Annotated in this window: 57 protein-coding genes and 7 pseudogenes (1 of these 64 only partly in view); 35 read left to right on the top strand and 29 right to left on the bottom strand. The window is 57.5% G+C overall.

The genetic code is table 11. The features are described from left to right. The 3 genes from repA (at position 1) to repC (ending at position 3,665) form a co-directional block, all read left to right on the top strand. A complete protein-coding gene (repA, locus tag G6L01_RS25760; protein ID WP_174096608.1) occupies positions 1-1,191 on the top strand; it encodes a plasmid partitioning protein RepA in 1,191 nt (396 codons plus the stop codon). Between the two features lie 84 nt (positions 1,192-1,275). Next, positions 1,276-2,271 (top strand): plasmid partitioning protein RepB, encoded by a 996-nt coding sequence (repB, locus tag G6L01_RS25765; RefSeq protein ID WP_174096609.1) that lies wholly within the window; start codon positions 1,276-1,278, stop codon positions 2,269-2,271. Positions 2,272-2,426: 155 nt separating this feature from the next. After that, on the top strand, positions 2,427-3,665 hold the full coding sequence (repC, locus tag G6L01_RS25770; RefSeq protein WP_174096610.1) for a plasmid replication protein RepC: 1,239 nt from the start codon (positions 2,427-2,429) through the stop codon (positions 3,663-3,665). A 193-nt stretch (positions 3,666-3,858) separates the two neighbouring features. Here repC and G6L01_RS25775 read toward each other — a convergent pair whose 3' ends face one another. Together G6L01_RS25775 and G6L01_RS25780 are read right to left on the bottom strand one after the other, a co-directional pair. Next, complete coding sequence (locus tag G6L01_RS25775) at positions 3,859-4,836, bottom strand: TIGR03885 family FMN-dependent LLM class oxidoreductase (protein WP_174096611.1); 978 nt, start codon at positions 4,834-4,836, stop codon at positions 3,859-3,861. Between the two features lie 55 nt (positions 4,837-4,891). Next, entirely contained in the window at positions 4,892-5,425 is a 534-nt protein-coding gene (locus G6L01_RS25780; RefSeq protein ID WP_174096612.1) for a DUF4142 domain-containing protein, read from the bottom strand. 112 nt (positions 5,426-5,537) lie between these two features. Here G6L01_RS25780 and G6L01_RS25785 point away from each other — a divergent pair, with 112 nt between their 5' ends. The 5 genes from G6L01_RS25785 (at position 5,538) to G6L01_RS25805 (ending at position 8,239) form a co-directional block, all read left to right on the top strand. Next, positions 5,538-5,783, top strand: coding sequence for a hypothetical protein (locus G6L01_RS25785; protein WP_174096613.1), 246 nt, complete (start codon positions 5,538-5,540; stop codon positions 5,781-5,783). Between the two features lie 46 nt (positions 5,784-5,829). Then, the gene (gene nadE, locus G6L01_RS25790; RefSeq protein WP_174096614.1) at positions 5,830-6,651 is read left to right on the top strand and encodes an ammonia-dependent NAD(+) synthetase; all 822 of its coding nucleotides are present in this window, start codon (positions 5,830-5,832) and stop codon (positions 6,649-6,651) included. A gap of 76 nt (positions 6,652-6,727) precedes the next feature. Continuing rightward, positions 6,728-7,306 (top strand): cysteine hydrolase family protein, encoded by a 579-nt coding sequence (locus tag G6L01_RS25795; protein ID WP_174096615.1) that lies wholly within the window; start codon positions 6,728-6,730, stop codon positions 7,304-7,306. Positions 7,307-7,427: 121 nt separating this feature from the next. Continuing rightward, entirely contained in the window at positions 7,428-7,832 is a 405-nt protein-coding gene (locus G6L01_RS25800) for a VOC family protein (RefSeq protein ID WP_174096616.1), read from the top strand. Positions 7,833-7,957: 125 nt separating this feature from the next. Then, entirely contained in the window at positions 7,958-8,239 is a 282-nt protein-coding gene (locus G6L01_RS25805; protein WP_174096649.1) for a hypothetical protein, read from the top strand. A 10-nt stretch (positions 8,240-8,249) separates the two neighbouring features. Here the strand turns inward: G6L01_RS25805 and G6L01_RS25810 are convergent, their stop codons facing one another. After that, positions 8,250-9,395 (bottom strand): site-specific integrase, encoded by a 1,146-nt coding sequence (locus tag G6L01_RS25810; RefSeq protein ID WP_174096617.1) that lies wholly within the window; start codon positions 9,393-9,395, stop codon positions 8,250-8,252. Positions 9,396-9,519: 124 nt separating this feature from the next. On the opposite strand from G6L01_RS25810, the gene G6L01_RS25815 reads away from it, so the two are divergent. Beyond that, positions 9,520-10,473 carry a DUF1403 family protein gene (locus G6L01_RS25815; protein WP_070167282.1) on the top strand — a complete coding sequence of 318 codons (954 nt, stop codon included), beginning with the start codon at positions 9,520-9,522 and terminating at the stop codon, positions 10,471-10,473. Positions 10,474-10,517: 44 nt separating this feature from the next. Here the strand turns inward: G6L01_RS25815 and G6L01_RS25820 are convergent. Next, positions 10,518-10,697: pseudogene (locus tag G6L01_RS25820) on the bottom strand (TetR/AcrR family transcriptional regulator); the annotation flags it as partial. 82 nt (positions 10,698-10,779) lie between these two features. Between G6L01_RS25820 and G6L01_RS25825 the strand changes: the two are divergent. Further along, a complete protein-coding gene (locus tag G6L01_RS25825) occupies positions 10,780-11,268 on the top strand; it encodes a redoxin domain-containing protein (protein ID WP_060720098.1) in 489 nt (162 codons plus the stop codon). 77 nt (positions 11,269-11,345) lie between these two features. On the opposite strand, the gene G6L01_RS25830 is transcribed toward G6L01_RS25825, so the two are convergent. Beyond that, a complete protein-coding gene (locus tag G6L01_RS25830; RefSeq protein WP_060719972.1) occupies positions 11,346-12,272 on the bottom strand; it encodes a LysR family transcriptional regulator in 927 nt (308 codons plus the stop codon). Positions 12,273-12,442: 170 nt separating this feature from the next. Between G6L01_RS25830 and G6L01_RS25835 the strand changes: the two genes are divergently transcribed. The 5 genes from G6L01_RS25835 to G6L01_RS25855 all read left to right on the top strand — a co-directional run bounded on the left by G6L01_RS25835 (position 12,443) and on the right by G6L01_RS25855 (position 16,775). Next, complete coding sequence (locus G6L01_RS25835; protein ID WP_060720097.1) at positions 12,443-13,135, top strand: type 1 glutamine amidotransferase domain-containing protein; 693 nt, start codon at positions 12,443-12,445, stop codon at positions 13,133-13,135. 130 nt (positions 13,136-13,265) lie between these two features. Next, positions 13,266-14,549: an MFS transporter gene (locus G6L01_RS25840; RefSeq protein ID WP_234891848.1), complete on the top strand. Its 1,284-nt coding sequence runs from the start codon at positions 13,266-13,268 to the stop codon at positions 14,547-14,549. A gap of 102 nt (positions 14,550-14,651) precedes the next feature. Further along, positions 14,652-15,392 carry an SDR family oxidoreductase gene (locus tag G6L01_RS25845; protein ID WP_060719971.1) on the top strand — a complete coding sequence of 247 codons (741 nt, stop codon included), beginning with the start codon at positions 14,652-14,654 and terminating at the stop codon, positions 15,390-15,392. A gap of 80 nt (positions 15,393-15,472) precedes the next feature. Further along, positions 15,473-16,225 (top strand): alpha/beta fold hydrolase, encoded by a 753-nt coding sequence (locus tag G6L01_RS25850; protein ID WP_234613936.1) that lies wholly within the window; start codon positions 15,473-15,475, stop codon positions 16,223-16,225. Positions 16,226-16,343: 118 nt separating this feature from the next. After that, positions 16,344-16,775: a GlcG/HbpS family heme-binding protein gene (locus G6L01_RS25855; RefSeq protein WP_060720095.1), complete on the top strand. Its 432-nt coding sequence runs from the start codon at positions 16,344-16,346 to the stop codon at positions 16,773-16,775. 123 nt (positions 16,776-16,898) lie between these two features. Here G6L01_RS25855 and G6L01_RS25860 read toward each other — a convergent pair whose 3' ends face one another. Then, the gene (locus G6L01_RS25860; protein ID WP_071206088.1) at positions 16,899-17,813 is read right to left on the bottom strand and encodes a LysR family transcriptional regulator; all 915 of its coding nucleotides are present in this window, start codon (positions 17,811-17,813) and stop codon (positions 16,899-16,901) included. Positions 17,814-17,936: 123 nt separating this feature from the next. Between G6L01_RS25860 and G6L01_RS25865 the strand changes: the two genes are divergently transcribed. From G6L01_RS25865 to pyk, 4 genes are read left to right on the top strand one after another with little or no spacing between them, the layout of a single operon-like run. Beyond that, entirely contained in the window at positions 17,937-19,238 is a 1,302-nt protein-coding gene (locus tag G6L01_RS25865; protein WP_060719968.1) for an MFS transporter, read from the top strand. Between the two features lie 21 nt (positions 19,239-19,259). Continuing rightward, positions 19,260-20,354 (top strand): tartrate dehydrogenase, encoded by a 1,095-nt coding sequence (locus tag G6L01_RS25870; protein ID WP_032489007.1) that lies wholly within the window; start codon positions 19,260-19,262, stop codon positions 20,352-20,354. Continuing rightward, positions 20,351-21,619, top strand: coding sequence for a glycerate kinase type-2 family protein (locus G6L01_RS25875; RefSeq protein WP_060719967.1), 1,269 nt, complete (start codon positions 20,351-20,353; stop codon positions 21,617-21,619). The genes G6L01_RS25870 and G6L01_RS25875 overlap by 4 nt, the downstream gene beginning before the upstream one ends. An 8-nt stretch (positions 21,620-21,627) precedes the next feature. Beyond that, positions 21,628-23,076: a pyruvate kinase gene (pyk, locus tag G6L01_RS25880; RefSeq protein ID WP_060720094.1), complete on the top strand. Its 1,449-nt coding sequence runs from the start codon at positions 21,628-21,630 to the stop codon at positions 23,074-23,076. Here the strand turns inward: pyk and G6L01_RS25885 are convergent. Next, a complete protein-coding gene (locus G6L01_RS25885) occupies positions 23,062-23,805 on the bottom strand; it encodes a GntR family transcriptional regulator (protein WP_060719966.1) in 744 nt (247 codons plus the stop codon). The two genes, pyk and G6L01_RS25885, sit on opposite strands and share 15 nt — an antisense overlap. 148 nt (positions 23,806-23,953) lie before the next feature. On the opposite strand from G6L01_RS25885, the gene G6L01_RS25890 reads away from it, so the two are divergent. The 4 genes from G6L01_RS25890 to G6L01_RS25905 all read left to right on the top strand — a co-directional run bounded on the left by G6L01_RS25890 (position 23,954) and on the right by G6L01_RS25905 (position 28,140). Further along, positions 23,954-24,922 carry a tripartite tricarboxylate transporter substrate binding protein BugD gene (locus G6L01_RS25890; RefSeq protein WP_060719965.1) on the top strand — a complete coding sequence of 323 codons (969 nt, stop codon included), beginning with the start codon at positions 23,954-23,956 and terminating at the stop codon, positions 24,920-24,922. A 115-nt stretch (positions 24,923-25,037) separates the two neighbouring features. Further along, a complete protein-coding gene (locus G6L01_RS25895; protein ID WP_070167284.1) occupies positions 25,038-26,114 on the top strand; it encodes a tartrate dehydrogenase in 1,077 nt (358 codons plus the stop codon). Positions 26,115-26,153: 39 nt separating this feature from the next. Then, complete coding sequence (locus G6L01_RS25900; RefSeq protein ID WP_046802342.1) at positions 26,154-26,621, top strand: tripartite tricarboxylate transporter TctB family protein; 468 nt, start codon at positions 26,154-26,156, stop codon at positions 26,619-26,621. A 13-nt stretch (positions 26,622-26,634) separates the two neighbouring features. Further along, the gene (locus G6L01_RS25905; protein ID WP_060720093.1) at positions 26,635-28,140 is read left to right on the top strand and encodes a tripartite tricarboxylate transporter permease; all 1,506 of its coding nucleotides are present in this window, start codon (positions 26,635-26,637) and stop codon (positions 28,138-28,140) included. 230 nt (positions 28,141-28,370) lie between these two features. Here G6L01_RS25905 and G6L01_RS25910 read toward each other — a convergent pair. The 4 genes and pseudogenes from G6L01_RS25910 to G6L01_RS25925 all read right to left on the bottom strand — a co-directional run. Continuing rightward, a pseudogene (locus G6L01_RS25910) lies at positions 28,371-28,844 on the bottom strand (LysR substrate-binding domain-containing protein); the annotation flags it as partial. 56 nt (positions 28,845-28,900) lie between these two features. Then, positions 28,901-30,685 (bottom strand): annotated as a pseudogene (locus tag G6L01_RS25915) (Tn3 family transposase); the annotation flags it as partial. 21 nt (positions 30,686-30,706) lie between these two features. Further along, positions 30,707-31,540: an IS5 family transposase gene (locus tag G6L01_RS25920; protein WP_060720092.1), complete on the bottom strand. Its 834-nt coding sequence runs from the start codon at positions 31,538-31,540 to the stop codon at positions 30,707-30,709. Between the two features lie 78 nt (positions 31,541-31,618). Then, positions 31,619-32,812 (bottom strand): annotated as a pseudogene (locus G6L01_RS25925) (DUF4158 domain-containing protein); the annotation flags it as partial. A 258-nt stretch (positions 32,813-33,070) separates the two neighbouring features. On the opposite strand from G6L01_RS25925, the gene G6L01_RS25930 reads away from it, so the two are divergent. Continuing rightward, positions 33,071-33,766, top strand: coding sequence for a hypothetical protein (locus G6L01_RS25930; RefSeq protein ID WP_141747314.1), 696 nt, complete (start codon positions 33,071-33,073; stop codon positions 33,764-33,766). Between the two features lie 20 nt (positions 33,767-33,786). On the opposite strand, the gene G6L01_RS25935 is transcribed toward G6L01_RS25930, so the two are convergent. The 4 genes from G6L01_RS25935 to G6L01_RS25950 form a co-directional block, all read right to left on the bottom strand. Then, a complete protein-coding gene (locus G6L01_RS25935) occupies positions 33,787-34,053 on the bottom strand; it encodes a helix-turn-helix domain-containing protein (RefSeq protein ID WP_060716712.1) in 267 nt (88 codons plus the stop codon). Positions 34,054-34,105: 52 nt separating this feature from the next. Then, positions 34,106-34,717 (bottom strand): hypothetical protein, encoded by a 612-nt coding sequence (locus G6L01_RS25940; protein ID WP_060716701.1) that lies wholly within the window; start codon positions 34,715-34,717, stop codon positions 34,106-34,108. 4 nt (positions 34,718-34,721) lie between these two features. Then, complete coding sequence (locus tag G6L01_RS25945; RefSeq protein WP_060716700.1) at positions 34,722-35,312, bottom strand: ComF family protein; 591 nt, start codon at positions 35,310-35,312, stop codon at positions 34,722-34,724. Positions 35,313-35,630: 318 nt separating this feature from the next. Beyond that, positions 35,631-37,238, bottom strand: coding sequence for a hypothetical protein (locus G6L01_RS25950; protein WP_141747315.1), 1,608 nt, complete (start codon positions 37,236-37,238; stop codon positions 35,631-35,633). 349 nt (positions 37,239-37,587) lie between these two features. On the opposite strand from G6L01_RS25950, the gene G6L01_RS25955 reads away from it, so the two are divergent. Together G6L01_RS25955 and G6L01_RS25960 are read left to right on the top strand one after the other, a co-directional pair. Continuing rightward, positions 37,588-38,607, top strand: coding sequence for a hypothetical protein (locus tag G6L01_RS25955; RefSeq protein WP_141747316.1), 1,020 nt, complete (start codon positions 37,588-37,590; stop codon positions 38,605-38,607). Continuing rightward, positions 38,604-39,215 carry a GTP pyrophosphokinase gene (locus G6L01_RS25960; RefSeq protein WP_060716645.1) on the top strand — a complete coding sequence of 204 codons (612 nt, stop codon included), beginning with the start codon at positions 38,604-38,606 and terminating at the stop codon, positions 39,213-39,215. The genes G6L01_RS25955 and G6L01_RS25960 overlap by 4 nt, the downstream gene beginning before the upstream one ends. Positions 39,216-39,281: 66 nt before the next feature. On the opposite strand, the gene G6L01_RS25965 is transcribed toward G6L01_RS25960, so the two are convergent. The 3 genes from G6L01_RS25965 to G6L01_RS25975 all read right to left on the bottom strand — a co-directional run bounded on the left by G6L01_RS25965 (position 39,282) and on the right by G6L01_RS25975 (position 41,590). After that, positions 39,282-39,764, bottom strand: coding sequence for a hypothetical protein (locus G6L01_RS25965; protein ID WP_141747317.1), 483 nt, complete (start codon positions 39,762-39,764; stop codon positions 39,282-39,284). Between the two features lie 633 nt (positions 39,765-40,397). After that, positions 40,398-41,273, bottom strand: coding sequence for an ImmA/IrrE family metallo-endopeptidase (locus G6L01_RS25970; protein ID WP_060716643.1), 876 nt, complete (start codon positions 41,271-41,273; stop codon positions 40,398-40,400). After that, positions 41,270-41,590: a helix-turn-helix domain-containing protein gene (locus G6L01_RS25975; protein WP_060716642.1), complete on the bottom strand. Its 321-nt coding sequence runs from the start codon at positions 41,588-41,590 to the stop codon at positions 41,270-41,272. Before G6L01_RS25975 ends, G6L01_RS25970 begins: the two co-directional genes overlap by 4 nt. A 149-nt stretch (positions 41,591-41,739) precedes the next feature. On the opposite strand from G6L01_RS25975, the gene G6L01_RS25980 reads away from it, so the two are divergent. From G6L01_RS25980 to G6L01_RS25990, 3 genes are all read left to right on the top strand, one after another. Then, complete coding sequence (locus G6L01_RS25980) at positions 41,740-41,964, top strand: DUF2188 domain-containing protein (protein ID WP_003571562.1); 225 nt, start codon at positions 41,740-41,742, stop codon at positions 41,962-41,964. A gap of 85 nt (positions 41,965-42,049) precedes the next feature. Beyond that, positions 42,050-42,778: a toll/interleukin-1 receptor domain-containing protein gene (locus G6L01_RS25985; protein WP_060716641.1), complete on the top strand. Its 729-nt coding sequence runs from the start codon at positions 42,050-42,052 to the stop codon at positions 42,776-42,778. A 17-nt stretch (positions 42,779-42,795) separates the two neighbouring features. Continuing rightward, a complete protein-coding gene (locus tag G6L01_RS25990; protein WP_060716706.1) occupies positions 42,796-43,464 on the top strand; it encodes a hypothetical protein in 669 nt (222 codons plus the stop codon). Positions 43,465-43,695: 231 nt separating this feature from the next. On the opposite strand, the pseudogene G6L01_RS25995 reads toward G6L01_RS25990, so the two are convergent. From G6L01_RS25995 to G6L01_RS26020, 6 genes and pseudogenes are all read right to left on the bottom strand, one after another. Beyond that, positions 43,696-43,913: pseudogene (locus G6L01_RS25995) on the bottom strand (IS1096 element passenger TnpR family protein); the annotation flags it as partial. A 148-nt stretch (positions 43,914-44,061) separates the two neighbouring features. Further along, positions 44,062-44,370: pseudogene (locus G6L01_RS26000) on the bottom strand (AraC family transcriptional regulator); the annotation flags it as partial. A gap of 6 nt (positions 44,371-44,376) precedes the next feature. After that, positions 44,377-45,453, bottom strand: a complete 1,077-nt coding sequence (locus tag G6L01_RS26005) for an IS110 family RNA-guided transposase (RefSeq protein WP_070167322.1) — start codon at positions 45,451-45,453, stop codon at positions 44,377-44,379. 286 nt (positions 45,454-45,739) lie between these two features. Further along, a pseudogene (locus G6L01_RS26010) lies at positions 45,740-46,321 on the bottom strand (AraC family transcriptional regulator); the annotation flags it as partial. Between the two features lie 304 nt (positions 46,322-46,625). Next, the gene (locus G6L01_RS26015; protein ID WP_060716639.1) at positions 46,626-46,985 is read right to left on the bottom strand and encodes a hypothetical protein; all 360 of its coding nucleotides are present in this window, start codon (positions 46,983-46,985) and stop codon (positions 46,626-46,628) included. 180 nt (positions 46,986-47,165) lie between these two features. Next, entirely contained in the window at positions 47,166-48,032 is an 867-nt protein-coding gene (locus G6L01_RS26020; RefSeq protein ID WP_171431162.1) for an SDR family oxidoreductase, read from the bottom strand. A gap of 154 nt (positions 48,033-48,186) precedes the next feature. Here G6L01_RS26020 and G6L01_RS26025 point away from each other — a divergent pair, with 154 nt between their 5' ends. The 5 genes from G6L01_RS26025 to G6L01_RS26045 all read left to right on the top strand — a co-directional run bounded on the left by G6L01_RS26025 (position 48,187) and on the right by G6L01_RS26045 (position 51,602). Next, entirely contained in the window at positions 48,187-48,438 is a 252-nt protein-coding gene (locus tag G6L01_RS26025; RefSeq protein ID WP_060716637.1) for a trehalase-like domain-containing protein, read from the top strand. A 156-nt stretch (positions 48,439-48,594) separates the two neighbouring features. Continuing rightward, positions 48,595-49,254, top strand: coding sequence for a DUF6766 family protein (locus G6L01_RS26030; protein WP_060716636.1), 660 nt, complete (start codon positions 48,595-48,597; stop codon positions 49,252-49,254). A 384-nt stretch (positions 49,255-49,638) separates the two neighbouring features. Continuing rightward, complete coding sequence (locus G6L01_RS26035; protein WP_013637201.1) at positions 49,639-50,046, top strand: low affinity iron permease family protein; 408 nt, start codon at positions 49,639-49,641, stop codon at positions 50,044-50,046. A 269-nt stretch (positions 50,047-50,315) separates the two neighbouring features. Continuing rightward, positions 50,316-50,933 (top strand): flavodoxin family protein, encoded by a 618-nt coding sequence (locus tag G6L01_RS26040; protein ID WP_060716635.1) that lies wholly within the window; start codon positions 50,316-50,318, stop codon positions 50,931-50,933. Next, on the top strand, positions 50,934-51,602 hold the full coding sequence (locus tag G6L01_RS26045) for a UdgX family uracil-DNA binding protein (protein ID WP_411910131.1): 669 nt from the start codon (positions 50,934-50,936) through the stop codon (positions 51,600-51,602). It begins immediately after the preceding gene. A gap of 62 nt (positions 51,603-51,664) precedes the next feature. On the opposite strand, the gene G6L01_RS26050 is transcribed toward G6L01_RS26045, so the two are convergent. The 5 genes from G6L01_RS26050 to G6L01_RS26070 all read right to left on the bottom strand — a co-directional run bounded on the left by G6L01_RS26050 (position 51,665) and on the right by G6L01_RS26070 (position 54,220). Further along, positions 51,665-51,901: a hypothetical protein gene (locus G6L01_RS26050; RefSeq protein WP_060716634.1), complete on the bottom strand. Its 237-nt coding sequence runs from the start codon at positions 51,899-51,901 to the stop codon at positions 51,665-51,667. Continuing rightward, complete coding sequence (locus G6L01_RS26055; RefSeq protein ID WP_060716633.1) at positions 51,888-52,094, bottom strand: hypothetical protein; 207 nt, start codon at positions 52,092-52,094, stop codon at positions 51,888-51,890. Before G6L01_RS26055 ends, G6L01_RS26050 begins: the two co-directional genes overlap by 14 nt. A gap of 19 nt (positions 52,095-52,113) precedes the next feature. Next, positions 52,114-53,442 (bottom strand): zinc-binding dehydrogenase, encoded by a 1,329-nt coding sequence (locus G6L01_RS26060; protein ID WP_060716632.1) that lies wholly within the window; start codon positions 53,440-53,442, stop codon positions 52,114-52,116. Between the two features lie 115 nt (positions 53,443-53,557). Continuing rightward, the gene (locus tag G6L01_RS26065; protein WP_060716631.1) at positions 53,558-53,854 is read right to left on the bottom strand and encodes a DUF3175 domain-containing protein; all 297 of its coding nucleotides are present in this window, start codon (positions 53,852-53,854) and stop codon (positions 53,558-53,560) included. A gap of 51 nt (positions 53,855-53,905) precedes the next feature. Further along, positions 53,906-54,220, bottom strand: coding sequence for a hypothetical protein (locus G6L01_RS26070; RefSeq protein WP_060716630.1), 315 nt, complete (start codon positions 54,218-54,220; stop codon positions 53,906-53,908). A gap of 209 nt (positions 54,221-54,429) precedes the next feature. Between G6L01_RS26070 and G6L01_RS26075 the strand changes: the two genes are divergently transcribed. Further along, positions 54,430-55,254, top strand: the 5' portion of a protein-coding gene (locus G6L01_RS26075; RefSeq protein WP_060716629.1) for a zinc-dependent alcohol dehydrogenase. It continues 345 nt past the right edge of the window; only the first 825 of its 1,170 coding nucleotides appear in the window; its start codon is at positions 54,430-54,432; its stop codon lies off the right edge, out of view.

Genomic DNA, 55,254 nt, shown 5'->3' on the forward strand with positions numbered 1-55,254 from the left:
ATGAGCACTACGCTGCCCAACCGATTTGATATTGAGATTGCCCAGCAGGGCGCCAAGATCTCAAACGCGTTGCATATGCTGCGCAGCCAACAGTATCCTCCTGATGCGCGCAAAGGTCTGCGTAAATTCCAACTTGGAGAAGTTGCGGATTTTATGGGGGTTACTCAGACGCATCTCCGACAGCTTAATTCCGACGGCAAGGGCCCAGAGATAGAGTCGGTTAGCGGTCGCCGCTATTATACGGCAGATCAAATGTTGGAACTCCGGGATTATCTTGAGGCCAATAAGAAATCTGACAAAAGGTATTACGTTCCTAGGCGCCGTGAGGGCGAATCAATGCAGGTCGTCTCGGTCGTAAATTTCAAAGGCGGGAGCGGCAAGACCACCACCGCCGCACACCTTGCACAATACCTCGCTCTCACCGGCCATCGGGTGTTGGCGGTCGACCTTGACCCTCAGGCGTCACTCACCTCCCTTTTCGGGATCCAGCCCGAACTCGATGATACGGCGTCCCTGTATGAGGCCCTTCGTTTCGATGACGAGCGGAAATCGATTGCGGATGTTATACAGCCAACCAATATTCCCGGTCTTGATGTCGTGCCTGCAAATCTGGTCCTGCAGGAGTATGAGTATGATGTCCCCCTAGCGATATCCTCCAAGAAGGGTGAGGACGGCCGGCTGTTCTACATGCGCATTTTTAATGCGCTGAAGCAGGTGGACGACAGGTACGATGTGGTGGTTATAGATTGCCCACCACAACTTGGGTACCTGACGATCACGGCGCTCATGGCCTCGACAGGCATTCTGATTACGATCCATCCTCAGATGCTGGACATCATGTCAATGAGCCAATTTCTGATGATGTTAGGCGGAATTATGGGGCCCGTCGCAGAGGCTGGCGCCGAGATGCGTGTTGAGTGGTTCCGCTATCTTGTAACTCGCTTCGAGCCGACGGACATTCCACAGGCACAGATGGTCGGGTTCATGCAATCCATGTTCGCCCAGCAGATGTTGCGAAATCACGTCCTGAAATCGACGGCAATTTCCGATGCTTCAATAAAGAAGCAGACCTTATACGAGGTGGAACGGGGTGATTTCGTCCGGTCTACCTATGACCGGGCGATGGAAAGTCTGAACGCAGCCAACGGCGAAATCATGGAATTAATCCACGGCGCATGGGGGCGCAAATGACGCATTTGTCAGCCGTTTTTTCCGTGGGATTTATGAAGCATATCAATACCCTGTCGACGTTGAAAGCGAGTTTGGAGGCCGGCTGTGGCGCGTGAGAATCCTTTTGCGAAACTTGACATGGCTTCCATCGCTTCTAACCAGACACCGACAAAGCCTGGTTACGGCATGACGGGGGCAGCAAAGACTGTCGTTCGCTCCATCGAGGACTTGGCCGAGAACACCAAGAAGCTGATGGAAGGCGAGGTGATTGTGGATCTGGATCCGCGGTTGATTGACGTTTCGTTTGTCGCCGATCGCCTTTCCGACGATGGCGAGGAGTACCAGGAGCTAAAGCAGGCGATCAAGACATCCGGCCAGACAACGCCCATTCTGGTTCGACCCAGTCAGGCAGATAGCCAGCGGTTCATGGTGATCTTTGGTCACCGCCGTCTCAAAGTCGCCAAAGAACTTGGTATTCCGGTCAAGGCAGTAGTCAAGAAACTGGATGACATCACGTCAGCAATCGCCCAAGGGCAAGAAAATTCCGCCCGTTCAAATCTATCGTTCATCGAGCGCGCGTACTTCGCACAGAATCTACTCGCGTCCGGAATGACGAAGGATGTGGTTCGATCGTCGCTGGCGATCGACGAGGCGATGCTCTCTAAGATGCTTGGTGTCGTGGAGGCAGTTCCGGCCTCGGTTCTCAAGGTGCTCGGAGCATCCAAGAAGATCGGACGCGACAAGTGGCTGAGCCTTCGTCAATTGGTTCTCGCCCCTGCCCTCTTGAAGGTAGCTACGGAACACGTGGGAACCGCGGAGTTCGCTGAACTGACAGAAGACAAGCGGTTCGATGAACTTCATGACTACCTGAAGCGCTACAGGGTCAAATCAGCTGCAAAAAAGCCCAAGGCCACCGCGTCCGGGAAGGTTTGGACGTCGAGCGATACTTCACTGGATTTCGTGATGAACGCCAAACCAAAGAAGGTTGCGATCGAGCTTTCGAATGTCGAAGCGAAGCCCTTCAGCGAATGGCTTTCAGCCCACATGGACCGTCTGTACACCGAGTACAGAGGATCGAAGCAGGAAAACAACGGAGAATAAACCGCAAAAGAAAAAGGCCCCCAAACGGTAAACCGTGGAAGCCTCTCTCGTATCTCTCGCAGGATTGAGAATCGCATTTCCCGGAATCACAGTCAAGAGTCTTGGCACCGATTTGGTGAGCGGATTTCCTTTGCCTGAAGAAAGGTGAAAGAAAAATGCAAACGGGACATGTAACGACGCCCTTTGGGCGGCGGCCGGCGACGCTTGCCTTGGTGAAAGGGCAATTGGCGATCGCGGCTTCCACACCAGGCACGCGTGTCGAGAAGTGGAAGGTGTTTCGCGATGTGTGCGAGTCGAGGGAGCGCTTTGGTTTGCAAGACAGAGCGCTCGCCGTTCTCGATGCCCTATTGACGTTCTACCCCGATGCGCAGCTCGATGCTGAAAACGGGCTTGTTGTATTTCCATCCAATGCGCAGCTGTCCGTCCGCGCTCATGGGATCACGGAAAGTACACTGCGCCGTCAGCTCCGCGCACTCGTGGATGCGGGACTTATCCAGCGTCGTGATAGTCCGAACGGGAAGCGATACGCACATCGCAGTCGAGACGGTGAGATCGAGCAGGCTTACGGCTTCGATCTGAGCCCGCTGCTTGCCCGTGCCGCCGAGCTTGCCTTGCTGGCTCAAGACGTGGCCGCGGAACGTATGCGCTTTCGCCGGGCGAAGGAAGCACTCACGATTTGCCGCCGAGATGTCCGCAAGCTGATAACAGCTGCGATTGAGGAAGGCGCCCCCGGCAATTGGGAGCATGTCGAAACGATGTATATTGGAATTCTGGAGCGGCATCCTCGCTATCCGGACAGAAACCAAGTCGAAGCCGCACTCGATGAGATGGAGCTCTTGCGTTCTGAGGTACTCAACCTTCTGAAAAGGCTATCGGAAACCAAAAATATACACGGCAATGCCATCCCAAATAACCGTCACATACAGAATTCAAATACCGAATCTATAAATGAATTTGAACCTAGCTCCGAAAAAGAGCAGGGCGAAAACTTGCCGGAAGGACCTCGGACAAAGAACGCGGTGCAAGCAAAGGCTAAGGTTGATTCGATCAAGTCATTTCCGCTTGGTATGGTTCTTCGGGCCTGCCCGCAGATAATCGACTATGGACCCGCAGTCGGAATTTCGCATTGGCGAGAGTTGATGGCGGCGGCTGTTGTTGTCCGTTCAATGCTTGGGGTCAGCCCATCCGCCTACGAGGAGGCTTGCAATGCAATGGGCCCCGAAAATGCGGCGGTGGCGATGGCGTGCATTCTAGAACGATCGAACTTAATCAATAGTCATGGCGGCTATCTTCGTGATCTTACGAAACGCACAGTACGGGGCGAATTCTCGCTTGGGCCGGTGTTGATGGCACTACTGAAAGCACACGGCGGAGAGGGGCGGCGTGCTGGTTAAAGTTATTGACTTCAACCGACTTGTCAGCCGTTTTTCTCTCGATATTTGTCAGTTAGAACAAAATGTTAGCAAGGTTGACGTCCTCATTCATGGAGTACGGCTCGCCGTTCGGGGAGGCGGATTTGTGGTATATGGCAACGGCTGTGGTCCAGGGTACCATCTACTTGAGACGCCCACTGTCAATCCAGGATGGCTAGTTACGGCGTAGATTCGGCTTGCTGAAAAATTGCTCGGCCATGAAATCTATAAACCCGTGCTGATTGCGGGATACGTTATGGACGTAGATCTCGTCAAAACCACAGCTCACGCATTCTTCGACCAGATCGAGAAGTTCGTCTCCGCGCGTAATCAAGGGGATGAACTCATCCATCCCTTCGGGCGTCACATCGGATGACGCGGCATCGAATTCTGCCGGGGTTTTGAGCTCGGCCAACAGATCCGGCGTGACCGCCGCATTGCGCCACTCATGCCAGGCGGCCATTCGCGCCTCATCGAAGGTGGGTGCCCATGACACTTGAAGCTGGAGAGCAAGAGGCCTCCCCGCGCCGCCGCTCGAGCGGAATGCCTCGACCACCCGCTTCAGTTCGTTCGCCGGTTTCCGAACCGTCACAAGTCCGTCCGCCCATTTCCCGAGCCAGCTTGCCGTCTCCTCAGTGAGCGCCGCGCCCAACAGCAAGGGTGGCTTGTTTGGAAGTGACCACAGCTTTGCCTGTTCTGTCTTGAGGTGGGGATGATCAGAGGTCACCGTTTCGCCGGCAAGCAGCGCGCGGATAATTTCTGAACCGGCTTCCAGTCTCTCGTTTCGCTCCGTCTTGTCTGGCCACCCGCGTCCAACGGCGTTTTCGTTCAAGGCTTCGCCGCTGCCCATGGCAATCCACCGCAGACGCTCCGGAAACATCTCGCTCAAGGTCGCGACCAGATGCGCCAGCACGACTGGATGATAACGCCAGCCGCCCGGTATGGCGAGACTGCCGAATGGCAGCCTGGTCTTTGCCATCGCTGCGCCGAGCCATGCCCAGTTGTTGCCGGAGTTTCCCTGCCGATGGCTCCACGGTGCCAGGTGATCGGACGTCATGATGGCCTGGAAACCGGCGCGCTCAGCAGCCTGGACGTAGTCCAGCAGTTGACTGGGCGAGAACTGTTCGTGAGAGGCGTGGTAGCCGATCAGCATGGCGTCCTCAAAAAATGCCCCCGCGAGAGGAACCCGGCGGGGGCAGGATTATGGGTTACTTGTTCATCTCTGTCGCCATGTGCAGGTGATGCTCCAGCGCCGGCCGGGTCTTTGCAGCCCAGGCCTTCAGCTCAGCGTTTTCGCCCTCGTCGCCGTAGCGCTTGAACAGATCGACCGCATCTTCATGCACGTCTTCCTGGTCGGAGTGATACTGCTTCGTGAACTCTTCGCCCTGAAGCTTCTTGAGATCGTCCAGCATGCCCTGATGAGCGGACGACATGGCAGTCGGGATCGTCGCCTTGATTTTGCCTGACGTCACAATGGCTTTCAGCTCATCAGAAGTCTTCTGGTGGTCGGTCAGCATCTGCTGAGCAAATGTTTTTGTCTTTTCGTCCGATCGTTCCACGGCAAGCTTGCTGGACTCAATCTCGAACATGTCGCTGCTGGCCGCCTCAAGGACGAAGTCTTCGGTCTTTGGCGCGACACCCATGACAGAATTCACGCCGGTCTTTTCGGCTGTGGACTGTGCCAGGGCTGCGGATCCGGCCGTTGCCAGAAGGATGGATGCGAGAATGAGGGTTCTTTTCATGACGATACTCCTGTTGTGGATGGCCGGGTAAACCACCGCGACGCCATCAAGTTCCGAGAGAAGGAACAATTTCATATTGTTATGGTTTTCAGCGCATGCAGGGAGGCTCGTGATGACAGCCAATGACATTTTGGACGAGGATGTTTCGGATTTCGCGACCCGGCTTGAGGCGATGACGGTTGATGAGGTCTTTGCCGCGATGAGCGCGCTGGAAAAGCATAGCGAGGACGACGCCAGTGATCGGGAGGAAACCCTTTCCCGAATTACGCTTGTGGAAGAAGAAATTGAACGGCGCTTCCCCGGGCAGATGTTGACGCCTTACCGCGACTGGAAAAAAGAGCAGCCTTTGCTGTCTTGATCCAACTCTCGCAGCAACGACGCACAAAACAGCCTACGGATCGGAAATGGACAACGAGCAGCACTCGATATCACGGACCCTTGGAGTCACTGCCGATTTCGATGCGGCGCTTGAGGCTCGGCGTCGCATCGCCTTCCTGAGCCATTATTTGCGCCAGGCGTCATGCCGAACCTTTGTTCTCGGAATTAGCGGCGGTGTCGACTCTCTTGCCGCCGGCTTACTCGCGCAATCCGCGGTTTCGGACCTCCGGGGGGATGGATACGATGCTCAATTCATTGCTGTCCGTCTGCCATATGGCGTCCAGGCCGACGAGACAGACGCGCAGAAGTCCCTCGGAGTCATCGGCCCGGACCGTATCGTCACAATTGATATCAAGCCAGCAGCAGACGCCATGCTCGACGCGGTGATGGCGGAGGGGGCGGATCTAGTAGAGCCAGCTCGCAAACACTTTCATCTTGGCAACATCAAAGCACGCCAGCGAATGATCGCGCAGTACGCGCTGGCTGGGTCAACCGGAGGATTGGTGATCGGGACCGATCAGGCGGCCGAAGCGCTCATGGGGTTCTTCACAAAATTCGGCGACGGTGCGGCCGACATACTGCCACTGGCTGGCCTGACCAAACGACGGGTGAGGGCCATCGCCGAGCATATGGGTGCTCCTCAGGAACTGGTATTCAAGGTGCCGACTGCTGATCTCGAGTCTGACGCGCCGCTTCGTCCCGATGAAGACGTCTATGGTGTCACCTACGACGACATTGATAATTTCCTGGAAGGGAAGACGGTCGCTGAACCGGCACGGCAACGTATTCTCAAGACGTATCGGGCGAGCGGACACAAACGCGCCCTGCCGGTAGCGCCGTTCGATTAAATGGCTGAGTGAAGAGTCTCGGCCGCAATCGGCAACCGCTCTTTGTTGTGTTGGTTCGTGTCGAGGAGAGGAGACGATGAACGACAGTCCCTGGATTCACTTGTGCATCGATATGCAGCGGATGTTCGCTGAAGATACGCCCTGGCATGTGCCATGGATGAAAGAGGTTTCGCCTCAGATCCAGGAGATTGCGCAGCGCCATCCGCAGCGGACGGTGTTCACGCGCTTCGTACCGCCGAAGCGAGCGGAGCACATGCACGGCATGTGGCGCAGCTACTATGAGAAATGGGACACCATGACCCTGGATCGACTGGGACCGGACATGGTCAATCTCGTCCCGTCACTCAAGGCCTTGGTCCCACCCGCCCGGATTTTCGACAAGAGGACGTACTCGCCATGGATCACCGGCGAGCTGCACCGCGTCCTGGCGGGGGAGGGTGTTGAGACACTCGCCATCTCGGGTGGAGAGACGGACGTGTGTGTGCTGGCTGCGGCCCTCGGAGCAATAGACCTTGGCTATCGCGTTATTCTGTTGAAAGATGCCGTCTGTAGTGGCGCTGATGATACCCATGACGCCTCGCTCGAGTTGCTAGGCGATCGGTTCTCGGTGCAATTGGAAATCACCTCGACGGAGGATTTTCTCAGACAGGTGTGAACGAACTTGGCATCTTCCAGGACGCGGCTACCTTGCCTCGGCGAACAGGGGAGGGGGATCGCGGATCTCCAGCAGGACCGTAGACCACGGCGTATCGCACACCTTTACCACGGGAATTCACATGTTCAGCCACATCATGATCGGCGCTCGCGACCTTGAGACGATGGTCGCATTTTACGACGCTGTTTTGGCACCGCTCGATCTGCGTCGAGTCGTCGAACTAGACGACGTCGACGAAGCGGGTGTTATCTGGCGTAAAGGCGACAGGCGTTGGCCGCAGTTCGCCCTCCGGCGCCCAATCAATGGTTTGCCGGCGACGTGGGGCAACGGCGTGCAAATCAGTTTCGCAGCACCGTCGAGAGAGGCCGTCGACCATGCCTGGACCACAGCGATGCACAAGGGTGCATATGATGAAGGGTCGCCCGGTCTAAGGCCAAAGTATGCGGAAGATTTCTATGCCGGCTATTGTCGAGATCCGGAGGGAAACAAACTCTGTTTTGTCCATGCACACGGCCTTCCGGCCTGATAGGCGCCCGATAATGGAATCGCCGCATGGGCGCGGCAGTCGATCCGCTCAGTTATCTCCGCGGTATCGGAAAAGCCGGCGTTATAGTACCGTCACACGAAGGACCGAACGGGGACACTGCGGAGATGCTCAAAACTGATACCCGGCAAGCGAATTGGCGGCGTGCCAACCCAGGGAAGTATGAAGCACACCTTGCTGTGCAGCGGGCCGTCAAGGCGGGTGAACTCGATAAGGAGAGTTGCGAGGTATGCGGCGTCCAAGCGGTCGATGCCCATCATGATCAATACGACGAGCCTCTGTGCGTCCGATGGTTATGTCGTCGCCACCATACGCGCCTTCATCATTACGGTGAGGACATGTTCCCGATCAAAAATTCCGCCAGCGCGTCTGGTGCTGGTGCCGACTGATCGGCAAGCGTTACAATCCTGCAGCTTTGGTTAGGTTGATGCGGAAACGGTCACGCCGTCGCTGATACCTGCGAGTCATTTCAGCGGATGCGTGGCCAAGCTGTTTTTGCACATATCGCTCATCGACTTCGGCCGAGGAAGCGAGACCGGCTCGCAGCGAGTGGCCGGAGAATTTGAAGGCCCGTTCTATCTCGCTGAGATCGCCGCGAACGCCAGCCGCGATTGCCGAGCGTTTTACCAGTCGCGCGACTTCCTTATCGTTCAGGCGGTCCGCACCGACGGATTTGCCCTGACCCGTTACGCGGCGGAAGAGGGGACCGTGTGCAAGCTTGGCGAACTTGATCCAGGTCTCGATGGCGACGACCGGACACGTGGCGTCGGATGAGCCGCGGCCTACCTCGACCTCTCTCCAGCCGGTTTTGCCGCGCAGGGTGACAAGCATGCCCTTGTCGAGGATTTCGATCCAGCCGCGGCCGTCTTCGGTCTGATCTGCCTTGAGGTCGAGGCCGACGATCTCCGAGCGCCGCAGGCCGCCAGCGTAACCGATCAGCAGCATGGCGCGATCTCGCAAGCCTCGCAGAGTGCCTCGATCCAAGGTTTCGATGATGGCGATGATGTCGTCTGGCATGACCGCCTCCTTCTGGACGGGCGGGCGGGCATGGCTATTGCGGATACCGGCCATGACGGTGGCGATATGCCTGTCCTTGCGATCTAGCGCGAGGCCGCGTTGGGCAAAGTTCCAGGAGAGTGACGAGAGGCGCCGCTCGATGGTCGAGACGGAGTTGGCCTTGGCGCCGCGCGCAGCGGTGCCCGCGGCACTGCCGGAAGCGCAGGCCGTGATGTAGAGTCCTACTGTTTGCGGATGCGGGGGGAGGGGAGCGAGATTGGACCGCCGGCACCACGCGGAAAAATGCTTCCAGTCGGCGGCGTAGGCTTTGCGAGTATTGGCGGAACTGGCGGCTTCGACGTAGCCCCGGGCGCGACCAGCGAGGCTTGCGAGATGGGCTGGCGTCTGGTCCTGAACGGCGAGAGAGGTGAGGGGGCTTTCGCCCGACACCTCTGGCGCGGAAACATCATGCGACGCCGCCATGCTGAGAGATGGCGCTGAGGTCTCTTCGACGTGATTTTCGGTGTTCTGCTCGATGATTTGCGCCATTTCTCTATAATGACAAATATGTCCGATAATGCAAGATTATCGGACGTATTTCTACAACGACAGGGCGTGCGGTTCAAGTCGATAATGCTAGCATAAACTGCGCACCTGATTTACACTTCGGCGCATGGATTCACTCCTGCCCTCCGCTCCAAATACCCCTGCTTGGTCGCCCCGCCTACCGGCGTGGGCGCTTTCGCGCGGTCGCGAAATCAACGAGTCCGACGCTGCCTTCGCCGCTGGTATCGCCCTGAAATCACTGAACGATATGGTCCGCGCCGAACCGAAATGGATCGGTTGCTGGCGTGATCGCCTAGCCCTCAAATCGGCCACTGTTGCCGCCAGAATGATTGGGCGCGACGAAAAAGAAAGCGCCATCCGGGACGCCGTTTTGTTGACCGCCGCCGGTGACGATCCCGGCCCGGCCGGAAAGCTGTTTCTGGCGACACGATTGCTGACGCGTCGATCCGGGACAATCACCACACCCTTCGTTAAGGAGCTCTCCACGCTTTTGGGAATTCGTTGGGACGACGGTCTTGCCGAGATCCCGAATCTGATCGATTCTGCAAGGCAGTCCGGGCGAGCAGCGCCTTTCGTCGCGGCGGACCTTATAGCGGCACTTTGCGCTGCCCGCCCGGATGCCGAGGTGCTGGCGCTGGGGCTCGCCGATCTCATCTTAGCGTACAAGCTTAATTGGCCGAAACCTGTGCCGCTGCTGCTCCCTGAGCGTTTTGGTCCGGCGTTCCGCACGATCGGCGGCCGCGGTCGCGTTAGGCCGGGCGAACCGGCTTATCCAAAAGCGATCTGCCTGGCGCTGGTCGATGGCGTAGACGCCGCACTTCGATCCGCCGTCGAGATAGACCGCTGCGCCGCACGACTGCTGGCCGTTGCGCCGAAGCTGCGCACCAAGAGAGCTGAGCCCGTTATCCGCAGACTCCTGAAGGAGGACGCGGTGCCTGCGTCGGCCCCCGGTAGCACACTATCTCGCTGGGCGGCCAATCGTCTGTTCGAACGGCTCGAAGGTTTTGAGGCGGTGCGCGAACTGTCCGGCCGATCGTCCTTCCGGATCTTTGGGTTGTGACCATGGCAGGATCCAGCACCGTTCGCAGCAAACGGCGGCCCGACATCCTTGTCCGAAAAATAATGATAGAGTTGCGACTTGCTGGTGCGACTGGCTTCCATGACTTCATCCAGGCTCATTCCAGCAGCACCTTTGGCATAGACGATCTCGGCGGCAGCCTCGATGATCCGTTGTCTTGTCGTCTCTCCCCGGACCGTAAATCCGGATTTTCCGTTTTTTCGCATGGTGATCTCCAAAATTGGACTAGACAGTCCAGTATCCTTCTATCAAGACTGGACCGTTCAGTCCATAAAGGAAGTCATCTTCATGCCAATGCTTCAGAACGACCAGACCTTTCCAGACATCGAAATTCCCGCCGTCGGTGGCGGCGTCATCCATCTTCCAAGCGATCTTGGCGGGTCATACGGCGTCGTGCTCATCTACCGTGGACATTGGTGCCCTTTCTGCAATGAGCAAGTGGCGGCTTTTGTCGCGGCAAGCGACGCGCTTCAGAAAGAGGGCATCAAGGTCGTGGCGTTTTCCGTCGATGACGAAGCCGAGACGAAAGACTTCATTGCAAAGCACGCTATCCCCTTCAAGATGGGGCATTCGGCAGATCTTGAAGCAATCGTTGCGGCTGTCGGCGCCTATCAGAACAACGCCCCGGCACGCGGCCGCTTTCTCGAAAACACCGGCTTCGTGCTCGCGCCCGACGGCAGCGTCGTCAATGCCGTCTATTCCAGCCGGGCGATCGGCCGGCTCGTTCCCAGCGACGTCATTCGCCTCGTCGCCTTCATGAAGTCATTGAAAAAATAAGAAGTGGGCTGGGCCAGATCATTCTCCGCTACCTGGCCCGTGCGCCGATGGTGTCAGGTTTCCACGGGAGTGCCGGGTCACTCACCCCGATGATCGCCATGTCCGGCGAGTAGGTCTCGTGCCACTTCACTGATCAGCGATCGCAGCCACCTGTGCGCCGGGTCATGGCGATATCGGACATGCCATGCCATCTCGACAGGGAAGGTCCCTAGATCGACGGGGGCCGGAAGGATCTTAAGGCGAGGATCCTTGGCAAGACGATTGCAAATCAGGCGCGGCAGTGTGGCGCAATAGTCCGTGACGGCGATCATTTCCGGCACTGCCAGAAAATGCGTCACCGACACGGCAACGTCGCGCTTGAGGCCCTTCTGGTCCAGCGCCTGGAAAAGCCCGGCCCGCATCCGGCCCGGCGGAAGCACGTTGACATGCTTCAGACTTTCGAACTGCTTTTTTGAGATGCTGTCCCGGATGTCCGGATGGTCGGCGCGCACGACGCACGCCAGTCCATCGTCCATCAGGTGCTGCACCACCATATTGTCCGGCGGATCGACGATGCGACCCAGCACCATGTCGGTCGTTCCGGACATTGCGCCGGTCTCGATCAGATCGTTGCCGAACGGGGTAAGGCGAAGCTTGATCCCGGCGGCCCGCTCGCGCAGCTGCGAAACAATTTCGGGCATCAGTACGAACTCGACGTAGCCGTTTGGAGCTAGGGTAAACAACCGTGTTGCCTCGGCCGGATCGAACTCCTGCTGGCCGAGGATCACGTCGTCCATACTTGCGAGCGCAGCACCGATCACCGGCGCCAGTTCCTCGGCCATTTGGGTCGGCCTCATGCCGTAACGCTCGCGGATGAACAGCGGATCGCGCAGCGTGTCGCGCAGGCGGTTCAAGGCATTGGACAGGGCTGGCTGGGTGATGCGGAGCCTTTCGGCAGCGCGGGTCACACTGCGTTCTTCCATCAGCGCAATGAAGACAGGCAGCAGGTTCAGGTCATATTTCATCCCGTTATATTGCAGAGAGTATATCTGAAATCAAAGAAATAAATTTCCGGAATGAGGTCTCGGCAGGCATGATCATCGTGTCGAAAGAGCAGCGATCGAAGGAAGATCGCAGCCAACACGAAACACCCGCGGCAGCTCTTGCCCAGTCAATTTTCGGAAGGATCCGCACAATGAAAATTCTCATGGTTCTCACCTCACATGACGAACTCGGCAACACCGGCCGCAAGACCGGTTTCTGGCTCGAAGAGTTCGCAGCTCCCTATTACGCCTTCCTCGAAGCCGGTGCCGAGATCACCGTCGCTTCGCCCAAGGGCGGCCAGCCGCCACTCGATCCCAAGAGCGACGAACCCGGATTCCAGACCGAGCAGACCCGTCGCTTTCATGCCGATCCCCAGGCGCAGGCCGTACTGAGCACCACCGTCACGCTCGACAGCGTTTCCAAGGATGACTACGACGCCATCTTCTATCCGGGCGGCCACGGCCCGCTCTGGGATCTGGCCGAAGACAAGGATTCGATTGCTCTCATCGAGGCAACCTATCGTGCCGGCAAGCCGGTCGCCTTCGTCTGCCACGCTCCGGGCGTCCTGCGTCACGTCAAGGCGGCCGATGGCGCACCGCTTGTCCGCGGCAAGAAGGTGACCGGTTTCAAGAACACGGAAGAGGACGGCGTGGGCCTTACCGACGTGGTGCCGTTCCTGGTCGAGGACATGCTGAAAGAGAATGGTGGCGTCTATACCAGCGGCGATGACTGGGGCTCCTACGCCGTTCAGGATGGCCTGCTGATCACCGGCCAGAATCCGGGCTCGTCCGTCGAGACGGCCGGCATTTTGCTCGCCACCCTCAAGGCTGCCAAGGCCGCCTGATCGCGGCGGATCATCCTCAAGCTCAAGCTTGAGTCACCTGCCATCTTGGTTCGGGGACAGACCTTGTCGTCTGTCGGGAACCGGGGCCGTCCCCGGACCAAGCTGCATCCCTTTGCCCTGGAGAATAGCGATGACGCACATGCTTCCTGCCCCATCATTCGTCCGCAATCATGTCATGACCAGGGAACCGGCAGTTGTGGAGACAGATGCTCACAGCGACCAGGAGAAGCTCGCGCCACTATCTTTCGCCGCGACCGTTGCCGTGATTGTGCTGGTGGCGATCGACCTGCGGCCGGAAATCGTGTCGATAGGACCGTTGCTGCCGCATATCCGTGAGGAATTCGGCATCTCCAATACACAGGCTTCGTTATTGACGGCCATCCCGGCGATGTTGATGGGTTTGCTGGCTTTCCCGACACCCTGGCTTGCCCGGCGGTTCGGTCGCGACCGGGTGATCCTGATCGCCCTCGTCGTCCTGATGACCGCGACGGCAGGCCGAGCCTTTGCCGGGTCGATCGGCGTGCTGTTGTCCGCCACCGTCGGGGTCGGCGCCGGCATAGCGGTTACCGGTGCACTGATCCCCGGTTTCGCCAAGAAGAGCTTTCCGAAACGCGCCGCAATCCTGATGGGCATTTATGCCATGTCGCTGGGACTAGGCAGCACGTTTGCGGCAGGTCTGGCACAACCGCTTGCCGATGCCGGCAGAGGCTGGAGGTTCGGTTCGGGCATTTTTGCGCTGCCCTGCCTGACGGCGATTGCAGCCTGGCTGTTGGTCGCCCGCGCCGAACGCGGCTCGGACGTTCCGGTGGCCGCAGCGCCAGCACCGGCGCGCCGCGGACTGCCTGTGCGCAACCCCAAGGCATGGCTGATCGCGCTCTATTTTTCGGCCAACAACATCCTGTTTTTCGGCTTCGTGTCGTGGACGGCACCAATGTTTCGGGAATACGGCATGAGTGCCACCACGGCCGGCCTGCTGCTTGCCAGCTTCACCGCCGCCTTCATGGTGTCGAACCCGCTTGCAGGCCTTATCAGCCGAAACGAGGACCGGCGCGGGGTGATTGCCCTGTTTGCGGGATTGGCTCTGGTCGGATCGGCTGCGGTTGCGATATCGCCCAGTCTGCTCCCGTTCCTGTTCATCCCCGTTATTGCCTTCGGCGTGGGCGGTTCTTTCACGCTTGGCATGATCCTGCCGCTCGACAACGCAGCTGATGCACACGAGGCCAATGCCTGGTCGGCATTCGTGATGGGCATCGGATACTTCACCGGTGCACTCGGCCCGCTGCTTCTGGGCCTGCTTCGCGACGTCACCGGTGGCTTCGCCATTCCGCTCTGGATCCTCGCGGCCGTTGCACTGCTGATGCTCGCCTTGTCGCCGTTCCTGCAACCGTCCGGCCTGCGCAGCGCGCGCGACTAGACCCCGCACATTCCACCGGCATTACCCAAGCTTTCCAGGGACGGCCAGCAGGCCGGCCGCCGGACAACCGCGAACTCCATTCACCAACTCGAGGACAAGATCATGACCACAGGTATCGCAGACAAAGTCGTTCTCATCACCGGCGGCAGCACCGGCATCGGTGCAGAGGTCGCCCGGACGCTCGCCGCAAAGGGTGCAAAGGTCGCCATTGCCGCCCGGCGTGAAGAAAAGCTGGAGGCGGTCCGCGCCGAGATTGCAGGGCAGGGTGGTAACATCCGTGCCTATGGCATGGACGTAACTGACAAGCACCAGGTCAAGGCCACCGTCGAAGCCGTGGTTCGGGATCTCGGACGGCTCGATGTCATCATCAACAATGCGGGGATCATGCCAATCCGGCCGATGGCCGAGATCAATACGGACGAGTGGGACGCGATGATCGACGTCAATCTCAAGGGGACGCTTTATGGAATTGCGGCCGCCCTGCCGCTGTTTCTCGCGCAGCAAAGCGGCCACATCATCAACCTGAGCTCCGTCGCCGGCATCAAGGTCTTCGCACCGGGCGGCACCGTCTATTCCGGTACCAAATTTGCGGTCAGTGCCATTTCGGAGGGGCTGCGCATGGAGGTCGGCGGGGCCGTCCGTGTCACGTCGATCGAGCCCGGCGCCGTGGAAAGCGAGCTGAAACTCGGCACGACGGGGACCGCGCGGGACACCGTGCATGACTTCTATGAACAGGCGATACCAGCCTCATCCGTGGCCCGGGCAATTGCCTTCGCGATCGAGCAGCCCGACGACGTCGACATCAATGAAATCGTCATCCGTCCCACGGTCCAGGCGTTCTGAACCTTTTCATACGGGCGGCAACTCTTGCCCGCCTGCTTTTCCAATAAGACACCACAAGGATTATCGGAATGTCTAGAATCATGAAATCTCTCGCAGGCGCAACGTTTCTGGCCTCGATCGCTCTCTCAACCGGAGCTGCCGCCGCTGCGGACAGCAAGGTCAGGAATGTTGTTCTCGTCCATGGCGCCTTTGCCGATGGCTCGGGCTGGAGGGCGGTTGCCGATCTGCTCGCCAAGGACGGCTACAAGGTCAGCATCGTCCAGCAGCCTGAAACAACGCTGGAAGCCGATGTGCAGGCGACACAACGAGTCCTAGACCAGCAGGATGGTCCCGTCGTGCTCGTCGGCCACAGCTACGGTGGCCAGATCATTACCGAGGCCGGCAGTGATCCGAAGGTCAGGTCGCTGATCTATGTTTCGGCATTGATGCCCGAGATCGGCGACAGTTTACTGTCTCTCGTCAAGTCGAAGCCTTTGCCGAACGAGGATGTAAAGGCCACCAAGGATGGATATCTCTACCTCGATCCGGCGAAATTTGCCGCCGATTTCGCCGCCGACCTGCCGAAGGAAATCTCGGCCACGATGGCGATCTCGCAGGTGTTCGTTTCCGAAAAGGCCTTTTCCACGCCGGTGACTAGGGCTCCTTGGCATGACAAGCCGACATTCGCGATCGTCTCGACGCAGGACAAGGCGCTCAATCCGGATCTCGAACGCTGGATGTACAAGCGTGCCGGTGCTGAGGTGACCGAAATCGAGGCGAGCCATGCGGTCTACATCTCGCAGCCGCAGGCCGTCGTGCGCGTCATCGAAAAAGCTGCAGAAAGTGGAAAGTAGGCGGCGGGAGAACCCGCATCGGGCTCGCAAGATATTTGCGTGCCCGATGCTTCAACGAAAATCGAATGCCGCCTTTGAAGCGGCCAATCCAGGCACGCAACGGATGCGAGACGCAATCATGACAACCAAATTCGAAAACCTCACTCTTGTCGATGCAATGCGGGCCATTCAGGCCGCCGTCGCGAAAGCCGACGCATTCAGGGTTCCCTGTTCGGTCGCAGTTGTTGATGCCGGAGGCCATTTGCTTGGCTTTGCCAGGCAGGATGACGCCATGCCCGGATCGGCTGAGCTGGCGATCAACAAGGCTTATACCGCACGCATCTTCAATAACTCGACAGAGGCGCTTGGGAGGATCGCCCAGCCGGGAGCAGAGCTTTACGGCATTCAGCAGAGTCACGCGGGCAGAGTAGTCATGTTCGGTGGCGGCCTTCCAATCTGCATCGGTGGCGTCGTTGTCGGCGCAATTGGTGTAAGTGGCGGATCGGTGGCCCAGGATGTGGAGATCGCTGAGACGGGCACAAGCCTCTTTGTCGACAGGGCAACTAGATGAACAAGGTGGCGGTTGCCCTCTCCATCGCGCTGGTTCGAATTGGTTCAAGAGCGAAGAGGAACCAGAGGTTGGCGCCCGCCTCTCTATCGGGTGCAGACAGACGGTATGAAGAGGCGGGCGAGCCTACGCCTGCTCGGCATATCGGTCGATATTTGTGTCGAGAAGTTCCAGCAACTGGTCGCGTCCGGGATCACGAACAGCTTTTGCCCAGGCTGCGGCAAGAGGCAGTTTCCGGAGTGAAATGCCGCCAACCGTCATGAGGGGAACGAAAGTCACCCCGGATACCGCGAGTTTCGCGGTCCAGCGGGGGACGATGGCAGATCCGATTCCTGCCGCAACGAGGTTGATAATCGTTTGTTTCTCGTCAGCAATTTGGGCTATGCGCGGGTGTAGTCCGGCGTCCTCGAAAAGTTTCATGGTCAGGTCATAGCTGTGGGGGCGAGAGCGACGCTCTGGCACGATGAGGGGCTCGTCGCGCAGTTCATCGACGGAGATCCGCTCGCGGTTCGCGAGCGGGTGCGTGACAGGCAGTGCAATAACGGGTGTTTCCTGCGTGAGGGTGCGAACGACCAGATTCCGGTTCAGTCCGTCTCGAGGTCGAATAAAGACGATATCCAGACGCCCGGCAATCAGTTTTGGAATGAGACGTATCGACTTGTCTTCGACAAGTTGCGTGATGATCCCGGGGAATCGCTCCCGAAAATCATGCAGCAGCGGCGGTATAAGACCTGCTGCAGCGCTGTCTATCGCACCTATGCGGAGCACGGTCGTCTGCTGAGTTTTCCTTGATCGAAACTCTTCCGCAAGTGTCTGGAGACGATGGAGAAGGGGCCTCACCTCCTCCAGCAGGGCGACTCCATCTTCGGTCAGGGCGACACTTCGGGTTGTCCGGGACATGAGGCGAGTGCCGAGGGACTCCTCCAACAGTCTTAAATGCCGTCCCAGCGATGCCGGTAGCATTCCCATTTTCTGTGCAGCCCTACCGAAATGCAGTTCTTCGGCCGCAGCGACGAAGCATTTTAGTTGTTCCAGTTCCATGACATGCCTTTATATCATTTAATTATATAATTAAAGCATTGTGGATTGGGAGGAAAGTACGAATTAACGTCTTTCCCGAAGGCGCAGGAGGTGCGCCCAACGGATCATTGGGAGGAGTTCGCTATGAACAGCGACCTGGAGACGCGCGTTCTGCGCAAAATCACTCTGCGCATCGTGCCATTTATCATGCTGCTTTATTTTGTAGCGTTCCTGGACCGGGTGAATATCGGTTTCGCCGCACTGACCATGAACGAGGACCTTGGATTTTCCTCGACTGTCTTCGGTATCGGAGCAGGCATCTTCTTCGTCGGCTACTTCCTGTTCGAAGTTCCGTCCAACCTCATTCTCAACAAAGTCGGTGCGCGCATCTGGATTGCCCGCGTCATGATCACCTGGGGGATCGTGTCCGGCCTCATGGCGTTCGTACAGGGAACAACAAGTTTCTATGCGTTACGCTTCCTTCTCGGCGTTGCCGAGGCGGGCTTTTTCCCGGGGATTATCCTTTACCTGAGCTTCTGGTTTCCGGCTCGCCGACGTGCGGCAGTGACAGCGATTTTCATGGCCGCAGCCCCGCTTTCGACCGTCCTCGGTTCGCCGATCTCCGGAGCGCTCATGGAGATGCATGGTTTCCTCGGTCTTGCCGGCTGGCAGTGGATGTTCCTGATTGAAGCCGCTCCTGCGGTCATCCTCGGCGTCGTCGTCCTCTTTTACCTCACCGACCGTCCGGAAAAAGCCAAGTGGCTCTCGGAAGATGAGCGCAACTGGCTTGTGAAGACGATGAACGCTGAGCAGGCCGCAAAGGGCAAGGCCAGCCACAGCATTCTTGCAGGGCTCGCTGACATTCGGGTTATCGCGCTCGCCCTTGTCTATTTCGGTACGTCCGCCGGCCTTTACACCCTCGGCATCTGGGCGCCGCAGATCATCAAGGAGTTCGGCCTATCGTCCCTTCAGGTCGGCTTCATCAACGCAGTACCGGGCATTTTCGCAGTTGCTGCAATGGTTCTCTGGGCGCGTCATTCCGACAAGACCGGTGAACGGACCTGGCATGTCGTCGGCGCTTGTCTGCTTGCCGCCGTCGGGCTTGCATTTGCCACGGGTGCGACAAGCGTCTTCACCGTCCTTATTGCGCTGACGCTGGTTAACATCGGGATTAGCTGCTCGAAGCCGCCGCTTTGGAGCATGCCCACGCTCTTCCTGTCAGGACCAGCGGCCGCAGCCGGTATCGCTACCATCAACTCGATCGGCAACCTGGGCGGCTTCGTCGGCCCCTCGATGATCGGCTGGATCAAGGACACTACGGGCAGCTTTGCGGGCGGGCTCTACTTCGTCGCCGGTCTGCTGGTCGTATCCGCTATCGTGACGCTCGTGTTGTCGCGTACCGCACCGGAAAACGGGGGCAAAGTCGCCCCGGTCCAACATCGTTAAATCTCAAAGTGGAGAAAAGACATGCGTGAATACAAGATTGCAGCGATCCCTGCGGATGGGATTGGTCCTGAGGTTATAGCTGCGGGTCTTCAGGTTTTGGAGGCGCTGGAACAGCGCAGCGGTGACTTCAAGATCCATACCGAAACCTTCGACTGGGGTTCGGACTATTACAAGAAGCACGGCGTGATGATGCCGGCCGACGGGTTGGACAAGCTGAAGAAGTTCGATGCAATCTTCTTCGGTGCGGTCGGCGCCCCTGACGTTCCCGACCATATCACGCTCTGGGGCCTGCGCCTGCCGATCTGCCAGGGGTTCGACCAATACGCCAATGTGCGCCCGACGAAGATCCTGCCCGGCATCACGCCACCCTTGCGCAATTGCGGTCCAGGCGATCTCGACTGGGTCATCGTGCGGGAGAATTCCGAAGGCGAGTATTCCGGCCATGGCGGCCGCGCCCATAGGGGCCTTCCGGAAGAGGTCGGCACGGAAGTGGCGATCTTCACCCGCGTCGGCGTGACCCGCATTATGCGCTACGCCTTCAAGCTGGCCCAGGCGCGCCCGCGCAAACTGCTGACTGTCGTCACCAAGTCGAACGCCCAGCGCCATGGCATGGTGATGTGGGACGAGATCGCGGCCGAAGTGGCGACGGAGTTCCCGGATGTCACCTGGGACAAGATGCTGGTCGATGCGATGACGGTGCGCATGACGCTGAAGCCGGAGACGTTGGATACGATCGTGGCGACCAATCTGCATGCCGACATCCTGTCGGATCTGGCTGGTGCTCTCGCTGGCAGCCTCGGGGTTGCGCCGACGGCCAACATCGACCCGGAGCGCCGTTTCCCATCAATGTTTGAGCCGATCCACGGATCTGCCTTCGACATTACCGGCAAGGGTATCGCCAACCCGATCGCCACTTTCTGGACTGCCGCGCAGATGCTCGAGCATCTCGGTGAACGCGACGCCGCCGCACGGCTGATGAGCGCCGTCGAGCGCGTGACCGAAGCGGGCATCCTGACCCCCGATGTCGGCGGCACCGCCAACACCCGCCAAGTCACCGAAGCCGTATGCAACGCAATCGCAGGATCGAATATCTTGAAGATGGCCGCTGCAGAATGACCTGGAACGATGTGTCCGCTCGCCAGGTGCTGCGTCGAATTTTCGACGCAGCCGTTGCCAGCGCGGATCCGAAAATAGCTGTTGTCAACAACCTCCCAGAGCGTCCCAGAGGTCGCTGCGTTGTGGTGGGAGCGGGCAAGGCGTCGGCTGCGATGGCGGCTGCGGTCGACGCCGCCTGGCCCGATGTCGATCTCTCGGGCATCGTGGTCACTCGCTACGGCCACGCCGTTCCGGCGGGACGCATCGAAATCCTGGAGGCCTCCCACCCCGTCCCGGATGAGATGAGCATCAAGGCTGCAGAGAAGATTTTCGCTGCGGTTCAGGGCCTTGGTCCGGACGATCTCGTGGTGGCTCTCATCTCCGGCGGCGGTTCGTCATTGCTTGTATCGCCTACGGGCAAGATGACTTTGACCGACAAAAGGGCGGTCAATCAGGCGCTGCTTGCCAGCGGTGCCACCATCTCCGAGATGAATACCGTCCGCAAGCATCTTTCCGCTATCAAGGGAGGCCATCTGGCCCGCGCAGCACTGCCGGCAAAACTGGTGACACTGATCATCTCCGACGTGCCGGGTGATGATCCATCGGAGATCGCCTCGGGTCCAACGGTCGCGGATCCTACCACTTTGGCAGACGCAGCAGCCATCATCGCCCGCTACGGAATTGACCTGCCCGAGTCTGCGCGCGCAGTGCTTGTGCAAGGCAACGAGACGCCTAAGGCAGGGGAGGTCGCAGGCGAGATTCGGCTGGTTGCTGCCCCCTCGATAGCGCTCGAAGCGGCCGCCGCGGCCGCGCTAGATGCCGGTTTGTGTCCACTTATCCTCGGAGATGCCCTGGAAGGTGAGGCTCGCGAAATGGGGCGTGTCATGGCAGGCATCGCACTCTCCGCCCGCGACAAGGGCCTGCCTGTAGCAGCACCTGCCGTCATCCTGTCCGGTGGTGAGAGTACCGTTTCCCTTGGTGCCATGACCGAGGGGCGCGGTGGGAGAAACACGGAGTTTCTTCTCAGTCTTGCGGTTGCCCTTAAGGGAGCTTCCGGCATCTGGGCCATCGCCGGTGATACTGATGGTATCGACGGTGTCGAGGATGCTGCCGGTGCGCTGGTCGCGCCGGACAGTCTTATCCGAATGCGCGATGCTGGTATCGATCCACGGGCGACCTTGTCTGCCCATGATAGTTACACGGCCTTCAAGGCCATCGGCGACCTGGTGGTCACAGGCCCAACGCTTACGAACGTCAACGACATCCGCGCAATTCTCATAGGTTAGGTTTGGACATGTTCATACGCAACAACCGGCGATCAAAGATCGTCGCGACGGTCGGACCGGCGTCAAGTTCGCCCGACATGCTTCGCTCACTGTTTCTCGCCGGTGTCGATACGTTCCGCCTGAATTTCAGCCATGGTGCCCGGGCCGATCACGCGGAAGTCTATAGGAACATCCGAGCTCTTGAGCAGGAGCATGATGCTGCTATCGCCGTGCTGCAGGATCTTCAGGGTCCGAAGATCCGGATCGGAGTTCTGGCACATGGCAGGCTCGATCTCGCACTTGGATCCACCATCGGATTTATCCTTGGCCGTGAGGGTGGTGAAGGAATGAACGATATTCCGCTACCTCATCGGGAAATCTTCGAGGTGGCGGTGCCCGGAATGGACCTCCTGATCGACGACGGTAGAATAAAAGTCCGGATCATGGAGGTGATGGACGGGCGGCTTGTTTGCGAGGTCCTCAATGGAGGCGCCTTGTCGAACCGCAAGGGTGTCAACGTGCCCGGCGCTGTCCTGGACATTTCCCCGCTCACGGCGAAAGATCGTGAGGACCTGGAATTCGGGCTCGAGCTTGGCGTCGACTGGGTCGCACTTTCTTTCGTTCAGCGGGCACGCGACATGATCGAAGCCCGGTCCCTCGTTGGAGACAGGGCTGGCCTCATTGCCAAGATCGAGAAGCCGTCTGCCCTCGATGACATCGAGGATATTGTCAGGCTTTCGGACAGCGTCATGGTTGCGCGAGGTGATCTCGGCGTGGAGATCCCGCCGGAGGACGTTCCGGGCAAGCAGAAGGAAATCATCCGTGCATGCCGGCTAGCGGCCAAGCCCGTGATTGTCGCCACACAGATGCTCGACTCGATGGTGAGTTCGCCAACGCCGACGCGCGCTGAAGCCTCGGACGTTGCCGGTGCCATCTATGATGGGGCAGATGCCGTCATGCTTTCCGCCGAGACCGCAACAGGCGCCTACCCGGTGGAGGCGGTCGAAATTATGAACCGGATCATCGAGAAGACGGAGAAGCACAAGCACTACCGGCCGATCCTTGAGGCAACGGAACCCGATGTCGCTCAATCACCGCCGCATGCAGTTGCCACTGCAGCAGCCAACGTTGCCGTGGCTCTGGGATCGCCGGTTGTGGTGGCCTATACATCGAGCGGAACAACCGCGGCCAGAATTTCGCGTGCCAGACCGGCATTGCCAATTCTGGCTCTCACTCCGTCCGAACAAGTCGCGCGCCGGCTCAACATGTTCTGGGGGGTTGTCGGCGTGCGATCACAAGATGTCCACACCTATGAGGCGTCGCTGATTCATGCGCAACAGGCGGTGCAGGAAGCAAAGCTGGCAAGTCCCTCCGATCACATTGTCATCGTGGCGGGATTTCCATTTGCGCAACAGGGCAGCACCAACAATCTCCGCGTCGTTCAGATCGCCGCAACCGACAACCTAGAGATTGCGTAGATTGTATCGAGCAATAAGGGGGATCAATGCGTCATGAGCATGTTTGCGGTGCAGCCGTGCGGCGCGGCTCGCCGCATCCCCATCACCCTGCTCGATTGCTTCTATGATTTCCGCATGCTCACCGGCCGAGTGCAGCGGCAAGGGCCGTAGGTTGAGGGTGAACATGCGGGCGCGATGCAATTGATCGGCGACGGTCCCCGCCATCCGCATGAGGCGGCTGTTTCCGCTCTCTACTACGAGAGTCTGATGAAAATCCTCGTCGGCCACAGCCCATCGTGGAAGGTCGTTGTCGGCCAATGCCTCAATCATCCGCTTTGTGGCGGCCTTCAGAAGCTGGATGACGGGCGCGCGTTCCTCCATCGGCAGCCGGGCGAGCCGTGCCGCCGCGGCACCCTCGAGCGCGGTGATGACTTCGTAGATTTCTTCGATGTCCGCGGGAGACAGGGCGCAGATGATGATGCCCTTCTTGGGAAGTATCCGGACCAGTCCGTCTTCCTGCAGTCGCGCCATGGCTTCGTGCACCGGGGTTCGGCTCATGCCGAGCTGACGCGCAATTTCAATTTCTGCGGCTTGGTACCCGGGGGGAAACGCATTGGAGCGTATCGCCTCCTTGATGGCGAGATAGGCGGCAGAAACCCGACCCGAACCGTTGATGTCGGAGTTTGCTGAATTCTGTTCTGTGGCCGGATCGCGTGGCGCGGCTCCGGGAATGTCGATCGTCCTGATCATGAACTGCCTGTCGTTGTTTCAAGGCTCGTTATAGCCGCTCTCCTGGAGCTTGACAAACGGGCGCGCATCAATAAATGTAAGCTTGCATGCAAGATAGCATGGAAAAGGATGTGGAGGCATCCTTCGCGATCTCAGGGAGGAAAGCGCGATGAAAAAGGTACTGTTGTCCCTCACAGGTGTCCTGTTTGCCATGTCCAGCCATATGGTGCTGGCGCAGGAGAACTATCCTGATCGACCCATCACAATCGTGGTGCCTGCAGCGGCAGGTGGACCGAGTGACACCGTGGCGCGCCTGGTGGCGCAGTCGATGTCCACGACCCTTGGCCAGCAGGTGCTGATCGAAAACATGGGCGGCGCTGGCGGCTCGCTTGGTGCCGCAACAGTGGCGCAGGCGGACCCCGATGGCTACCGGTTGCTGCTCTACCATATCGGGGTGGCCACTTTCGCTGCGCTCTACCCGAACCTGACCTACAAGCCGATCGAAGACTTTTCGAGCGTCGGGCTGATTACCGAGGTCCCGATGACGGTCGTCGGCAGGAAGGACTTCGAGCCGAAGACGTTCACCGATCTCCTCTCCTATGTGAAGGCAAACGGGCCTGCCGTCACCTTCGGGACCGCCGGCACGGGTGCCGTTTCCGATCTCTGCGGCAGGTTGCTGCAGGACGCGCTCGGCACCAAGATCACTCTGGTCCCTTACAAGGGCATGGGCCCCGCAATGACCGATCTCATTGGAGGTCGCATCGATCTCGCCTGCGACCAGACGACCAACACCACGACCCAGATCAAGGCCGGTGAGGTTCATCCCTATGCGGTGACAACGAAGGCGCGGATTGGCGTGCTGCCAGATCTTCCGACTGTGGAAGAGAGCGGCCTGCAAGGGTTCGAGCTCAGTGCCTGGCATGCGCTCTGGGCACCCAAGGAAACGCCTGAAGCCATCCGCAGCAAGCTTGCGGAAGCGTTGCGCGCCGCACTCAAGGATCCGGTCGTGATCGAGCGTTTTGCGAGCCTTGGAACCGCACCGGTATCGGAAGATCTGGCGACACCGGCGGCGCTTGACCAGAAGTTCGCGTCTGAAGTCGAGCGACTGACGAAGCTGATCAGCGAAAGCGGCAAGTAACCTCGGTTTGGTCGGCGGCTGAGAATAAGCCGCCGATCCATCATTCGTCATGGCCACGGGCCATGCGTCCGGCGCTTGACCTGAGCGCTAGCCCTTGAACAGGAGCGAACTTCCCATGCGTGAATACAAGATTGCAGCGATCCCTGCGGATGGGATTGGTCCTGAGGTTATAGCTGCGGGTCTTCAGGTTCTGGAGGCGCTGGAACAGCGCAGCGGCGACTTCAAGATCCATACCGAAACCTTCGACTGGGGTTCGGACTATTACAAGAAGCACGGCGTGATGATGCCGGCCGACGGGCTGGACACGCTGAAGAAGTTCGATGCGATCTTCTTCGGTGCGGTCGGCGCCCCTGACGTTCCCGACCATATCACGCTCTGGGGCCTGCGCCTGCCGATCTGCCAGGGGTTCGACCAGTACGCCAATGTGCGCCCGACGAAGATCCTGCCCGGCATCACGCCGCCCTTGCGCAATTGCGGTCCAGGCGATCTCGACTGGGTCATCGTGCGGGAGAATTCCGAAGGCGAGTATTCCGGCCATGGCGGCCGCGCCCATAGGGGCCTTCCGGAAGAGGTCGGCACGGAAGTGGCGATCTTCACCCGCGTCGGCGTGACCCGCATTATGCGCTACGCCTTCAAGCTGGCCCAGGCGCGCCCGCGCAAACTGCTGACTGTCGTCACCAAGTCGAACGCCCAGCGCCATGGCATGGTGATGTGGGACGAGATCGCGGCCGAAGTGGCGACGGAGTTCCCGGATGTCACCTGGGACAAGATGCTGGTCGATGCGATGACGGTGCGCATGACGCTGAAGCCGGAGACGTTGGATACGATCGTGGCGACCAATCTGCATGCCGACATCCTGTCGGATCTGGCTGGTGCTCTCGCTGGCAGCCTCGGGGTTGCGCCGACGGCCAACATCGACCCGGAGCGCCGTTTCCCATCAATGTTTGAGCCGATCCACGGATCTGCCTTCGACATTACCGGCAAGGGTATCGCCAACCCGATCGCCACTTTCTGGACTGCCGCGCAGATGCTCGAGCATCTCGGTGAACGCGACGCCGCCGCACGGCTGATGAGCGCCGTCGAGCGCGTGACCGAAGCGGGCATCCTGACCCCCGATGTCGGCGGCACCGCCAACACCCGCCAAGTCACCGAAGCCGTATGCAACGCAATCGCAGGATCGAATATCATCTGAACGGGAGGACCGTCAGGGGACGCCAGAGGGGAGGAGACCATGGCTACACTCGAAAAGTACACCCGGAAAAACCTGATTGCCGGTGGCATCTTCATCGCCATCGCGGCCTCGTTCGCTGTGCAGGGTCTAAGATATGAGTTCGGGACCGCGACCCAGATGGGCCCGGGCTTTTTCCCGGTGGTGCTCGCTTTCGTATTGGGCGCACTAGGCGTCGTCATCGGCCTTGATGGCTTGCGCAGTGAGCCGGAGCCGACCGATGGTTCCGTGCCCTGGCGCGGGCTCGTCCTTATCTGTCTGGCACTTGCCATCTTTGCGGCCGGAGCCCGCGATCTTGGGCTCGTACCCGTCGTCCTGCTGTGCACGTTCATGACGGCACTCGCGTCTCGCCGAAACTCGCTGGTATCGGCGGCTATGATGGCCGCCGTCATTGCCACTCTTTGCTATCTGGTCTTCAAGGTCGGGCTGGCAGTTGCCATTCCGACATTCGGGCCGGTTTTCGGACTATGAGGTGCTCACCATGATGGATCTGATCTCGAATCTTGCCCTTGGCTTCGAAACGGCTCTCACGCCGATAAACATCGTCTGGTGTTTCGTTGGCGTACTGCTCGGCACGCTCGTTGGCGTATTGCCCGGCATCGGGCCGACAGCGACGATCGCGATGCTTCTGCCGATCACGTTTACATTCTCCCCGGTAACGTCCTTGATCATGCTTTCGGGCATCTACTACGGCGCCCAGTATGGTGGGTCCACAACAGCAATCCTCATCAACCTGCCGGGGGAAAGTTCTTCCGCTGTCACAGCGATCGATGGCTATCAGATGGCCCGAAAGGGTCGTGCCGGCCAAGCATTGGCAACCGCGGCGCTCGGATCCTTCTTCGCAGGCTGCGTGGCAACAATGCTGTTGGCGATCGCGGCTCCGCCGCTTGCCTCCATCGCGCTCGAATTTGGCGCGCCGGAATATTTTGCCCTGATCGTTCTCGGGCTGCTCGTTTCGATCTCACTCGCTCACGGTTCGGTCCTCAAGGCGCTGGGCATGATCGTCATCGGCTTGCTGCTTGGGACGGTGGGCCAGGACATCTATACGGGCGAGGAGCGCTTCACGTTCGGTCGCCTGGAATTGTCGCAGGGGATCAACTTTGTTTCGATTGCTGTTGGAATATTCGGGGTCTCCGAAATCTTCCGCAACCTTCAGAACGAGCACACGCGCGAAATCGGAGTGAAACACGTCACGAACCTTTGGCTGACGAGAGACGATTTCCGGCGGATTATCGGCCCTGTATTGCGGGGAACGGCGCTTGGCTCGCTTCTCGGCGTATTGCCGGGCGGCGGTCACGTATTGGCGTCCTTTGCCAGCTATTCGGTCGAGAAGAACCTGTCGAAAAATCCGGCCGAATTTGGCCATGGCGCGATCGAAGGCGTGGCGGGACCCGAAAGCGCCAACAACGCTGCGGCGCAGACGTCCTTCATTCCGCTGCTTACCCTCGGCATTCCGGCCCATCCAGTCATGGCACTCATTGTTGGCGCCTTTATCCTGCAGGGGATCACGCCGGGGCCGGACGTCATTACCAGCCAGCCGGCGCTGTTCTGGGGCATCATCGCATCGATGTGGATCGGTAACCTGTTGCTGGTGATCCTCAACCTGCCGCTGATCGGGCTGTGGGTGAAGATGCTGACCATTCCCTACCGCATGCTGTTTCCGGCCATCGTCATCTTTGCCTCGATCGGATGTTATTCCATCAACAACAACCCCTTCGACGTCTATGCAATCATCGTCTCGGGCATACTTGGCTACGTGCTGATCCGTGTGGGCTGCGAACCGGCACCCCTTCTGCTGGGATTCGTTCTGGGGCCGCTGCTCGAGGAGCATCTCCGGCGGGCGATGATCATCTCCCGCGGCGACGCGACGGTGTTCGTCACAAACCCGATCGCTGCATCGCTGCTCGGCCTGGGTCTGGTCTGCGTAATCCTGGCGCTCCTACCGTCGATACGTTCCAAGCGCGATCAGGTGTTCGTAGAGGATGACTGATGCCGGACATTTTCATGTCCCCGGGCGCCAGGGCGAGTTTTCAAGTGATGGGGTGTAAGAGCTACCTTCTTTCGCGAACGCCGAATGGTGTGATTATTTTCTATAATAAACTTTCGCCGCCCAGTTGCTGTAGCAGGCTTGCAGATCAAAGGCTTAACCGAAACAACTGGAACCGAAAGTTCGATTCCCGTCAAGGCGAGGCCATCAAACACCCCCTGATCTTTATGGAATCACGCCGCGATATCCGCGACGTTGCTCTCGTTCTTCCCCATCATCGCCTCACGTACTTGCTGCCGCAACCATGCGCAGCCCAGATCGCTGTCCATGTGGAGCGGCCAAACCATTGCCACGGGTGGAAAAGAAAGCGCCAGTGGCACTGGGCTGACCTCAAGTCCCAACAGCGGGCCATAACGAAGTGCAATACGCGATGATACGGTGGCAATGACCGCAGATGAACGCGCCGTTGCCAATATCGACATGAAATCGGGAGCTGCCGCAACGACTTCCAATTCTGCACCTGCATGCTCCAGCGCATCCTTGACGCAGCCATGCAGGCTGTCCGTCTGCGAGATCACCGCATGTTGTGCGGCCATATAGGCATCAAGATCCACCGGATTGGAGAGCTTCAGCAATTGAGGATTGAAACAGCATAATACGCTGGATTGATAAAGCGGTTCGGAATGGTGTCGTGAATCCGGCAGGTAGGGGTCAGAACAAGAGCAGTGCAAAATCGTACGCTAAGGGCGAACGGAATGAGAACTTATGCGACCCGCCGTAGGCCGACTGGCAGACGGAGCGGTCGAAATCCGTTGGGCATCTGATGTTCGGCATCCCAGGTGTAGATGCCTGTAAGGTTGATATGTTCCCAACTCAGCGGCGAGATGTGCTTCAACAGAGTATCAGGAATGTCTCGTCCCGCTCGTTTCAGCTGTGTGACCGCGCGATCAAGATAGACCGTATTCCAGTGCACGATTGCACTGACGACGAGATTGAGCCCTGAGGCGCGGAATGCTTGGCTCTCGAACGACCGGTCGCGGATCTCGCCCCGCTCGTGGAAGAACACAGCCCGTTTCATCTTATGGGCGGCCTCGCCCTTGTTGAGACCGGCTTGGCATCTCCGCCGTAGTGCCGGACTTGAGTACCATTCGATCATGAAGAGCGACCTTTCGATACGGCCGAGCTCGCGGAGCGCCCTCGCAAGATGGCTTTGCTTAGGCGACGCAGACAGCCTCTTGAGTATCGTAGACGGCACCACGGACCGCGTCGTGATCGACGCAGCGAGATGGAGCAGATCGTCCCAATGATCGAGAATCAGACTGGTATTGATCGGAGCCCCGATGTGGTTCGACAGCGCCGGATATGCACCGCTCTTTTCTAGCGTGTGGAACTTCCGGTCTTTGAGATTGCGCAGTCGCGGTGAGAACCGCTTTCCGATCAAGGCGAAGAGCCCGAAGATATGATCACTCGCGCCGCCTGTGTCGGTAAAGTGTTCATGGATATCGAGGACAGTGTCCTGATCGAATAGCCCATCGAGCACATACGCCGCCTCGCTCTCGGTGGGACTGATGGGCAAAATGCTGAAGTAGCCGTATTGATCTGACAGATGGCTATAGAATTTCGATCCGGGCTCGCTACTGTAATGCAAATTGATGTCGCCGCGCTTTGCAGCCCGGTCGCTCGCACGGAAGAATTGGCCATCGGACGATGACGTCGTGCCATTGCCCCAAAGGCGCGAATGCGGATGCTGGGTGTGGGCATCGGTGATGCACGCTTGAGCCGTGCGGTATGTCTCCGATCGGGCGTGGAATGTGCGCATCCACCCAATCTGGTGAGCGCTAATCCCCTTGGAGGCACCCGCCATTCGTTTGGGGCCAAGGTTCGTAGCATCGGCCAGTACACCAGCGAGCATTGCAGAAACATTTTTTGGGACGTCGCCGGTCCGAACATGCGTGAAGTGATCCGCAAAGCCGGTCCATTCATGCACTTCCCTTAACAGGTCGGGAACCTCGACCAACGGATACATATCGCTGATCTCGGCATTCAGTGCCTCCGCGGCCACAGGGATTTCGCTGGCAGTTGGTGTGATTATCAAGGTTCCGGCTTCAAGACGAACTCCTTCGAGCTTTCCGGATCGTGCCCTGTGCGCCAGACGCTGCAGGTTGAACTCGAGCATCTGACTCGCTTCGGCAAGCCACTGCGCGCCGTCGCTCTGGACCCCCAAACCGAGACGATCTTCTTCCTTCATCGTGATGAATGTTGTTCGCGGCATCAGATGCTCATCAATGGGCCGGAAAGATCGGCTGCCATCGACCCAGATCTCCGCAGATCGAAGCCGGTCTCGCAAAGAAGCGAGCGTTGCGATCTCGTAGAGACGGCGATCGGGTTTTTCCCGTTCGAAGATGAGCCGGCGCTCAGTTTGGCTAAGGTGGGTGAGCGGGACGCGATCAGGGAGTGGCCGCCGCTTTTCGGCATAAAGCCGTTTAAGCAGTCCAATTGCCGCTAAAAGTGGATCGTGGCGACGCGCCGAGCGGAACGTGAATGCCTGAGAGTCGGACTCGAAAAGTCCTCAACGATATCGATACCTTGCGAGCCGTCTGGTTATCAGGCGAATGTGGGCGATCATGATCCATGCCTCGGCTGATGCGATGGAGCGTTCGACGTCCTTGGCCAATCTTCGGCATCTACCGAGCCAGGCGAAGGTCCGCTCGACCACCCAGCGACGCGGTAGAACCTCGAAGCCTTTCGCCTTGTCTGATCGCTTGATGATCTCAATCGTCCAGCGCCCGATCTTCTTCAGCCGTTGCTTCAACTTGTTGCCCGCGTAACCACCATCGGCGAAGACGTGTAGCAACCATGGCCACCTGTGGCGGATGGATTTAAGGAGATCGGGAGCGCCATCGCGATCCTGGATGTCGGCGCTGTGAACCATGAGACCGACCATCAGACCAAGCGTATCGACGATGATATGGCGCTTGCGCCCTTTAGTTTTCTTGCCCGCATCATAGCCTCGTATGCCACCGCTTTCCGTGGTTTTCACGCTCTGGCTATCGATCACACCGGCCGTCGGACTTGCCTCTCTGCCCTCCAGCTCGCGGGCCTCCATCACCAGATGATGGTTGACGCGCGCCCAAAGTCCCAGCGCGCGCCATTCATAGAAATAACGCTGGACGGTCGAACAGGGCGGGAAATCCTTCGGCAGCATGCGCCACTGGCAACCAGTCGTGGCGATGTAAAGCAGAGCGTCGACGACCTCGCGCAAATCAGTGGTGCGGGGGCGGCCCAAGCGGCGGGGCATCGGCAGAAAAGGCTCCATCAAAAGCCATTCCCGATCTGTCATGTCACTTGCGTAGCGTGCCGTTCGCCGGGCATATTGCCGACGGGTGATTTCAGTCCAGGCCATCGTGAACTCCATCGAATCTTTGCAAATCCGAAGGAATCATAACCTGTTGAAATCACCCACTTCTTTTTGAGGCAGCTTCTGAAGGAATGCACCAGTGTATTTGTGGACGGTCGCATATTGCTCGGCTGCTACGGTCAACGACGGCGCCTCGTTGTCGTCGACCATCGACTCCAGTTCAGGTTTCATCCGAAGCAGTCGGTCCCAGCCGACTCTTTGGTCGAGAACAGCCAATGCATTCCGACCATGGTCGTTGGCGGACTGCAGCGCGGAGATGGTATCGAGGAACATGCGCAGCGCTTTGGCGGTGTTCGCTCTGCAGTCCATTTGCCGCTGCTTCTTTCGGTTGTTGGCTTGCGAGAACAACTTACCCATTAGTTTGATGAACATCGTCACCGCATCGTCCGTGAGCTTCTGGCAAAGCTTGATGACTTGAGCCACAATCAGAGCGTGGCGACGGCTGGCATTGAAGTCGTTGGCAAGCCAGGCCGGGGTTGCGTTACCCTCCCGGATCATCTGGTCCCACCGTCCTGCTGATATGCGCGCCTGTAACGTCGGATCGATCTCCAGCCGCCGCAGAAAGGCTATCCGCTCTGTCAGCCCGACCAGATTCGACGCACTTGGTGCTTCTGGCGCTGAGCGTAGCCAATGGAAGCGCGTCTGGCCGATCGACGGGTCCACTTCTAACAGCCGGTCCAATGATCGGAACGTATCGAGCGGGATGTCTTTAATCAGAGTTGTCTCTGCCCAACGGCGAGCTATCGCACGGCCGGCAAGGCCAATCCGTTCGATCGTGTCGATCGCCGGTAGAAGAGCGCCGCGTTCACGAAACGCGGCGACAACTGAACTGACTATCGCAGCACCGTCGTCGGACGTGGTCGACGCATGAATTGCCACCAACAACGCGGCGCGGCGATCTTGTAGCGTCGCGCTTCTCGTATCCAGATACATCATTAGCCGTGCTGTGTGATCCCGACGGGTTTCTTCACGGCGTGCATAGAGCGAAAATGCTTCCGGGGCGGCGCCGATCTGATCAGCAACAAATCTCAGCATGGCGCGTGGCGGAATTTCTTCTGCCCCCAGCACTCGACCCGGGTATCGCATCAGACATAGCTGAATGGCAAAGCCGAGCCGGTTGTGATTACGTCTCCGCAGTTCGATCTCCAGGCGATCCGCCAATGACAACGAATAGTGTCGGATCAGGCTGTCCTCGTCGACTGGTATGTCGATAAGCTTTCGACGATCTTGATCTTTGAGAAGCTTGCGCTTTGCCATTGCCTGACTCCATCCATGACCAATCTGCGCTGAGCGTCGTCGAGTCGGGCCGGACAGCGAAATCAAAACTGGCGCATGTCGATGGCAATCCACAGAGATCGAATGCCTAAAACCCGAGCTATGGCATTGTTCACGCTTCGTTCGGGCTTAGCGTACGATTTCGAACTGCTCTTGTTCTGACCCCACATTGATGAGGAATTGCACCGTGAATCCCTGACGCACGAACAGGTCCAGAAAATCGTTGAGTACAAGAGCACGATGGGCAACATCCTTGGACCTGAGGAATTTGCGCGCTTGAGCAAGAGCAATGTGCTGCAAAACAGTGACTCAGATTTCATCATGCGGGTCGCTGAGAATATGAAGGCACAGCCCGAGGAATGGCGTGGCTTAGCTTACCTCAACTCCGATAATCCCGACCATTGGGATCGATTGCTTTATTTGATCATAAATCTCAGCCCGGCGGGATGGGATGTGAAATTCAGTAAGCTTGTCTCCTTTGTGAAAATTCTCTCGAGAAACTGGCGCCGGGAAATTCCGGATCTATTGCTGGAGCTTGATGATGAGGGAATTGACGTGGAGTTGTTCTTTCAGCTTGAACGTACGGTAACGTTCAAGCTCACTACTTTGCTGAGCGACGCCAATGAACTTCACAAGGTCATCGTCGATCCCAATGTAGATGTGTCACCTTTTATTGCGCGACTGGGGCATGCGTTTTTGCCCGGCGCCGTTTATCAGCTAGAAGAGTACGGGCTACCAAGAATGATTTCGCGAAAAATTCATCGGAGCGGCGCCATGAATTTCAACGACCCCAGCCTTGATCTGCCCACCGCGATAAAAGCTTTTCAGTCGATAGGCTTGGAAACTATCAGCAAAATACCTAGCCTTTCCCGTTTTGACGTATATGTACTGAAGTTCTTTTATGAAGGGATCACTCAGGATCCAATCAAGAGTTAGCCTTCGACTATAATGATCAATTAGACAGCGTCGCTGACACGCATTTCAACATTCAACCCAGCAGCAGCAGCCATATTGATCAACGTGTCCAAGCCGAAAACGCCTACCTCGTGCCGGAGCAGATCTGACACACGAGGCTGAGTTACGCCAAGTAGCCGGGCAGCTTCCGCCTGCGTCCAACCCTTTGCTTTCACACGGCTCCCAATCGCCGTGATTAAAATCACACGCAATTTCATGTTTTGGGCACATGCGGAGTCTCCATCCGCTGGATTGGTCGCATTGGCTATGCTTTTTTCGCCCCCCGAAACCACACGCTTGGAGGTGGTCTCATGGTAGGGTCTAGGCGCCATATGGGGTGCGTTTTTTTTTGCTCTTTTGCTCTAGCTCGCTGTCGTTGACATCGAGAGTGAATTGCTTTTGCGATATGTCCGCAATTTTCGAGGATAGGCCGATCTTTTCCTCTGCTTTGGTACGAGCGTGGTCGGACATAAACGTAAGCAGGTAGTTCAACCCCTCTTCGTCAGCGACAGTGACGAAATCCTTATTTTTATTTACGAACACAACGGACTTTTTGTCTTCTTTTATTAGCTGAATGACATTGCTCAGTGTGCCTGTGCTCTTGCAATCCCAAACCATTAGGCCGTAATTGCTGGCGTGGGCCATCTCGATGTCTTTAGCAGTGTAAAAGGCTCGACTACCGGGCGGCGCTTTCGGGTGAATATGAGTGACCGGCCATTCAGCCAAGTTATTGCGCGGCCGATCACCGCTGCAAAAGACGGTCACTCTCTTAGCGCCATACTCAACAAGGCACTGTTGGATCGATGTATCCGCGCCGTCTGCGTCTCCGACGACAATATCGAGGTCGGACGCGACGATCTTCTCAATCCTACTTTTAACTTTCTCATGCAGGCGGCTGATTGATATGGAACCTGCGATAAAAACGGTGTTCATTGGCTCACTTCCAAGTCACGGCAACAGCGTAGACCCGTGCGATCTTCGGGTAGGTCTTAAGTGTTTTACACACCGCGTCCATCGTTGCGCCAGTATCATATAGGTCATCTAACAGTAAGGCGTTCCAACTACCATCGCCAGAAATCTGATCGTTAATCGAAAAACGCCCAGCGAGCGCGGCATCCTTTTCTGCCTTTGTGTTTAAATTCTTGAGCGGCGTGCCGCCCTCAGGAGCCGGAGCCTTTACGATGATGTTGTTGAACACGCTGGCGTCAATGACCTTGGCCAGTTCGTTGGCGATCTCATCGACAGGTTGTCTGGCACGCAGGGTGGACGCAGGCATGGGTACTATCAACCCTATCGTTTCAAATAGTGGTAGAATTGACGTCTTAATTTGGGCGGCTATCGGTCCAGCCTGCGACCAGTCATTGCGATATTTGAGCTGATAAAGTGCTTCTCCGGGCTCTGACCTGGTGGTGTCATAAGTAGGGTGGCCAAATTCATTGTGCCCGGTGAAGGTGCTGTGGAGAGAATGCTTGTGTAATGCGTATCCCAAATCCCAGGATCCTGTGATTTGCTTTATCTGAACTTGCATAAATTTGAACCCCCATGACGCCACCTCTGGTTGAGGACTATGTAATATATTGCTTAGAATGCAAGGCGAATGCGGGTTGCGGCATAATGTTAAAGTTGAACTTCTCTACGCCGGGGGGTAGCCGGAGAGCCGACAGGCAAGGGCTGGCTGCAAAGCTCGGAATTGCGGCGCCGCTCGGCCGAATCGCCTTAAGCGTGTATGTCTATATGGAGATTTGTAAGGGGAGTGCGTCGATCCATCTTGACCGGTCACTGTGCATCCGTATTGCGGCGCCCGCAGGAACGATGCTAGCCAGCCCAAGACGTTGCACAGGAGCGTTCAAGCAGCACCCCAAACCTCCAAATCTGAGCCAACCGCGTTCGCCGATAGTCTTGCTGCAAGGAGTAACGTGTTGAGTTGTTTCATCTTCAGGGTTCTTCTTTGGGAAGCTTGGCCATTCGCACATTCGTCATGTTCGGTCTCCGTTAATTGAGGCTGAAGAATCACTACTCGCTTTTTGTAGCCGATGGGAAGCGCCTGAACTCGGGCGATAAGTCCAGTTCTGTCTGGTTGTCGAATACCGTTGTGCCAAACGGCGCCCGCGATAAGATGATGGCGTCCAGCGTCTAGCGTGTCTGTCAAGGATTGTCGTTCCAGATGACGAAGGTTCTTGACGGCTTGACCCGTAACGACCTCGTACTTCGACGCGGAGACTTCCCTTGTGACAGCCGAAGAGCCAGCCCCTTTTGCGTGGATCAGAGTGACAAGGTTTGTGGCATCATCAATGTGAACGAAATCAGCAAGTTCCATCGAACCGTCATCGCTAGCCAACCAGCCGGTGTTAAAAATGTCGTGGCAATAGCCAAATAGCGAGTCGTCGTGCTGACCCGGCGCCTTCGGCGTCCCGATAGACAAACCGAGGGTCTGCCCTACCAGTATAACTGGCTTTTCCTGTGTCACATTGTAATTGGCTAAGTTCTTGAACTGCCAATTGGGAAACCACTGGTCAGTGTAAGCGCTTCTGAAACATTTTCCTCCGGAAATAGTATGGCCACTGCCATAGTAGATTTTGAGCCAATCATATTCCGCTATCAGGGCATCGAAAGCCGCCCGGCCGGCCGCTCCTGTCACGGGTCGAGTCGTCCAGTCAAAACCGAGTGTGATCTTGTCGCCAGCTAGAGTCGGAGTGATAGATAGGTCTCCTAGTAGCGTCGTTTCGAAGGTCACTGTTGCGACGAGATTCGGTCCTGCGCCAGGAACCACGGAGAATTCGGCCCCGTAGGCCCATTGTGCGGCGCGTTCCTTCAGGGTCTGATCGGTGTCCTCAGCCAAAAGTTCCGGTGGAACCACGGCGATCGCGTCGCCGTCGCTGACGGTTGCCAGATCGTTAACCGCCTGCGCAAGAGCAGGGAAGCGCACGGTTGGTGGAGTCGCCCCGACCGAAGCCGCCACGTCGAGCAAGATCTCCGTGTCCGCTAAGAAGTCAGCCCAAGTCTTGGGGCGGTTGAGCCAGAGGCGAGCGTCATCTGGGGAGGCACCGACCACTTGACTCACTGCGCCACTCGACAGGACCAGCGGCACTTTGCTGCGGACCGCCTTAAAGGCGTAGGTCTGATCGCCGAGAGGATCAATGGCGAACTCCAATGCACGTCCCATCAAGGTCTTCGCGTCAGGCTTGGCGTCAGAGCGGGCGTGAATACCGTCTAACCACAGCGCTTTGGTCTCACTGCCGACGAAGCCGGATTCGATCTCGGTTCGGGAGATGGGGCGTGCCGCTGTGAGTTTGCGATCAATCTGCGGACGAACGGCAGACTCGGATGCAGAGATTGCGGCTAAGCTTCCTTTCACTGAAATGGTCAGGAGGTGGTGGGCCAGATCAGTATATGTTCCCGATGGCGCCCAGGCCGGTTCCGACCGGTGTTGATATTCAATGGTTACCGTGCGCAACGCACCGCTTACGATGGGTGGGGATGTTCTGAGGAGGGTTCTCGGGCCAACAGCCACGCCTATCAAAGCTTCGAGCTCAGCTGTGAGAGCCCGGAGAAGGCGGGCGTTGGCGATTTTGCCTACACCCCGCAAGAGCATGGGTGCAAGATAGGGGCGGAGCGGTATCGTAGCGTGCGAGCGAGCCATGCCCACAACTAATCAGTTTGGGACGATGTGTCGAGATTGATGATTGCGGGGTTCATCCTCATTCTCTGTGATTCAGCGGCGGTAAATGTTCGTCTGCTTGTGCGGGACAGGTATTCTATGTAGCTGTTGTAAAATTGAAGTATTCGGCAGCGAGGGGATAAGCTTGCCTATCGAGAGCATCCATACATACCTTGTCTATCCGAATAAGGGGGCTGCCGACCCGTCAGCCATCGTCGGGAGCCAAGTACCGCATGAAGGCGACATGTTCGTCCTAATGAGGAACGTGTACGAAAAGGCCGATACCGAATGCAACATCGGCATCGCCTTCAATAAGGGCAACGGCGGCGCTCAAGCGAACGCGCGTCGCGACATGTTGATTGCCTATGCCTCAGCGCCTGGGGTCGATTTGGGTCGCGTGCTAGCTGAGGAACTGGCGACAGTAACGACACGTCGCTCGGGGCTCGGGCTTCTATTCCTGATCAAAGGAACCGAAGGCGCCGAGCACAAGGTGGTAATATCACGCTTTCGTGCCAACAACGGCGTGGTCGTAAACGAGGCTGCCGACATGCTGACGGTCGAATTCATCGACCGCGTATTCATGAAGAATGCGCATTCCTACAAAGCTGTCGTCTACAAGCATCAGTCATTCCAAGGTGGCTTCTGGAATGGAATGGCCGTCGACAAGCAGATTAACAGCCAGGATCTGGAGTCGTCGGACTACTGGGTTAAGGAGTTTCTGCTGTCGGACTTCATGACAAGTCCCGCGTTTGGCACCCGTCGTCTCGCTGTCGCACTGAAGAAAGCCATCAAGGCTACAGATGATCTAGAAGTTAAGCGCCAGATCACCGCCGCAGCTACGCTTGCCAGTGGACTTGGTGCGGAGACATTAAGCGTTGAGGCGTTCTGTAATCGATACGGATTTACCGAGGGTGCAAAGGCCGCCGTGGTGAAGCAGCTCGAACGAGCTGACCTGGCCAATGATAATTTCCAGTTCGATGCAGCCGAGTTCACAAAGCGATTGCCCTATCGGACGGTGGAGCTGGACAACGGAGCCATGCTCACTGCCGACGCTGCGTCCTTCGATAAGGTCTTCGAACACACGCCCGTTGAAGAAGGGGCCGACAGGATACGCTTCAGCACAGTCGGCTCGGTTGTTAGCGAAAAACTGGAGAAAGGTAGATGACGGTAGAAGCTCAATATCGAGCGCGATACGAAACCGTGCTCTTTCCCATCGCCGATAAGCTTTCCACCTTATTGCACGAGATCTTCGCAGGTCAGCCGCGGATCGATCGCATCTCGACGCGCCCGAAGTCCGTGGAGCGCTTCGTAGGGAAAGCCACTGCGGAGAAGGATGGCAAAGCGAAGTACGATGCTCCGCTTCATCAGATACAGGATCAGATCGGCGCGCGGATCATCACCTTCTACAAGGATGATGTGCATAGGATTTCGGAGGAAGTTCAGCGCTACTTCCACGCGATCGAGTCGAAAGACATGTTGCCGGAGAACGAGTGGGAATTTGGATATTTTGGAAATCACCATATTCTTATGCTGCAGCAAGATCTGATCGACCCGAATTTCAACAAGGACCTTGTGCCCTATTGCTTCGAGCTGCAGATTAAGACGCTCTTTCAGCATGCGTGGTCCGAGGCGAACCACGATCTCGGCTATAAGCCCGGGCAGCAGCCACTCGAAAGCGATGAGTTGCGACAGCTTGCCTTCACTTCCGCTCAGGCGTGGGGAGCGGATCGGGTGTTCAACGACCTGTTCGTAAAGCGGAGCTCGCAGCATTGAGAACAACTGCTGCAGGCCTTTATATCGTGTTCGCTTAGATGGTCACTCCGCGTTGGCTTTCTGAAGTCAGGCCGGCTCGACCTCGGCCGCTTCCGAATGATCCTTTAGGGCCTGGGCTTCCTCCAAAGAGATTTTGCTGGCCACATATTCCTCCAGCTCGGCAGCGTGGTTTTCACAGCCCTTCGCCTGCTTGCGAAGAAGTAACATATGGTCAGAGAGTTCTCGCGGCGTGCAAAGGCTTATGGGAACCAGTGCCCTCTCACCGTTTCTGATCACGGGATATGATTTAACCAAACGGGTATGGCCCGGAAACACCATCTGAGGAGAGGCGGGGTCGTCGCTCATGCCGATGCGCTTCAGCATTCGCGTCACTACCTTTACCAGTTCCTTTTTGGCAAACGCCCTGTAGAAGTCGGCATGAGGACTTGTCAGAGGCTTGTTCTTGAAAACTTCTTCAACAATCTGGCTCGGCTGTGCAATCTGGCCAGCATCCATCCGCTGTCCGATCAGCTTATGCAGCTCAGACAATAGTGCAGCGTCTTTGGCCATGAGCTTCGTCCTATAAATCTTGAGCAGAGAAAAGGCACGGCCGCGCAGGCGCTTCCGTTCCCGACGGCTCCCAGCGCTCGGGGAGCTTGTCTGGAAGGCATGCATTGCCCAGTGATAATCCACGGATTCTAAGGATTGTCAAAGCAGATGTTCTGATTTTGTTCGTGGAAGCGATAACGCTAGTCGATAGGGTGCTTTGCGGAGTCGGTCCGACCATTATCCATTGTGGTGCATCTTTCCTCACGCTTGAACTAGCAGCACGTCCTGCCTAACGGGCAATACATCTTCCATAGCAAGGGACTCTACTGGTCGCTCGGTACGATTTTCGACAGTCAGCGTTCAAACCGCAGGTTCAAAGAGGGGGCTATATCGCATAGAAAATCGACGCCCGTACCTCAGAGCTTGGACTAGACGAGCTATGACCGCTTTGCGCCGTCACATCAGACATTGAGAGTGCGTCAGTAGATACCTGAAAGCTGACATTGCTGACCAAATGGCAATGACCTACACACAAAATTGCTCGGCATGAGGCGTCGCAAACGTGCCTTTGCGCCGTTGTAAAATCAGAAAATTAGCGACGTTACCTAACAGCTTGGCAGGGTTGGAAGCAGCAATCTGCCAACAGTGGGCCATTTACCGACGAAACCGTGGTGTCCAACTTTCTTCCAAGGCTTCGATCTCTTCCGCATCTTCAATTTCATCAGGCGCAATAAAAAGCAGCGTGAGCTGGTAACCCTCCCGTTGAAGCAGCGTCTGCTCCAGAACTTTTGGGCAATGAGAACGGCCTTCACCGTTTAGCCAGACACTTCCCTGAATTTCAGCCCATTCTGACGGACGGGATTGTGTGCGGTTAGAGGATCGCCCGGATAGGCTTCGCTCTGGAAGATGATGTTTCGAGCGAACCGACAGAGGTGGAAAATCCTTGGTCGCCCTGGTGTATCGAATAATCCCGTCTTTCGAGAATACGAACGCACAGCAATCATCGGTCAGCTCGACATACCGGGCAACAGTCGCCTCGACGCTTGTCCCGTATTGTCTAGCAAGCGTTTTGACGTGCTCTACGTCGGCATCGCCCAGTTTGCGCATATCGGAAACGAACCATGGCCTCGGCATGAGTATGCCGGCCGCAAACCGGTTGGCTTCTGTTTCCTGTTTCTGAACAAGCGTTTCAATCCGCCGCTCGATCATGTCCTTTTTCGTACAGCGCTGATCCCCCTTATGCCACGGGATCAAGAAATGTCCGATCTCGTGAGCGATGGTGAAGCGTCGACGCCCACCCTTTGTCCCGGCCTTGTAGAGAATGACACCCTTCCGTTTGTCTGGATCGGTGGTGAGGCCGCCCTCGAACTCCTCTGTTTCCATCTCCAAAATGTCGATAATGTTGATGGAGCTTGCCAGATCTTCGATTGGGACCGGCGCCGCCCAGTCCGGGTGATGGCGAAGGATGCAAGCGATGATAGACTCTGGAGCGGCACAGTCCGCGAGATCCATCATCAGCTCGTCGTTCATTTCGCGTCCTTATCCTTCAGGCGGTCGGCGACAACGCGCAGCGTTTCCCAATCCTTATCAGATAGTTTGCCGCCGAACTCGCGAAAAAATTGTAATGAGGATCGGTCAAGCTCTTCCTGATCGTCCTCAGCAAGGTACTGGACGGTAACGTTGAAATGTGCGGCGAGCTTCTTAAGAAGCTCAAGGCCCGGATTGGTGCTGGTTCCCTTCTCCAGTTCCCAAATATGAGCCTTCGAAACTGACACCGCGTCGCCAACCTGTTGGAGCGACTCTCCGCGCTTCAACCGAAGCTCCTTGAGCTTCGAAGCTAATGACATTTTCGATCTCCATACATGCTCTTCGGACGCAGCCAGTATTTGGAAAACGCCGTTCTGTCAAATGAACGATGCGTTCGCAGTTGACAACGCCCTATTCGTTCACCATATCTTACGGCATGTCCATATTGGGACGGAAAGGAGGTGAGAAAATGTCAGGAAAGAACCAACACGTTGTGCCGCATGCTAATGGTTGGGCAGTGCAGGGTGCCGGGAACAGCCGCGCCACTGCGGTTCACTCTACCCAAGCTGAAGCAACGGCTCATGCTCGTTCGATCGCGCAGAACCAACAGTCTGAACTGTTGATCCACGGCCGAAACGGTCAGATTCGTGAACGAGACAGTTATGGCAATGATCCCTACCCACCAAAGGGCTGATCCACCAAGACCGCGTTCATCCAGAGCGCGGTCTTTTTTGTGAGGGGATTCGCAGATTGGCGGATCGACAAAGGAGAAGAAAGATATGGCTAGATGCACCGCTCCAGTAAAGGGCCATCGATCAGCCGCTGCGGCAGCCGACTGTCCTGCTTGTGGAAGCCGCTATGGTCGCTATAGCAGTTCTAGAGGATACGGCGGCGCGTACAGCTCGTCCCCGAGTTCTTCATACTTCCAGTCAGGAAGCAGCAGCGGCCGAAGCAGCAGTAGTGGCGGGTCGGGGCGCCGCACTGCAAAGCCGCGATGGTCCGGAGCCGGTTCGACTGTGTTGTATACGCCCGAACAAGTGCAATCACTCACGCCTGTTCGCGAAAATGTCGAGAATTTAGCAGCGTCGCAGCCTGACCTTCGAGACGTTTTTCTTTGTCATGCGTGGGATGACAGGCAGGGATCTGCCAAGGAACTGCATGACCTGCTCGAAGCGCGAGGTGTACGTGTGTGGTTCAGCGAGAAGGATCTTGGCCTTGGCGTGCCGATGATGCGGGCGATCGATAAGGGTTTGATTAATTCCCGAGTTGGTATCGTTCTGGTGACCCCGGCTATGCTACGCCGTTTGCCGGCAGAAGGCATTGCAGACAAAGAGCTGTCAGCGCTTCTAAGGCGCGAGCGGCTCGTTCCGGTTGTTCACGGGACAACCTATGAAGAGCTTGAGCAGGTCAGCCTACTGTTAGCCTCCCGAGCTGGGTTGAGCACTGCCGAAGAGTCGATGGCGGAAGTCGCCGCTAAGATCGCCGAACTAGTTGTCACTCAGTCTTGATGTTCCGGGAGGTCGAGATGTCGATGCGCCGCGTACACCTTCGCAAACTCCTCAAAATTATGTTCCTGGAGGAAGGTCCTCGCCGATCGGCGCTCCGGACCGACATTCGAGAGGATCGTGCAAGAGCAGCGGATGACGGTGGCGAGGGCGGCGGGGATTTCTACGGGCCCTTCTGGAGTGACGCGAAGCGGCATGTTTTCGGCATGCACGATCTGCACGCCGCGACTGATGGGCGGATCGCCGGAAATGGCCGCCGGCAAAATCTCTATCCGCAGCTACGGGATGGCTTCCTACTTTGGTGGGACGAGAGGCGCCGCTGGACGAACGCGCCCTTTGCGCCCGGACGACAGCTCGGGACGCAGTTTCCGTTTCCGGGGCTCGATGCCGTCGTGAAGGTCGACAATATTTTGTCCGCCCGCGATGGTCGTGGCGTTGAGCATTACGTCTACCCCTATTTCTCAGAGACCCCTGTTCTGGACGAGCAGGCTGCGCGGCTCGGGCTTTGGCTGTTGGGCCAAGCGCTCCTCGGTGTACCTCACGAGGAGATCCGGGTTTTGGACGTTATCCGTGGCGAACCCTTCTCAATTGATCGCTATCCGCTTGCAGGAAACGAGGAAGATAGCTTCCGAGACCTATACGCTGCCCTCCTTGAAGAATGGGAAGCGCTTCGAGCAGAATACGACTGACGGTCCTGCCAGCAGATGTGAGAAGTATGCTCGCGGGACACCGATGCATATGCGGTTGTCGCAAAAGTGAAACTTAGTAGATCAGGGGGAAACGACTGTTCTCAGCCACAAACTGGCTGTCCTTGTCAGGCTAACGTGCTGAATCGTCAGTGAGAATGACACCTTAGACATGATTTGGTAAACGGGCCGTAGGTTCGCATCCCTTCAAGGCGCACCTTGAATTTAGCCAACTCATTTCTTCGGGAAGGCTTTGGGCTTCGGTTGATACAATCGCCTTTTGGCATTCGAGCGCAGAGCATTTCGAACATCCTTGTCCACGATCGACAGGTCGAACCATTCCGGATCAAAGTAGCCGCCGCACCACCGACTGGTTTCGGCGTGTTCAGGATCTTCCCCGTCGGCGATGGTCTTCAGGAACCGCTCATATCCTGCCCCCCCCCAACATCTTCGTAACTATCCGGTGAAGGCCGCTACGGTTTCGCCTGATGGAATACCCACGTTTAGCGAACGCGCTGTTTAGCCGGATCGGGAGGTTCGGGTTGAAAGCTGCTTGTCCGCCGCCGTGGACAGAAACGGACAAGCCGCCACAGAGGTTCGCTACTTCAGGGGCAGGAAGAGCTCTGCCACCGCCGCATGTTCAGGTGCTTCGGGAAAGAAGGTGAGACGCTGGCAATACAGGGGGAAATCCCTCGCTTCCTCGCCACTGGCCGGCAGCCAATCGCGATAGAGGTAAAGCGCGGCAGGCTCCAGATCATCAGTGTTGCCGACGACTTTCAGCACGGCGCAACGGCCACCGGGGATCATGCCCGCCTCGATATGCTCTCCATTCGTCTTGATCGGCTGATCAGTGCTGACACAAAGGTCCAGTCGATACTCGTCCGGAGACGTCACCCGCGGACGCCCTTCTAAGAGTCAAGCCGCGATTTGGCTTTGGTTGATTTCCCTGTGCCGCCGCATGATGATGGCGAAGACTTCGCGGGCGATGTAGCGTTTGAGGCAGCGAATTGCCTCGAGCTTCGATTTTCCGGCTGCGATCCGTCGGGCGACGTAGTCCTGCGTGCGTGCATCCAATCGAAGCCTCCCAATGGCGATGATGTGGATGGCACTGTTTGCTGCGCGATCCCCACCCCTGTTCAACCTGTGCCGAACCGTTTTTCCGGAAGAAGCGGGGACGGGGCTGACGCCGCACAATGCGGCGAAGCTCGCCTCGGACTTCAACCGGTCGGAGTTATCGCCCGCCGTGAGAAGCAACTGCGCCGCACTGTTCACGCCGATTGCGGTTTGAGCAAGTAGTTCAGGAGCGAGATCCTTGACGATGGCCTCAATCATGTCGTCGAGATCGGCGATCTCGTCATGGAGTTCGAGATAACGCCGCGCCAGAGACTTGAGAGAGATGCGGTAGGCTTCCTCGACCTGGCGATACGCAGTGAGGTCAGGTCTGCCGGCTGCGAGCGTACGGATCAATTGCATCCGCGTCATGCTGCGCAGCGGATCGCGGATTTTGTCCGGTGCGCAGACGATGGTCATCTGGATCATCTGCAGGGCAATACGGCGCGCCTGAATAGCGGTTTTGCGGCAAACCCTTAGGATGCGTAAACTTTCTACCATGCCGTCCCTGCTGCGTGGCGTTACGGTGTGCCGTCTCGCAAAGGCTGCGTGGGCCGCACTTTCTGCGTCGAAGTTGTCATTCTTGCCGCGCCGGCGGCGGTCGAGTTTGTCAGGTGCGGTGACCTCCAGAATCTCGACACCTGCGGTTTGCATGTAGCGCAGCAACCCCGCGCCGTAGCTGCCAGAGCATTCGATCCCGACCCGCTGGAGATCCCCGAACGATCGCATCCAAGCCAGCATCAAGCGATAGCCGTGTCGGGTTGTCGGGAAGCTCTCGGTACCGAGAACGCGGTCGCGATGATCAACGACTGCCGCGACATGCAAGTCCTTGTGTGTATCGACGCCACCAATGACGTGAGTTTCTGCTCGGTGTTCAGCCATCTAATTATCCTCTCCTGCGGCATGAGAATTATTTGCCTGAAGGATGCCGGGACAGGACAGTCATGGGACCGGATGGTCATGCCCTTCTTGGGTCACAGCAGCACCTTTGAGGCAAGGCCTCACCGCAGGGCGTTCCCGGATGATCGACAGGTCCGCGGAAAGACACATATTGGGTCGATCGGAGTGAGGGTCAGATCATACCGGGAAGCCTTGCGGCACCAGCCCAGAGAATGGTCGAACGGTGTTTGAGTCAAACCACCTGAAAACTGGTATCAATCATATGACTATCGGAATGGAAGATGTTGAAAGTCAAATTGGTCTTCGGATTCAGGCCAGTGGCTTTGCGCCATGCTATAAAGCGTTTGATCGTGTCGCCGATCCTTGCCGGATCACCTCGGTGTTTCATGATCGCGACAGGGGTCGGAGACACCTCGCGGATTTCGATGTCATTTGCTGCAAATGTCCGTTGCATAAGCTTACTCCTTGCTTGGTTGAGAGGCCCGAGGGCCGCAAGCCACAGTTCCCAATCGGGGGATTTCCTGAACTGCGAAGGCGACTGGCTGAACCGTTGCCGAAATGCGCGGGCAAAGGCGTCAGGAGCTTCGTAGCCGGCATCCATCGCTATCTCGGTCACGCTGTCTACGTCTCTGTAGGCAAGCCTGTAGGATGCCCGCTTCATGCGGAGGAGCTGGATATAGCGATGCACAGACAGCCCAAAGGCCGCCGCGAACTGCCGATGGAAATGAAACTTGGAAAAGGCGGCCACGCAGCTCAACTCGTCCAGGTCCAGATTGCGGTCGAGATGCTGATCAATGTGATCTAGGACCCGTTGCATCCGGGCATGGTAGTTTCGAAGCGTCGTCGTCATTATCCTGTCCTTGCCGTGGCAGGACCAAATAGCCCCGCACAAGTGCTGTGCGCTCGACCGATCTTGCGGACTATCAGTTTTGGCTGCTCAGAAATAGCGTCGGCCTATGAGGTAGCCGTCCGGCAGGGGGTGTCGGCATCCACTGTGGAGCGCAGATTATGTCGCCTGAGCGTTCAGCGTCTTCGGTATCCAATTCCACGGCAGCAATTGCTCCAGCCTGCTGATCGGCGTGTCCGCAATGTGGCTGTGGATGTTCACCTTGGTTCTAGTGCTGTTCATGCGTCAACGGACAGAAACAACATAGCTATAGCCGCTTGATCGGGATTGCTCGGACGACAATTTCACTCTGATGGAAGCGTTTCTCGAGTTCGCTCTTGTAAGCGGACCACCAGTCTTCATCTAGATCAGCTGCCATAATTTCGGCGAGGACGATCTCATCATGTTCGGTGTTAGAGCTTGCCTGCCATGTCCCCTCGGCTGGAGCGTGTCGATAGAAGGTCATTCCCCCAAACTCCTGGGTCAGGCGTTGGCGAACTTGTTCATAGACATTGGCCTCGAACGGCGTCCCAGCATCATCTCGTTGGGGCAGCAAGATCTGGATAAGCCAGCGGTCGCTGCGAGTGTCAGAGAACCCACCCTGTGGGTTGTCATTGATGAATGTCATTGGGCTTCCTATGCACCAAGTGGTTGAGACAGCCATCCAGGCCGGAGTGCTCGACGTCACAAGACTATTATCCTTTGGCTTGGTCGGACCTTACTGCAGGCTCAGGAGATAGATCTGTTATGCCGCACACTAAGGTGTTGACGGTGGCCGCCGACCCAGTGGCCGCCGGCCAGGTGCGTATCAGATCATGATCTCGCCTCCGGTTACCGGAATGACGGCTCCCGTCATGTAGCTTCCCAGATCGGAGGCGAGCAGGACGTAGGCACCCGCCAGTTCTGCTGGCTGTCCGGCCCGGCCGATAAGGGTGTTTTCCCCAAACTTGGCAGCCTTTTCCGCTGGCATCGTCGAAGGGATGAGCGGCGTCCAGATCGGCCCCGGCGCGACCGCATTTACGCGAATGCCTTTTTCCGCAAGCATCTCGGCGAGACCCGCCGTGAAGTTCGAAATCGCGCCTTTCGTGGACGCGTATGCAAGAAGCTGAGGCGACGGCTGCCGCGACTGGATCGAGGTCGTGTTAATGATCGAGCTACCTGGCTTCATGTGAGGAGCAGCGGCCTTCGAGAGGAAGTATGGTGCGTAGATATTGGTGCGGAAGGTTTCGTCCCATTCCTCGGCCGTGATGTCGGCGATGTCGCCATAGGTCCGCTGGAACGCTGCATTGTTGACGAGGATGTCGATGCCACCAAGTTCGTTAACGGCGCGCTGTACGAGATCCTTGCAATGTTCCTCGGACTTGATGTCGCCCGGAACGACAAGAGCCTTGCGTCCCGCTTCCTCGATCCACTTTGCGGTATCGCGGGCGTCGTCATCCTCGTTCAGGTAGGAAATGACGATGTCGGCGCCTTCGCGGGCAAACGCGATAGCGACGGCCTTGCCAATCCCGGAGTCGGCTCCGGTGATGAGGGCGACTTTACCGGTCAGCTTGCCGTCACCCTTGTAGGACTTCTCACCATGATCGGGGACAGGTGCCATTTCCGCAGTCTTGCCTGGCGGCTCCTGCTGCTGTTCAGGATATGGCGGCGTAGGGTTTCGAGTGTCTTCCATCATACAATCTCCTTTTTGGGGACTGCGCGATAAACCCTGAAGGGCGTTCTGGGTTCCGCAAGTACGATTTTCACCGCAGCTTGGAACGTGCTTTCTCCCGACAAATCCAAACACTTTGGCCGCTCGTTCTTGCGAGGGCAGTTCGAATTGGCTGTCAATGCTTCATCATCTCGTCCCCGAACGCACGCATGGTTTTCTCGAACACTATGCGGCTATCGGAGATGGACGCACCGTCGCTCTCGTCGGTGCGGACGGTTCCATCGATTGGTGGTGTGCGCCGGAGATGGATTCGCCGCCGCTCTTCAACCGGATGCACGACTGCGATAGTGGACGCTCCTCGGTCACGCCGGTGGAGAAATTCAAGATCGAGCGCCGGCACCTGGAAAAAAGCATGTTCTCGAGTCGATAGCTCGGGCTAAGGCACCGCAGTTCGGTGCGATTTCAAATGCCAATATCACCGGACAGGAACAGATTTAACCTGTTGATCCTCACGGCGCGCCGTCCTGGAACCCTGCTTCCGGTTATGACGTTTTCACGACGTCAAGCGTATTGGGAGGGACAATGAATGCGGGTACTGAAAGACAATGGGCTGACTATCGTTCTGTTGGTGCTGACCATCGCGACCATAACCGGAATGCTCTTGACGGGATGGCAGGTCAACAACGAGAACATCATCCAGCATGGTGGCACGGCGCTGTCGCTCGCAACCTATGCCGCGTCAGGACACTTCCTGTCCGCCATCTTCGAGAACTGGGAAAGCGAGTTCCTGCAAATGTCGGCATATGTGATGCTGACGGCTATGCTGTTCCAGCGCGGCTCAGCGGAATCGAAAGATCCGGACAAAAGCGCATCTCAGGACGAAGATCCAGCAAGCCATGCGAGACAACCGGGCGCTTCCTGGGCCGTGAGGGCGAGTGGATGGTTGCGAACCCTCTACTCATATTCGCTGGGCATAGCGCTCGCGCTGCTGTTCGCCGCCAGTTTCATTCTTCACCTCCGCTACAGCGCTATTGCTGAGAACGCAGAAGCCGCCATGCATGGCCACCCGGCTCAGTCGATCATGCAGCATCTTGCCAGCACGCAGTTCTGGTTCGAATCCTTTCAGAACTGGCAATCCGAATTTCTGTCGACGGCAGTGATCGTGGTGCTTTCGATTTTCCTGCGCTTCCGGGGATCACCAGAATCAAAGCCCGTTGCGGCGCCGCATTCCGAAACAGGCAGTTGATTGGATTTCCTTCATCGTGGTGGTTTGCGTTGTGAGAGCGAAGGCGTGTGTTTCTTTGCCACGGCTGTGACGAGCCAGCCTCGTCGCAGGTGTATTTGTCGCGACGGTTGTCACCCTCAGCAACGGGGTCGGTTGATCAAGCCAACTTTACAGGTTGACCATGTCTCAAGTGCTAGCTTTAAAACGCGTCTCTACGAGCCTCCTGAATGGTGCTTATTACCGGTCAGGTCCCGCGGACATGGCTGACCTGGCTTCTGTTGCGAGACGCCGAGTTCTGAGAAGTAGGGGCGCTGCGGCGGGAATCTGTTGGCGACCTCGGCCAGTGGCAGACTTCGCCAGGTCGTATCGACCACGTGTTTAACCCTGATCGTCGGAGGAGTGTTCATGGATCGCCTGTTTGCAAAATTCGCTAATGCAACGGCCCGGGCAACCGGTAGTCCGATCGCCTTTATTCTCTGTGTTGCCGCTGTGGTTATCTGGGCAGTATCTGGGCCATTTTTCGGGTTTTCGGAAACGTGGCAGCTGGTGATCAATACCGGCACAACCATTATCACATTTCTAATGGTGTTCTTAATCCAGAACACCCAAAATCGGGATGGGACTGCCCTTCAGACCAAGCTCGACGAGATCATACTCTCCTCTGACGCCGAGAATGAATTCATCGGGATTGAGAAGTTGACCGACGCTGAACTCGAAGCACTTCATCTTCGTTGTGAAAAATCGGCCAAGCGTTCACAAGCCATCCTGAAGAGGACGCACGCCGAGCGAAAAGCCCGCAAGACCAGCTCATAGGAACGGGCGCGCGCATCGTACTAGGCTGGCGGGCGAACGCCGAGCGGAACTTTCACTCGTGCCCTCAGTTAGTTTCCGTCAAGAATTGGGTTTCAATTCCCCAAGAACGGGCCTGCTGGCGTGAAGAACCAATCGCTGCGCTGGATGCCCGTAGCTACCGCGTCAGGCGGTTGTCGGAAGGTGGCGCACGCGTTCTGCATAAGGGCGCAACAACTTGGGACGCCGCACCGGGTCATATCAGGCAGTATTTACTTGAACAGGAGTTATCCATGCCTCTCAAAGTTCTCGCTCTCAACGGCACGCTCAAAACTTCGGATTCGTCGGAAGCCTCGTCTACCGGAAAGTTGCTTGAGCTGATCGCCGAGGAATTCAAGAAGTACGGCGTTGAAACCGAAACGATCCGGCTGGCTGACCACAATATCAAGCCGGGCGTGACGTCGGATGAAGGCGAGGGAGACGGATGGCCTGCGATCCGTGCAAAGGTTCTCGAAGCCGATATCTTGCTGATGGGAACACCGATCTGGCTCGGTCAGCCTGCAAGTGTGTGCAAGCGGGCGCTCGAACGGATGGACGCTTTCCTGGAAGAGACCGACGATCAAGGCCGGATGGTTTCTTATGGCAAGGTCGCGGCCGTCGCAGTGGTCGGAAACGAGGATGGTGCTCATCATGTCTCAGCGGAGTTGTTCCAGGCGCTTAACGACGTCGGCTTCACCATCCCAGCGAACGCGGTGGCCTATTGGGTCGGTGAGGCGATGGGGTCAACGAACTTTGTCGATCTGAAAGAGACGCCCGAAGCCGTTCAGACGATGGTATCGATGCTTGCGCGAAACGCTGCACACCTCGCCGGTTTGCTGCAGCAATCGCAGTATCCGGGCGAAGAGGAATAGTTGGTGGTTGCAGGGTCCGCAAAGCCGGTAGCCCGCCTGCCGCCGGCGTTCGTCGCGCCGTTTGGACAAGCGAAGGACTTGGCGGCATTGCGTCGGCAGGCCGAGACGTGCGAACGCTGCGACCTCTATAAGAATGCAACGCAGACCGTCTTCGGCGAAGGAAACGCTCAAGCCAAGATCATTCTTGTCGGCGAGCAGCCCGGAGACAAAGAGGATATTGCGGGGCGGCCGTTCGTCGGCCCGGCGGGCAGATTACTTGATGAATGTCTGAACGAGGCTGGCATCGACCGGTCGCTTTGCTATGTCACCAATGCGGTCAAGCATTTCAAGTTCGAACAACGCGGCAAGCGGCGCATCCACTCCAAGCCCAATGCTGGCGAGATACAACCCTGTGCGTGGTGGCTCGGCGGCGAACTTGACTTGTTGCGTCCTCGTCTCATTGTCGCGCTCGGCGCCACAGCCCTCTACAGCTTGATGGGACGGTCAGTCGGGCTGACCAAGGAACGCGCTCACATCTTGAAGACAGCGAGCGCCACACCGCTGCTTGTAACGATCCATCCGTCATATATTCTCCGGATCCGAGACTATGACGATCGTGTCGAGGAAAGACGCCGGTTTGTCGATGATCTGCTCTTGGCCAAGGACTATCTTGCTGCAGATAAAGATTGATCCCGCGTTCGGGTCCGCCTCATCGCGTGCTTGAGGTGCTTCGGGATAACGGACGAAGCGACCTAACCCCGAAACTCGCCTTCGTTCATGTCACGTTCGTGGTAATTGAGGTCCCAATCCTTGGCGCCTTTGTCGTTGCCCGGTGACTTGTTGTTGACGGTCGCGTCATCGGAATGCGTGATGACCCGTGGCTTGGCGCTGCTCACGCCGTTGTTGGATCCCCCGGCATGATTGCTTTCGGATTGCCCTCTGGCGTCGCGCTCGATTTCTGCCTTCGACGACTTTTTACCTTTTTCCATGTTGCTGGCACTCCTCAGTTGTCGGTGTGTCACTGTCTGATGTCCGGTCCGTTTCTTTCATGGCCCGCTGCAAGCCTTTCCCGGCCGCCTTGGCCAGATCGTTACGGTGATTGTCGGCGGCGGGGCTGTCTATCGAACGAGCATCATCTGTCTCGGCCGGGATCGCTTCCGGCGTCGTTTCGCGTGTTGTCATTGTCGATTTCATTTTGCGGTTATCCCAATCGACCCCAGTCGGGATTCCATTCAACGCCTTCGACAAGCTCGACGAAGACGGGTTCGTTTCTGTCGGCCCTATGAGAAGCTGCCAGTTTGAAGGCCGCATCCGGCTCCATTTCCTCGCCCGGAAAGATCGTATCGTCCGCAGCTGTATCCGCGACCTTGCGCACATATCCGCGAATCTGATCGCCGGAGTGATAGAACTTGATCACCAGCGACCCAACAGGCGCGACCTCGGAAGAGTACCGTCGATAGTCAGGACGTTCCGCTGTTGCGCCGGCATCACCGGCTCTATACCAATGCGCGAGGTCCTGACCCTCCGGACGACCTTCGTCTTCCCAGATTTGGTATGCCCGCAATCTCCGTGCGTTGTCGTCGATCACGGTTCTTGCCTGCTGCTCGACGACCTTCAGGACGACTTTGCCGCGGATGTGCTTTTCCCCAAGGGCAGACTGTGCTTCTGCGGCTTCACGAAGCTCGAACGTGCTGGCAACGACGACCTTCACCTTGCCCTGATCGATCAACGCCGCGATCTCCTGCAGTTGGGCGCCATTCGGCTGAGCGGTGTATCGTCCCGCCCGAATCTTCAGTTTTTTGGCGCGTGCCTTGTCCGGCTCCTGGAGTGTCGAGATCAGCGCTCCTCCCGGTTTGACGACGCTGAAGCTACGTTCCTGCGTCTCACCGCCGATCAGGTCGAACACCAGGTCTACGGGCTCGACAAGCTCTTCAAATTTCTCAGTTTTGTAATCGATCACCTGGTCTGCGCCGAGATCGGTCACGAAGTCCTTGTCAGACGAGGACACGGTCGTTGCCACCCATGCGCCCTTCGTCTTTGCGAACTGAATAGCGAAATGGCCGACACCGCCCGCGCCACCATGAATAAGGACACGCTGGCCAGATTGAAGCCCGCCATGATCGAACAGGCCTTGCCATGCAGTGATGCCGGCCAATGGTACGGCGGCGGCGCCGATGGTATCGAGCGATTGCGGCTTTGCAGCCACTTCGTCAGCCCGTGCCGTTACAAATTCCTCGTAGCCGCCATGTTCTGGTGACAGGAATGCAAAGACCTCGTCGCCGATCCCGAAGCCGGCGACCTCAGAGCCGGCGGCAGCGATCTCGCCGCTGACATCGCGGCCGAGCACATAGGGAAGATCCTTTTCGGTGACGACAGGATATTTCCCCTCGCGCATCTTCGCATCGACCGGATTGACGCTTGCAGCAAAGACTTTGATGAGAACTTCATTGGCGGCAGGCGTTGGCCGATCGATTTCCTCGATTGCCATGACTTCCGGACCGCCGAAGCGATGGATACGGACAGCTTGCATAATCGGTCTCCTTAAGCTCAAGAGTAAGTTTTGAAACGAACCGCCAGGCAATGCTCATTCATCTCCCGGGGGATCGCTTGGCGGTGAGCGGGCTATTGGCTATGCCGCCCGATGATCAGTGTTTCGGCTGCTTGCCGAAATCCTTGCGCAGCTCGTCCTTGGCCCTTTCGAGCGTTGCCAACCTAGACTTCGACAGCTGCTTGCCGGCGCGATTGATGTAGAAATTCAGCATCGACATGGCGGACTGGAAAGGGCTGGCCTTGCGGCGGTCGCTCCGTTCAGCCGAGGCCTTCAGCGAGTCGGCGATCTTCTTGGCGCTGCGCTGTTTGAAGACGCCGCCTTTCAGATCCATCGCGTCGCTGTTGTCAGTGACATCCTGCGACCATTTCTGTGTGGATTTCTTCTTATGCATGAACGTTCCTCCATAGAAGAAACGGCGCCACTGTCGTGACGCCGTTTCCTATCAATGATGCGCATGCTGCTCGTTGCGCTTGCGCGTGGCTGCAGCTTTCTTAGCGGATGCTGAGCGCTCTTCCTTGGTGCGCGACGCAGCAGCGGCACCGCCCTTATGTCCGCCCTTTTCGGAGGAAGCATGGTTTTCGGTATGGCCGCGGCCGGAGCCGGACTTCTTGCCACCGCCGCTTTCTTTGTTAACGGTGGCCCAGGCGCGGCGTTCGGCCTCCTTCTCGGAAACACCACGGACCTCGTAGCCTTCCTCGATATGCTCGGCCTTGCGCTTCTGCTTGTCTGTATATGCGGATTTGTCACCCTGAGGCATGGAACATCTCCTCTTGCTTCGATGAAGCAAAGAAAACGACCTCTCGACCGTCAAAGTTCCTTCCGTCATGCCCGCAGGTCGGTCTTTTGCGAGAATTGTGGTCTTCCGTGCGCTTCGGTACATGCCACATCGTCAAGGAACAAATTTTATGACCTGTCGTTTGCAGCCAAGACGCTCGTACAATGAAGACACGACCTTGGAGCAAATAGATGAAAGCACTGACCTGGCATGGCAAGCATGACATCCGCTGCGAAAGCGTCCCCGACCCCCAAATTGAGTACGGTCGCGATGCCATCATCAAGGTCACGGCCTGCGCGATCTGCGGATCGGACCTTCATCTCTACAATGGCGTCATGCCCGACATGCACAGTGGTGACATCATGGGTCACGAAACCATGGGCGAAGTGGTCGAAGTCGGCAAGGACAACAAGAAACTGAAGGTTGGTGACCGGGTGGTCGTGCCTTTTACGATCGCCTGTGGCGAATGCTTTTTCTGCAAACGCGGGTTTTTCTCAGGCTGCGAACGCTCGAACCCAAAACCGGAAAAGGTCACCAAGATGTGGGGCAACTCGCCCGCTGGCCTGTTCGGTTACACCCATCTGTTGGGCGGGTTCAGCGGCGGCCAGGCCGAATATCTAAGGGTTCCTTACGCCGATGTCGGTCCGATCAAGGTGCCGGAAGGCCTAAGCGACGAGCAGGTCCTTTTCCTCTCGGACATTTTTCCAACGGGCTATATGGCCGCCGATTTCTGCAATATCCAGCCGGGCGACACGATCGCTATCTGGGGCTGTGGCCCCGTTGGCCAGATGGCGATCAAGTCCGCATTCATTCTGGGGGCGGAGCGGGTTATTGCGATCGACACAGTCCGGGAGAGGCTGGCGCTTGCTGAAAAGTCAGGAGCCATCACCCTCGATTATATGGACAAGGATATTTATGATCGGATCATGGAACTGACCAATGGCCGCGGGGCAGATGGCTGCATCGATGCCGTTGGAACCGAATCTGATCCATCCGCAAGCTGGGATGCCCGGATC

The organism is Agrobacterium vitis (genome assembly GCF_013337045.2).
Lineage (GTDB): Bacteria > Pseudomonadota > Alphaproteobacteria > Rhizobiales > Rhizobiaceae > Allorhizobium > Allorhizobium vitis_B.

Coding starts and splice junctions, on each gene's coding strand:
- repA (WP_174096608.1), top strand. CDS start 1: ATGAGCACTACGCTGCCCAACCGATTTGATATTGAGATTGCCCAGCAG.
- repC (WP_174096610.1), top strand. CDS start 2,427: ATGCAAACGGGACATGTAACGACGCCCTTTGGGCGGCGGCCGGCGACG.
- G6L01_RS25775 (WP_174096611.1), bottom strand. CDS start 4,836: ATGCTGATCGGCTACCACGCCTCTCACGAACAGTTCTCGCCCAGTCAA.
- G6L01_RS25780 (WP_174096612.1), bottom strand. CDS start 5,425: ATGAAAAGAACCCTCATTCTCGCATCCATCCTTCTGGCAACGGCCGGA.
- G6L01_RS25785 (WP_174096613.1), top strand. CDS start 5,538: ATGACAGCCAATGACATTTTGGACGAGGATGTTTCGGATTTCGCGACC.
- nadE (WP_174096614.1), top strand. CDS start 5,830: ATGGACAACGAGCAGCACTCGATATCACGGACCCTTGGAGTCACTGCC.
- G6L01_RS25795 (WP_174096615.1), top strand. CDS start 6,728: ATGAACGACAGTCCCTGGATTCACTTGTGCATCGATATGCAGCGGATG.
- G6L01_RS25800 (WP_174096616.1), top strand. CDS start 7,428: ATGTTCAGCCACATCATGATCGGCGCTCGCGACCTTGAGACGATGGTC.
- G6L01_RS25805 (WP_174096649.1), top strand. CDS start 7,958: ATGCTCAAAACTGATACCCGGCAAGCGAATTGGCGGCGTGCCAACCCA.
- G6L01_RS25810 (WP_174096617.1), bottom strand. CDS start 9,395: ATGGCGCAAATCATCGAGCAGAACACCGAAAATCACGTCGAAGAGACC.
- G6L01_RS25815 (WP_070167282.1), top strand. CDS start 9,520: ATGGATTCACTCCTGCCCTCCGCTCCAAATACCCCTGCTTGGTCGCCC.
- G6L01_RS25825 (WP_060720098.1), top strand. CDS start 10,780: ATGCCAATGCTTCAGAACGACCAGACCTTTCCAGACATCGAAATTCCC.
- G6L01_RS25830 (WP_060719972.1), bottom strand. CDS start 12,272: ATGAAATATGACCTGAACCTGCTGCCTGTCTTCATTGCGCTGATGGAA.
- G6L01_RS25835 (WP_060720097.1), top strand. CDS start 12,443: ATGAAAATTCTCATGGTTCTCACCTCACATGACGAACTCGGCAACACC.
- G6L01_RS25840 (WP_234891848.1), top strand. CDS start 13,266: ATGACGCACATGCTTCCTGCCCCATCATTCGTCCGCAATCATGTCATG.
- G6L01_RS25845 (WP_060719971.1), top strand. CDS start 14,652: ATGACCACAGGTATCGCAGACAAAGTCGTTCTCATCACCGGCGGCAGC.
- G6L01_RS25850 (WP_234613936.1), top strand. CDS start 15,473: ATGAAATCTCTCGCAGGCGCAACGTTTCTGGCCTCGATCGCTCTCTCA.
- G6L01_RS25855 (WP_060720095.1), top strand. CDS start 16,344: ATGACAACCAAATTCGAAAACCTCACTCTTGTCGATGCAATGCGGGCC.
- G6L01_RS25860 (WP_071206088.1), bottom strand. CDS start 17,813: ATGGAACTGGAACAACTAAAATGCTTCGTCGCTGCGGCCGAAGAACTG.
- G6L01_RS25865 (WP_060719968.1), top strand. CDS start 17,937: ATGAACAGCGACCTGGAGACGCGCGTTCTGCGCAAAATCACTCTGCGC.
- G6L01_RS25870 (WP_032489007.1), top strand. CDS start 19,260: ATGCGTGAATACAAGATTGCAGCGATCCCTGCGGATGGGATTGGTCCT.
- G6L01_RS25875 (WP_060719967.1), top strand. CDS start 20,351: ATGACCTGGAACGATGTGTCCGCTCGCCAGGTGCTGCGTCGAATTTTC.
- pyk (WP_060720094.1), top strand. CDS start 21,628: ATGTTCATACGCAACAACCGGCGATCAAAGATCGTCGCGACGGTCGGA.
- G6L01_RS25885 (WP_060719966.1), bottom strand. CDS start 23,805: ATGATCAGGACGATCGACATTCCCGGAGCCGCGCCACGCGATCCGGCC.
- G6L01_RS25890 (WP_060719965.1), top strand. CDS start 23,954: ATGAAAAAGGTACTGTTGTCCCTCACAGGTGTCCTGTTTGCCATGTCC.
- G6L01_RS25895 (WP_070167284.1), top strand. CDS start 25,038: ATGCGTGAATACAAGATTGCAGCGATCCCTGCGGATGGGATTGGTCCT.
- G6L01_RS25900 (WP_046802342.1), top strand. CDS start 26,154: ATGGCTACACTCGAAAAGTACACCCGGAAAAACCTGATTGCCGGTGGC.
- G6L01_RS25905 (WP_060720093.1), top strand. CDS start 26,635: ATGGATCTGATCTCGAATCTTGCCCTTGGCTTCGAAACGGCTCTCACG.
- G6L01_RS25920 (WP_060720092.1), bottom strand. CDS start 31,540: ATGGCCTGGACTGAAATCACCCGTCGGCAATATGCCCGGCGAACGGCA.
- G6L01_RS25930 (WP_141747314.1), top strand. CDS start 33,071: ATGGGCAACATCCTTGGACCTGAGGAATTTGCGCGCTTGAGCAAGAGC.
- G6L01_RS25940 (WP_060716701.1), bottom strand. CDS start 34,717: ATGAACACCGTTTTTATCGCAGGTTCCATATCAATCAGCCGCCTGCAT.
- G6L01_RS25945 (WP_060716700.1), bottom strand. CDS start 35,312: ATGCAAGTTCAGATAAAGCAAATCACAGGATCCTGGGATTTGGGATAC.
- G6L01_RS25960 (WP_060716645.1), top strand. CDS start 38,604: ATGACGGTAGAAGCTCAATATCGAGCGCGATACGAAACCGTGCTCTTT.
- G6L01_RS25965 (WP_141747317.1), bottom strand. CDS start 39,764: ATGGCCAAAGACGCTGCACTATTGTCTGAGCTGCATAAGCTGATCGGA.
- G6L01_RS25970 (WP_060716643.1), bottom strand. CDS start 41,273: ATGAACGACGAGCTGATGATGGATCTCGCGGACTGTGCCGCTCCAGAG.
- G6L01_RS25975 (WP_060716642.1), bottom strand. CDS start 41,590: ATGTCATTAGCTTCGAAGCTCAAGGAGCTTCGGTTGAAGCGCGGAGAG.
- G6L01_RS25980 (WP_003571562.1), top strand. CDS start 41,740: ATGTCAGGAAAGAACCAACACGTTGTGCCGCATGCTAATGGTTGGGCA.
- G6L01_RS25985 (WP_060716641.1), top strand. CDS start 42,050: ATGGCTAGATGCACCGCTCCAGTAAAGGGCCATCGATCAGCCGCTGCG.
- G6L01_RS25990 (WP_060716706.1), top strand. CDS start 42,796: ATGTCGATGCGCCGCGTACACCTTCGCAAACTCCTCAAAATTATGTTC.
- G6L01_RS26005 (WP_070167322.1), bottom strand. CDS start 45,453: ATGGCTGAACACCGAGCAGAAACTCACGTCATTGGTGGCGTCGATACA.
- G6L01_RS26015 (WP_060716639.1), bottom strand. CDS start 46,985: ATGACATTCATCAATGACAACCCACAGGGTGGGTTCTCTGACACTCGC.
- G6L01_RS26020 (WP_171431162.1), bottom strand. CDS start 48,032: ATGATGGAAGACACTCGAAACCCTACGCCGCCATATCCTGAACAGCAG.
- G6L01_RS26025 (WP_060716637.1), top strand. CDS start 48,187: ATGCTTCATCATCTCGTCCCCGAACGCACGCATGGTTTTCTCGAACAC.
- G6L01_RS26030 (WP_060716636.1), top strand. CDS start 48,595: ATGCGGGTACTGAAAGACAATGGGCTGACTATCGTTCTGTTGGTGCTG.
- G6L01_RS26035 (WP_013637201.1), top strand. CDS start 49,639: ATGGATCGCCTGTTTGCAAAATTCGCTAATGCAACGGCCCGGGCAACC.
- G6L01_RS26040 (WP_060716635.1), top strand. CDS start 50,316: ATGCCTCTCAAAGTTCTCGCTCTCAACGGCACGCTCAAAACTTCGGAT.
- G6L01_RS26050 (WP_060716634.1), bottom strand. CDS start 51,901: ATGGAAAAAGGTAAAAAGTCGTCGAAGGCAGAAATCGAGCGCGACGCC.
- G6L01_RS26055 (WP_060716633.1), bottom strand. CDS start 52,094: ATGACAACACGCGAAACGACGCCGGAAGCGATCCCGGCCGAGACAGAT.
- G6L01_RS26060 (WP_060716632.1), bottom strand. CDS start 53,442: ATGCAAGCTGTCCGTATCCATCGCTTCGGCGGTCCGGAAGTCATGGCA.
- G6L01_RS26065 (WP_060716631.1), bottom strand. CDS start 53,854: ATGCATAAGAAGAAATCCACACAGAAATGGTCGCAGGATGTCACTGAC.
- G6L01_RS26070 (WP_060716630.1), bottom strand. CDS start 54,220: ATGCCTCAGGGTGACAAATCCGCATATACAGACAAGCAGAAGCGCAAG.